This window comes from Rhizobium sp. PP-CC-3G-465 (genome assembly GCF_004343445.1).
In the GTDB taxonomy this organism is placed as follows: Bacteria; Pseudomonadota; Alphaproteobacteria; order Rhizobiales; family Rhizobiaceae; genus Ferranicluibacter; species Ferranicluibacter rubi.
On the sequence record NZ_SLYH01000004.1, the window covers coordinates 57672 to 114455 of the forward strand.

General features: G+C 62.7%; 53 protein-coding genes (2 of these 53 running past the window's edge). 32 read left to right on the plus strand and 21 right to left on the minus strand.

What is annotated here, in order from left to right:
- Together C8J33_RS16310 and C8J33_RS16315 are read left to right on the plus strand one after the other, a co-directional pair.
- Positions 1 to 822, plus strand: the 3' portion of a protein-coding gene (locus C8J33_RS16310) for a serine hydrolase domain-containing protein (RefSeq protein ID WP_110801421.1). The gene continues 213 nt to the left of window position 1, outside the view; 822 of the gene's 1035 nt are visible here — the last part of the coding sequence; its start codon lies beyond the left edge, outside the window; its stop codon occupies positions 820 to 822.
- Between the two features lie 180 nt (positions 823 to 1002).
- Positions 1003 to 1395, plus strand: coding sequence for a VOC family protein (locus C8J33_RS16315; RefSeq protein ID WP_110801420.1), 393 nt, complete (start codon positions 1003 to 1005; stop codon positions 1393 to 1395).
- Positions 1396 to 1763: 368 nt separating this feature from the next.
- Here C8J33_RS16315 and C8J33_RS16325 read toward each other — a convergent pair whose 3' ends face one another.
- The 4 genes from C8J33_RS16325 to C8J33_RS16345 all read right to left on the minus strand — a co-directional run bounded on the left by C8J33_RS16325 (position 1764) and on the right by C8J33_RS16345 (position 6647).
- Positions 1764 to 4205, minus strand: coding sequence for a TonB-dependent siderophore receptor (locus C8J33_RS16325; protein ID WP_110801419.1), 2442 nt, complete (start codon positions 4203 to 4205; stop codon positions 1764 to 1766).
- A 97-nt stretch (positions 4206 to 4302) separates the two neighbouring features.
- Positions 4303 to 5259 (minus strand): FecR family protein, encoded by a 957-nt coding sequence (locus C8J33_RS16330; protein ID WP_132664946.1) that lies wholly within the window; start codon positions 5257 to 5259, stop codon positions 4303 to 4305.
- 90 nt (positions 5260 to 5349) lie between these two features.
- The gene (locus C8J33_RS16335; RefSeq protein ID WP_422038429.1) at positions 5350 to 5925 is read right to left on the minus strand and encodes a sigma-70 family RNA polymerase sigma factor; all 576 of its coding nucleotides are present in this window, start codon (positions 5923 to 5925) and stop codon (positions 5350 to 5352) included.
- Positions 5926 to 6209: 284 nt separating this feature from the next.
- On the minus strand, positions 6210 to 6647 hold the full coding sequence (locus tag C8J33_RS16345; RefSeq protein ID WP_110801417.1) for a Fur family transcriptional regulator: 438 nt from the start codon (positions 6645 to 6647) through the stop codon (positions 6210 to 6212).
- A gap of 142 nt (positions 6648 to 6789) precedes the next feature.
- Between C8J33_RS16345 and C8J33_RS16350 the strand changes: the two genes are divergently transcribed.
- The 5 genes from C8J33_RS16350 (at position 6790) to C8J33_RS16370 (ending at position 11201) form a co-directional block, all read left to right on the plus strand.
- On the plus strand, positions 6790 to 7698 hold the full coding sequence (locus tag C8J33_RS16350; RefSeq protein ID WP_110801416.1) for a metal ABC transporter substrate-binding protein: 909 nt from the start codon (positions 6790 to 6792) through the stop codon (positions 7696 to 7698).
- A complete protein-coding gene (locus C8J33_RS16355) occupies positions 7698 to 8606 on the plus strand; it encodes a manganese/iron ABC transporter ATP-binding protein (protein ID WP_281024622.1) in 909 nt (302 codons plus the stop codon). Before C8J33_RS16350 ends, C8J33_RS16355 begins: the two co-directional genes overlap by 1 nt.
- On the plus strand, positions 8603 to 9490 hold the full coding sequence (locus C8J33_RS16360; RefSeq protein WP_181425227.1) for a metal ABC transporter permease: 888 nt from the start codon (positions 8603 to 8605) through the stop codon (positions 9488 to 9490). The genes C8J33_RS16355 and C8J33_RS16360 overlap by 4 nt, the downstream gene beginning before the upstream one ends.
- Entirely contained in the window at positions 9487 to 10332 is an 846-nt protein-coding gene (locus C8J33_RS16365) for a metal ABC transporter permease (protein ID WP_110801414.1), read from the plus strand. The genes C8J33_RS16360 and C8J33_RS16365 overlap by 4 nt, the downstream gene beginning before the upstream one ends.
- Before the next feature lie 116 nt (positions 10333 to 10448).
- Positions 10449 to 11201: a GGDEF domain-containing protein gene (locus C8J33_RS16370; protein WP_245507207.1), complete on the plus strand. Its 753-nt coding sequence runs from the start codon at positions 10449 to 10451 to the stop codon at positions 11199 to 11201.
- Here the strand turns inward: C8J33_RS16370 and C8J33_RS27075 are convergent.
- A complete protein-coding gene (locus C8J33_RS27075; protein WP_165910696.1) occupies positions 11191 to 11364 on the minus strand; it encodes a hypothetical protein in 174 nt (57 codons plus the stop codon). The genes C8J33_RS16370 and C8J33_RS27075 overlap by 11 nt on opposite strands.
- A gap of 334 nt (positions 11365 to 11698) precedes the next feature.
- Between C8J33_RS27075 and C8J33_RS16375 the strand changes: the two genes are divergently transcribed.
- The 5 genes from C8J33_RS16375 (at position 11699) to C8J33_RS16395 (ending at position 17234) form a co-directional block, all read left to right on the plus strand.
- Entirely contained in the window at positions 11699 to 12922 is a 1224-nt protein-coding gene (locus tag C8J33_RS16375; RefSeq protein WP_110801412.1) for a PepSY-associated TM helix domain-containing protein, read from the plus strand.
- 210 nt (positions 12923 to 13132) lie between these two features.
- Positions 13133 to 14131 carry a TRAP transporter substrate-binding protein gene (locus C8J33_RS16380; RefSeq protein ID WP_110801411.1) on the plus strand — a complete coding sequence of 333 codons (999 nt, stop codon included), beginning with the start codon at positions 13133 to 13135 and terminating at the stop codon, positions 14129 to 14131.
- An 85-nt stretch (positions 14132 to 14216) separates the two neighbouring features.
- The gene (locus C8J33_RS16385) at positions 14217 to 14681 is read left to right on the plus strand and encodes a TRAP transporter small permease (RefSeq protein ID WP_110728699.1); all 465 of its coding nucleotides are present in this window, start codon (positions 14217 to 14219) and stop codon (positions 14679 to 14681) included.
- Positions 14678 to 15964, plus strand: coding sequence for a TRAP transporter large permease (locus C8J33_RS16390; RefSeq protein ID WP_110801410.1), 1287 nt, complete (start codon positions 14678 to 14680; stop codon positions 15962 to 15964). Before C8J33_RS16385 ends, C8J33_RS16390 begins: the two co-directional genes overlap by 4 nt.
- A 34-nt stretch (positions 15965 to 15998) precedes the next feature.
- Positions 15999 to 17234, plus strand: a complete 1236-nt coding sequence (locus tag C8J33_RS16395) for an aspartate aminotransferase family protein (protein WP_165929834.1) — start codon at positions 15999 to 16001, stop codon at positions 17232 to 17234.
- Positions 17235 to 17298: 64 nt separating this feature from the next.
- Here C8J33_RS16395 and C8J33_RS16400 read toward each other — a convergent pair whose 3' ends face one another.
- The 3 genes from C8J33_RS16400 to C8J33_RS16410 form a co-directional block, all read right to left on the minus strand.
- Positions 17299 to 18156, minus strand: coding sequence for a LysR substrate-binding domain-containing protein (locus tag C8J33_RS16400; protein ID WP_110801409.1), 858 nt, complete (start codon positions 18154 to 18156; stop codon positions 17299 to 17301).
- A gap of 279 nt (positions 18157 to 18435) precedes the next feature.
- Complete coding sequence (locus C8J33_RS16405; RefSeq protein ID WP_110801408.1) at positions 18436 to 19242, minus strand: SDR family NAD(P)-dependent oxidoreductase; 807 nt, start codon at positions 19240 to 19242, stop codon at positions 18436 to 18438.
- 19 nt (positions 19243 to 19261) lie between these two features.
- Positions 19262 to 20116, minus strand: coding sequence for an NAD-dependent epimerase/dehydratase family protein (locus tag C8J33_RS16410; protein ID WP_110801407.1), 855 nt, complete (start codon positions 20114 to 20116; stop codon positions 19262 to 19264).
- Positions 20117 to 20444: 328 nt separating this feature from the next.
- Between C8J33_RS16410 and C8J33_RS16415 the strand changes: the two genes are divergently transcribed.
- The 3 genes from C8J33_RS16415 (at position 20445) to C8J33_RS16425 (ending at position 22956) form a co-directional block, all read left to right on the plus strand.
- Positions 20445 to 21086 (plus strand): cysteine hydrolase family protein, encoded by a 642-nt coding sequence (locus C8J33_RS16415; RefSeq protein ID WP_110801406.1) that lies wholly within the window; start codon positions 20445 to 20447, stop codon positions 21084 to 21086.
- A gap of 70 nt (positions 21087 to 21156) precedes the next feature.
- On the plus strand, positions 21157 to 21702 hold the full coding sequence (locus C8J33_RS16420) for a MarR family winged helix-turn-helix transcriptional regulator (protein WP_245420116.1): 546 nt from the start codon (positions 21157 to 21159) through the stop codon (positions 21700 to 21702).
- Positions 21703 to 21774: 72 nt separating this feature from the next.
- A complete protein-coding gene (locus C8J33_RS16425; protein ID WP_110801404.1) occupies positions 21775 to 22956 on the plus strand; it encodes an amidohydrolase family protein in 1182 nt (393 codons plus the stop codon).
- A gap of 70 nt (positions 22957 to 23026) precedes the next feature.
- Here the strand turns inward: C8J33_RS16425 and C8J33_RS16430 are convergent, their stop codons facing one another.
- Both C8J33_RS16430 and C8J33_RS16435 read right to left on the minus strand, forming a co-directional pair.
- A complete protein-coding gene (locus C8J33_RS16430) occupies positions 23027 to 23623 on the minus strand; it encodes an amino acid synthesis family protein (RefSeq protein ID WP_110801403.1) in 597 nt (198 codons plus the stop codon).
- Positions 23620 to 24204, minus strand: a complete 585-nt coding sequence (locus C8J33_RS16435) for an amino acid synthesis family protein (protein WP_110801402.1) — start codon at positions 24202 to 24204, stop codon at positions 23620 to 23622. Before C8J33_RS16435 ends, C8J33_RS16430 begins: the two co-directional genes overlap by 4 nt.
- A gap of 274 nt (positions 24205 to 24478) precedes the next feature.
- Between C8J33_RS16435 and C8J33_RS16440 the strand changes: the two genes are divergently transcribed.
- The 8 genes from C8J33_RS16440 to C8J33_RS16475 all read left to right on the plus strand — a co-directional run bounded on the left by C8J33_RS16440 (position 24479) and on the right by C8J33_RS16475 (position 33256).
- Positions 24479 to 25480, plus strand: a complete 1002-nt coding sequence (locus C8J33_RS16440; RefSeq protein ID WP_110801401.1) for a BMP family lipoprotein — start codon at positions 24479 to 24481, stop codon at positions 25478 to 25480.
- 181 nt (positions 25481 to 25661) lie between these two features.
- Entirely contained in the window at positions 25662 to 27191 is a 1530-nt protein-coding gene (locus C8J33_RS16445; protein WP_132664948.1) for an ABC transporter ATP-binding protein, read from the plus strand.
- Positions 27188 to 28258: an ABC transporter permease gene (locus tag C8J33_RS16450; RefSeq protein ID WP_110801399.1), complete on the plus strand. Its 1071-nt coding sequence runs from the start codon at positions 27188 to 27190 to the stop codon at positions 28256 to 28258. The genes C8J33_RS16445 and C8J33_RS16450 overlap by 4 nt, the downstream gene beginning before the upstream one ends.
- The gene (locus C8J33_RS16455; protein ID WP_110801398.1) at positions 28246 to 29244 is read left to right on the plus strand and encodes an ABC transporter permease; all 999 of its coding nucleotides are present in this window, start codon (positions 28246 to 28248) and stop codon (positions 29242 to 29244) included. The genes C8J33_RS16450 and C8J33_RS16455 overlap by 13 nt, the downstream gene beginning before the upstream one ends.
- Before the next feature lie 25 nt (positions 29245 to 29269).
- The gene (locus C8J33_RS16460) at positions 29270 to 30304 is read left to right on the plus strand and encodes a nucleoside hydrolase (protein ID WP_110801397.1); all 1035 of its coding nucleotides are present in this window, start codon (positions 29270 to 29272) and stop codon (positions 30302 to 30304) included.
- A 13-nt stretch (positions 30305 to 30317) separates the two neighbouring features.
- The gene (locus C8J33_RS16465; RefSeq protein ID WP_110807756.1) at positions 30318 to 31259 is read left to right on the plus strand and encodes a nucleoside hydrolase; all 942 of its coding nucleotides are present in this window, start codon (positions 30318 to 30320) and stop codon (positions 31257 to 31259) included.
- Between the two features lie 55 nt (positions 31260 to 31314).
- Positions 31315 to 32535 carry an L-2-hydroxyglutarate oxidase gene (gene lhgO, locus C8J33_RS16470; RefSeq protein WP_110801395.1) on the plus strand — a complete coding sequence of 407 codons (1221 nt, stop codon included), beginning with the start codon at positions 31315 to 31317 and terminating at the stop codon, positions 32533 to 32535.
- Positions 32536 to 32905: 370 nt separating this feature from the next.
- Positions 32906 to 33256 carry a hypothetical protein gene (locus tag C8J33_RS16475; RefSeq protein ID WP_245420115.1) on the plus strand — a complete coding sequence of 117 codons (351 nt, stop codon included), beginning with the start codon at positions 32906 to 32908 and terminating at the stop codon, positions 33254 to 33256.
- On the opposite strand, the gene C8J33_RS16480 is transcribed toward C8J33_RS16475, so the two are convergent.
- On the minus strand, positions 33240 to 33596 hold the full coding sequence (locus C8J33_RS16480) for a hypothetical protein (RefSeq protein ID WP_132664949.1): 357 nt from the start codon (positions 33594 to 33596) through the stop codon (positions 33240 to 33242). The two genes, C8J33_RS16475 and C8J33_RS16480, sit on opposite strands and share 17 nt — an antisense overlap.
- Here C8J33_RS16480 and C8J33_RS16485 point away from each other — a divergent pair.
- Positions 33570 to 34451, plus strand: coding sequence for a beta-1,6-N-acetylglucosaminyltransferase (locus tag C8J33_RS16485; RefSeq protein ID WP_132664950.1), 882 nt, complete (start codon positions 33570 to 33572; stop codon positions 34449 to 34451). The two genes, C8J33_RS16480 and C8J33_RS16485, sit on opposite strands and share 27 nt — an antisense overlap.
- Positions 34452 to 34591: 140 nt before the next feature.
- Here the strand turns inward: C8J33_RS16485 and C8J33_RS27940 are convergent, their stop codons facing one another.
- A complete protein-coding gene (locus tag C8J33_RS27940; RefSeq protein ID WP_110801394.1) occupies positions 34592 to 34828 on the minus strand; it encodes a DUF982 domain-containing protein in 237 nt (78 codons plus the stop codon).
- A 260-nt stretch (positions 34829 to 35088) separates the two neighbouring features.
- On the opposite strand from C8J33_RS27940, the gene C8J33_RS16495 reads away from it, so the two are divergent.
- The 3 genes from C8J33_RS16495 (at position 35089) to C8J33_RS16505 (ending at position 39494) form a co-directional block, all read left to right on the plus strand.
- Positions 35089 to 35843 (plus strand): IS5 family transposase gene (locus tag C8J33_RS16495; protein WP_422038441.1). Its coding sequence is split into 2 segments (ribosomal slippage): positions 35089 to 35430 and positions 35433 to 35843, totalling 753 coding nucleotides; the frame shifts between segments, so codons are not numbered across the junction.
- Between the two features lie 307 nt (positions 35844 to 36150).
- A complete protein-coding gene (locus C8J33_RS16500) occupies positions 36151 to 38364 on the plus strand; it encodes a TonB-dependent receptor (RefSeq protein ID WP_422038530.1) in 2214 nt (737 codons plus the stop codon).
- Positions 38365 to 38804: 440 nt separating this feature from the next.
- On the plus strand, positions 38805 to 39494 hold the full coding sequence (locus C8J33_RS16505; protein ID WP_110801392.1) for a CHASE3 domain-containing protein: 690 nt from the start codon (positions 38805 to 38807) through the stop codon (positions 39492 to 39494).
- Between the two features lie 39 nt (positions 39495 to 39533).
- Here the strand turns inward: C8J33_RS16505 and C8J33_RS16510 are convergent, their stop codons facing one another.
- Entirely contained in the window at positions 39534 to 40907 is a 1374-nt protein-coding gene (locus tag C8J33_RS16510; RefSeq protein WP_245420114.1) for an MFS transporter, read from the minus strand.
- 264 nt (positions 40908 to 41171) lie between these two features.
- On the opposite strand from C8J33_RS16510, the gene C8J33_RS16515 reads away from it, so the two are divergent.
- A complete protein-coding gene (locus C8J33_RS16515; RefSeq protein WP_132664953.1) occupies positions 41172 to 43733 on the plus strand; it encodes a GcvT family protein in 2562 nt (853 codons plus the stop codon).
- Between the two features lie 27 nt (positions 43734 to 43760).
- Here C8J33_RS16515 and C8J33_RS16520 read toward each other — a convergent pair whose 3' ends face one another.
- Genes C8J33_RS16520 through C8J33_RS16530 form a run of 3 tightly spaced genes read right to left on the minus strand, consistent with a single transcriptional unit; the run spans position 43761 to position 46596 of the window.
- The gene (locus tag C8J33_RS16520; protein ID WP_110801389.1) at positions 43761 to 44783 is read right to left on the minus strand and encodes an iron ABC transporter permease; all 1023 of its coding nucleotides are present in this window, start codon (positions 44781 to 44783) and stop codon (positions 43761 to 43763) included.
- Positions 44780 to 45727 (minus strand): ABC transporter substrate-binding protein, encoded by a 948-nt coding sequence (locus C8J33_RS16525; RefSeq protein WP_110801388.1) that lies wholly within the window; start codon positions 45725 to 45727, stop codon positions 44780 to 44782. Before C8J33_RS16525 ends, C8J33_RS16520 begins: the two co-directional genes overlap by 4 nt.
- A gap of 17 nt (positions 45728 to 45744) precedes the next feature.
- Positions 45745 to 46596, minus strand: a complete 852-nt coding sequence (locus C8J33_RS16530; RefSeq protein ID WP_110801387.1) for an ABC transporter ATP-binding protein — start codon at positions 46594 to 46596, stop codon at positions 45745 to 45747.
- Between the two features lie 239 nt (positions 46597 to 46835).
- On the opposite strand from C8J33_RS16530, the gene C8J33_RS16535 reads away from it, so the two are divergent.
- Both C8J33_RS16535 and C8J33_RS16540 read left to right on the plus strand, forming a co-directional pair.
- Positions 46836 to 47213, plus strand: coding sequence for a hypothetical protein (locus C8J33_RS16535; RefSeq protein ID WP_110801386.1), 378 nt, complete (start codon positions 46836 to 46838; stop codon positions 47211 to 47213).
- 149 nt (positions 47214 to 47362) lie between these two features.
- Positions 47363 to 48730: a PepSY-associated TM helix domain-containing protein gene (locus C8J33_RS16540; RefSeq protein WP_132664954.1), complete on the plus strand. Its 1368-nt coding sequence runs from the start codon at positions 47363 to 47365 to the stop codon at positions 48728 to 48730.
- Positions 48731 to 48794: 64 nt separating this feature from the next.
- Here C8J33_RS16540 and C8J33_RS16545 read toward each other — a convergent pair whose 3' ends face one another.
- The 5 genes from C8J33_RS16545 to C8J33_RS16565 all read right to left on the minus strand — a co-directional run bounded on the left by C8J33_RS16545 (position 48795) and on the right by C8J33_RS16565 (position 54664).
- The gene (locus C8J33_RS16545; protein ID WP_110801384.1) at positions 48795 to 50681 is read right to left on the minus strand and encodes a bifunctional sugar phosphate isomerase/epimerase/4-hydroxyphenylpyruvate dioxygenase family protein; all 1887 of its coding nucleotides are present in this window, start codon (positions 50679 to 50681) and stop codon (positions 48795 to 48797) included.
- Between the two features lie 45 nt (positions 50682 to 50726).
- Entirely contained in the window at positions 50727 to 51626 is a 900-nt protein-coding gene (locus tag C8J33_RS16550) for a shikimate dehydrogenase (protein WP_110801383.1), read from the minus strand.
- 66 nt (positions 51627 to 51692) lie between these two features.
- Positions 51693 to 52703: a TRAP transporter substrate-binding protein gene (locus C8J33_RS16555; protein WP_110801382.1), complete on the minus strand. Its 1011-nt coding sequence runs from the start codon at positions 52701 to 52703 to the stop codon at positions 51693 to 51695.
- Positions 52704 to 52802: 99 nt separating this feature from the next.
- On the minus strand, positions 52803 to 54086 hold the full coding sequence (locus C8J33_RS16560) for a TRAP transporter large permease subunit (protein WP_110801381.1): 1284 nt from the start codon (positions 54084 to 54086) through the stop codon (positions 52803 to 52805).
- An 11-nt stretch (positions 54087 to 54097) separates the two neighbouring features.
- A complete protein-coding gene (locus tag C8J33_RS16565) occupies positions 54098 to 54664 on the minus strand; it encodes a TRAP transporter small permease (RefSeq protein ID WP_110801380.1) in 567 nt (188 codons plus the stop codon).
- 406 nt (positions 54665 to 55070) lie between these two features.
- Here C8J33_RS16565 and C8J33_RS16570 point away from each other — a divergent pair, with 406 nt between their 5' ends.
- Together C8J33_RS16570 and C8J33_RS16575 are read left to right on the plus strand one after the other, a co-directional pair.
- The gene (locus tag C8J33_RS16570) at positions 55071 to 55742 is read left to right on the plus strand and encodes a TetR/AcrR family transcriptional regulator (RefSeq protein ID WP_422038532.1); all 672 of its coding nucleotides are present in this window, start codon (positions 55071 to 55073) and stop codon (positions 55740 to 55742) included.
- Between the two features lie 88 nt (positions 55743 to 55830).
- Positions 55831 to 56784: the 5' portion of an AAA family ATPase gene (locus tag C8J33_RS16575; RefSeq protein ID WP_110807754.1), read on the plus strand. 192 nt of this gene lie beyond the right edge of the window; only the first 954 of its 1146 coding nucleotides appear in the window; its start codon is at positions 55831 to 55833; its stop codon lies off the right edge, out of view.

Below are 56784 nucleotides of genomic sequence, written 5' to 3' on the forward strand. Positions count from 1 at the left end.
CTCCGGTCAGTGACGAAAAGCGTGGTCGGCCTTCTCTACGGCATCGCGCTCGATCGCGGCCTCGTACCGGCGCCGGCTGCGCCGCTTCTTGCTCAATTTCAGCAATATGCAGACCTCGCCACCGATCCAACGCGGCAAAAGCTGACGGTTGAACACGCGCTGACCATGACGCTCGGAATGGAATGGGACGAGAGCCGCCCTTATACGGACCCGGAGAACAGCGAGATCGGGATGGAAAACGCTGCCGATCGTTACCGTTACGTTCTCGAGCGACCCTTCGTCGCCGAACCGGGAGCGCAGTGGATCTACTCCGGCGGCAGCGTGGCGCTGGTGGGCGCGTTGATCGAACAGGGAACGGGCAAAAGCCTGCCGGATTTCGCGCGCGAGGCCCTGTTCGAACCGCTCGGCATTTCCGTGTTCGAATGGTCGGCAGGACAGGACGGTGTCGCGTCCGCGGCCTCCGGCCTGCGTCTGACCGCTCGCGACCTCTTGAAGATCGGACGCCTCGTGCTTGGCAAGGGTCTGTTCGAGGGGCATCGCGTCGTCTCCGAAGGCTGGATCGATGGCTCCCTGCGCCCGATCGTGCCGACGGGTGACGGGTTGCATTATGGCAGGCTCTGGTTCTGCGGCGAGGCACTGGCCCTCGGCGAGGACCGTCGTTGGTTCGCAGGTTTCGGCAATGGCGGACAGAGACTGTGGCTGATGCCGGAGGCCGATCTCGCGGCCGTCGTCTTCTGCGGGCGCTACAATATCTGGGATGCCTGGATGACACCGACCCGTATCTGGCGCGAGATCGTCCTCGCAAACCTGGAAATGTCGTGATCCGACATCCTTGCGCCCTTACTCTAGCGCCCCCTAAGAATCGAGGAAGGACGGCAGTAACGTTTTCCGAGGACCAGCTAAAGCAGCAACTGACGTCGCTGAATATTTTTGTTGAATTGCACAGGCGCGACAATTCGGAAGAGTGATGGCAGGGGTTGCGCGCTCCAGGAGAGAAATTGGATGCGGTTTATCAATCCGATCCCGTTCGTCATCGACATCCAGCGCTCGAAGGAATTCTACCGATCTATCCTCGGTCTGAAAATCGTTCAGGATTTCGGAAACTTCGTGCTTTTCGAGACGGGCTTTGCGATCCATGAGGGACGTTCATTGGAGCAGACGATCTGGAGGCAGGCGGCTCCCTTGCAAGCATCCTACGGGCATAGAAATATGCTGTTGTATTTCGAACATGAGGATGTCGATGCGGCCTTCGAAACCATCGCACCGCACGTCGTGCTGATCCATCCCGTCGAGAGGCAGGCATGGGGACAACGTGTGTTCCGCTTTTATGATCCGGACGGGCACGCCATAGAGGTCGGTGAGCCACAAACGCCCATGCTTTTGGAGACGCCGTGACGGTCATGATTTGCAAAGACCGTAAGCGGTATCGATTTCATGTCGTTTCGAAGGCTACCCGGTGTTACCGGCATGGGGCGTAAGCGCATCATCGTCTAGCCGCCCGAAAGCGCAAGCTGCGCGGCGAGCGCGCCGAAGGCCAACGCAAAGCTGTGCCGCATCCACATCTGGACGGTCGGGTTCCGGAGGATGTGACAGCACAGTGCATCAGATCGCCATTCCCCTCAGCGAAGCATCACCTGCCACGATCGCGTGGCTGAACGAACGCTAAGAGACGCGAGAAAGAACGAGTTCTGTAACTCGCGCTCTTGTCGCACTCCCCCTGAACGCTTTCCTTCGGCACCCTTTCCTTAAGAACCCGTGAGACGTTACCATTTGTATCCCAGACGCGCGCTGATCTCGCGGCCCGGCGCATCCGTCGTGAAGTAATTGTCGACATAGGCATAGTGACGCTTGTCGAAGAGGTTCGTCACGTTGAGGCTGAGGCTCAGACCCTCGTAGTCCTTTCCGAGCGCGGCGAAGTCGTATTTTACATGCGCATCGAAAAGCGTCGCGGCCGGTGTTTCGCGATAGGGCTTTTCATACTGGCTGGAGACATAGTTGCCGATATGGCGCACGCCCCCGCCGAGCGTCAGGCCGCCGAGCGCATCGTCCGCCTGGAACGTATAGTCCACCCAGAGCGACGCAGTGACATCTGGCGTGTTGAAGGCCTTGTCGCCGACGAGGCTGGAGTCCGCGTCTTCGGTGATCTCGCCGTCGAGATAGGCCGTGCTCGCCGTCAGATCCCAACCGGAATCGAGGCTCGCCTTGATCTCGGCCTCGATGCCGCGCACGCCGATTTCGCCGGTCTGCACGGAGAAAGGCGTGTTCGGCACCGCCGAGACGTTGTTCTGCTGTTTCAGGTCGAAGGCCGAGAGCGTTACCATCGTGTCGGTGCCGGGAATCTCGTAGCGTACGCCGATCTCGTATTGCTGGCCGGTCGTCGGCTTCCATGTACCGCCATCCGCGCGCATGCCTTCCTTCAGCGCGAAGGATTCGGAGTAGCTTGCATAGGGTGCAATGCCGTTATCGAACTGGTAGGTCGCACCGACGCGATAGCTGGTCGCTTCATCTGTCGCATCATAGGCATAGAAGGGATTCTTGACGTCGCTTCTCGCCCAGTCGTGGCGAACGCCCACCATGAGGGTCAGCGCATCCAGGCGAACGACGTCCTGCAGGTAGATCCCCGTCTGCTCGGAAAGATTGTTGTTGCGAATGGCGATCGGAACAGGGTTGATATGACCATAGACCGGATTGAAGACATCGATCGGGTCGATCGCCATTTCGCCGTTCTGGTTTGCACTCTTCAGTCGGTTGTAGTCGAAACCGACAAGCAAAGAATGCGAGGCGGCCCCGGTGTCGAATTCAAAAGCCAGGCGATTGTCGATCGCTAAGGACTGGGCCTGATTGCGATAGACATAGGCGACACGGTCTGCGGTCCTGAGATCGTCGCGCAGCCCGGATATGTACGCGCCCGCATAGTCGTTGTCGTGCTCTCCGTAGCGAACGGTCTGGCTGAACGTGATCGCGTCGTTGATGCGGTGGTCGAACACGGAGCCGATGTTCCAATATTCGCTATCGTAGTGATCGAAAGCCTTGTCGCCGCCGGTGCGATGGCGGGGGATCGAGCCGAACGGGTTCGACAACAGCGTGCCCCGGAGTGGCAACGACTGGTAGACGCCGCCATCGTCCTTGGAATATTGGCCCAAGAGGGTCAGCGACGTGTCCTCGTCCGGCTTCCAGGTGAAACTGGGGGCGAGGAACCGGTGGTCGTCGGGCTGGAAATCGACCTGCGTGTCGGCGTTGCGGTTGACGCCCACCAGGCGGTAAAGCAGCGTGCCGTCGGCGTCGAGCGGCCCCGAAACGTCGAATTGCTCCTGGAGCCTGTCGTAGCTGCCGCCCTCCAGGGTGACTTCGCCACGCGCCTCGTCGGTCGGCCGCTTGCTGACGGCGTTCACCAGACCGCCGGGCGAATTCGCACCGTAAAGCACGGAGGCCGGCCCTTTCAAAATCTCCAGGCGCTCGAAGTTATAGGGTTCGGGCTTGGTGACGGCGGTCAAGGCACCGCCCGACGTGGCGAGGACGCCATCCAGATAGAGCGCCGGCTCGAAGCCGCGCACCGTTATCGGGTCGCGCCGCGTATCGCCCGCGCCTTCCAGGCCGCCGAGCACCCCCGGCGTGTAGCGCAGCGCTTCCGTCATGGTCTGCGCGCTTTGGTCCGCGAGTTGGTCGGCGGTAACGATGTTGACGGCTTGCGGCGTCTCCATGAGGGAGGCGTCGGTCTTAGAGGCGGTCGCCGTGCGCTTGGCGACATACCCCTCAACTGGCCCGAAGGCCGTCTCGCCATTGCCATGGACGGTAATGGGTTCGAGGACCGTCGCGCCGTCGGCGGCCGGCCCCCCAGCATCCGTCGCCGCCGATGTCACAAGGATGGAGGAGGCGTCGGTGAAGGTGTAGTCGACGCCGGTGCCAGACAGCAGACGGGCGATCGCCTCCTCGCGGGTCGCAGATCCGGAAAGCCCCGGTGAGGTCTTGTCGCGGGCAACCGAGGCTTCATAGGCGATCTGGGTACCCGACTGGCGGCCGAAGGCGGCAAGTGCGGCGGAGAGTGGGCCCGCCGGGATCGCGTAGATCTGGGGTTGGGCTTTGGTTTGGGCGAGGGCGGGCGACGCCACCCATGTTCCGGCGGCCATCGCCGGCGTCACCAGAATGGTCGCGACTATCCCCCTGCGGCCGATACCGGCCAGCCACGTCATGGATCCCCGTCTCATGCAAAAACTCCGTCTTCAAGCATCATTGGCATGGCTTTTCCGCCATGCGCCCCGATAGGCTCTACGAACGGGGTTGCGGTTTTTTCCCTTTTCTTGATTAGACGCGTGAGATGACCATCATGAAGGAACCGGCGCGGCGCACCTTCGCACCGAAAGGCCGGACAACGGCTTCGAGGGCCCGCTGGGGATCGCTGAGGTCGAAGATGCCGCTGACGAGGCGCGCGCCGAGGAACGGATCCGCGATCACGACCTTTCCCGGCAACCAGCGGGAGAGCCGGGCGACGAGCGCCGCGACGCTTTCCCGCTCCGCGACCATCATGCCCTTGCGCCAGGCGGCGATCTGCGACAGGTCGCGCGTGCCGCGGCTGGCGATACCACGCATTTGCGGATCGAAGACGATCCAGTCGCCGGCTGCAAGTTCCGCGCCGGCCTGTCCGCCCTGCGTGCTCGCCGCGACCCGTCCGTGCTCGACGGAGACGGACACCATGCCGGCATCGTTGGAAACGTCATAGGCCGTGCCGAGCGCTGTCGCGGTGACGGTGTCCGACAGGACGGAGAAGGGCCGGGCGGCGTCGCTTGCGACCTCAAGATAGGCCATGCCGGCGAGCAGCCTGACGGTGCGCGACGCGGCCGCATAATCGACATCGATCGCGCTTGCCGGCCCGAGCGTCACCACGCTACCGTCTTCCAGATCGATCCGGCGGATTTCTCCTTTTGCGGTGACATGGTCGGCCCGAAGCTCGATGACGAAATCGGGAACCATGAGCGACCCGGCTGTGAGTGCGCCGGTGCCAGCCAAGGCGGCGATCAACAGGGTGCGGCGGCTGACACCGCCTTGCGCGAGGTCCATCGGCTCATAGCGCTCGGTCAGAACCCGGCCGGCCATGCCGTGGATTTCGGCAACGCGTTTCCAGGCTTGCTGATGGGCTGGACTGCTGGCGATCCAGGCATTCACCGTATCGATCGAGATCCGGTTGTCCGGATCCCCCTGCAGGCGTATGGCGAGATCGGCCGCCTCGCGGAAGAGGCGCCTGTCCTCTGGCAACTCGTTCATGATCGTCCTTCGCGCCGATCTCACCGTTCCGCTGCGATCCTCATAGATCCTCTACGAACGAAGCCTCCGGATTTTCCATGAGGATGTCTATTACAGGCCGTTGAGGCGCGCATCGATATGTTCGTAGGCATCGCGCAGAAGCGTCCACGTCCGTGTGGTGGAAAGTCCGATCGTGGCGGCTGTTTCCGCGATGGTCAATTCCCCCAGTCGGTGCAGTTCGAAGGCGCGGCGCGTCCTCTCCGGCAGTTCGGCAAGGGCCATCTTTGTACGCTCCAGACGCTGGCGGTCGTAGACGATCGTTTCGGCGTTCGGCGCGCTATCGGCGATCTGGGCGAATTCATTGTCGCTGAGATCGACCCGGATCAGGACGCGCTCACGGCGCTGATGATCGATACGCAGGTTACGAGCAATGCGGAAGAGATAGGCGACCGGGTTATGCATCCCCAGCGTCTCTTTCGGCGGGCAGGCCAGCACACGCACGAACGTATCCTGCGTCAGATCTGCAGCCGTCTCGGCCGTCAGGCCTCGCCTGCGCAACGTGCGCGCGATATCCTTCGCGTGGTTGCGGAAGAGGCCCGAGAGATCCCAACTCATGACGGTGTTCTCAACCCTTTCGGGCAACAGGCTGTCGGACGTTGCACCGATGATGCGATGGCGCACTGCCATTCCCTTAACCCAAGCTAAAACATGTCTCTAACTATCATGTTATCGAAGGTTGGCAAGCGACGATCGTAGGTGCCGTGATGGGCGGCAGGGGGGTGCGACTTTGCAATTAGAGGCTCCGCGATGAACGAAATCGCCGGTCACGATGTCCGTTTTGGACGAATTGCAGCCATGCTCTCCCCGTATGGGATATGGGCACGTCCCATGATTTTGATACCAGGGTTCTTGGCTTCATGATCCTGAAGCGCAATCATGTGGAATTGCACCTGACCTTGCCCTACGTCTCGCTAGTCCTGTCGGCGGCGGCCGCGCAGGATCGTGTGGTGGCTGACGATGTCGTAGCCCATGCGGCGTGCGATCTCCTGGTGGAGTTGCACGATCTCGTCGTTCGGGATCTCGATCACCTCGCCGGTGTCGACATCGACCAGATGATCGTGCTCGCGCCGCGGTGTCAGCTCGAAACGGGCGGAAGCGTCCTCGATCGCCAGTTTCCGGATGATGCCGGCCGCCTCGAGGGAGGACAGGGTGCGGTAGACGGTCGCCAGCGACACGGTGTCGTCGATCCTGCGCGCGCGCGACAGGATTTCGTCAGCACTCGGATGATCGGCTTCCGCGGCGAGAACGCCGATGATCGCCAGGCGCTGTGGCGTCACGCGCAGATCCGCCGCGCGCAGGAAGCTCGCATAGTCCGTCGAGGGTTGATCGCCGTCCGTCACATTTGTCATGAAGCCCTTTTACGACAAGCCTATCGCGCCATCAATATGAGAATGCGTCGCATTTGCTCTTGATAAATGCGAATGCATCGCATTATCATCTACGGGAAGGCGGTGGCATTTCTCCCGTCCGCAGCTTGCTGGAGATGATCTCATGCGCCGATCCCGTATCCTCGCCCTTGCGACCGCCCTTTTCGCCGCCGCCACGCTTCCGGCCTGGGCCGGAGAACCCGGAGACAGGTTTAAGGTCGTGACGACCTTCACCGTCATCGCCGACATGGCCCGGAACGTCGCCGGCGATGCCGCCGAGATCGTTTCCGTCACCAAGCCCGGCGCGGAAATTCATGGTTACGAGCCGACGCCGCGCGACATTCTCGCCGCTCAGGACGCCGACCTCATCCTTTGGAACGGGATGAATCTGGAGCGCTGGTTCGAGCAGTTCCTCGGCCATCTCGGCGAGGTTCCCTCCGCCACGGTCAGCGAGGGCGTGCAGCCCATCCCGATCTCGGAAGGGGCCTACGAGGGCATGACCAATCCCCATGCCTGGATGGGTCTCGACAACGCGCTGATCTATGTCGACAACATCCGCGACGCGCTGGTGCGCAACGATCCGGCGAACGCAGAGGCCTACCGGGCTAATGCGGACGGCTACAAGCAGAGGATCCGCGCCACGATCGAGCCGCTGCGCGCCCGCATCGCCGCCATTCCACAAGAGCGGCGCTGGCTTGTCACCTGCGAGGGCGCGTTCAGCTATCTGGCGCGCGACTTCGGTATGCAGGAACTCTACCTCTGGCCGATCAATGCCGACCAGACCGGCACGCCCCAGCAGGTGCGCAAGGTCGTGGACGGCGTGCGGGAGCACAAGATCCCCGTCGTATTCTGCGAGAGCACGGTCAGTGCCGCCCCCGCCAAACAGGTCGCGCGCGAGACCGGGGCGGCCTTCGGCGGCGTCCTCTATGTCGATAGTCTGAGCGAGGCTGACGGGCCTGTGCCGACCTATCTCGACCTGCTGCGAGTGACCTCGCAGACCGTCGCGGACGGACTCGGCGCGGTGAGCGAATGATGGCCGCTACGGACAAAATGGCCCGGACCGCAACGGCCGAGGCGCCGAACACGACCGAAGGCATCGTCGCCCGGAACGTGACGGTGACCTATCGCAATGGCCACACCGCGCTCCGCGACGCCAGCTTCGAGGCGCCGCGCGGCACGGTGACGGCGCTCGTCGGCGTCAACGGGGCGGGCAAGTCGACGCTGTTCAAGGCGATCATGGGCTTCGTGCCCGCCTCGCGCGGCGAGATCCGGCTTCTCGGCCGCACGGTGCGCCAGGCCCTGCGTGAGAACCTCGTTTCCTACGTGCCGCAGGCGGAGGAGGTGGACTGGACCTTCCCGGTCCTCGTCGAGGACGTGGTGATGATGGGGCGCTACGGGCATATGGGCTTCCTGCGCCGTCCGTCGCGGCGCGACAGGGAGGCGGTCGATACGGCGCTCGGGCGCGTCGGCATGGCGGACCTGCGGCTTCGCCAGATCGGCGAGCTCTCCGGCGGCCAGCGAAAGCGCGCCTTCCTGGCGCGGGCTTTGGCACAGGACGGGCAGGTGATCCTTCTCGACGAACCCTTCACCGGCGTCGACGTGAAGACGGAAGACCAGATCGTGGCGCTTCTGCGCGAGATGCGCGACGAGGGGCGCGTGATGCTGGTCTCCACCCATAATCTCGGCTCGGTCCCGGAATTCTGCGACCGCACCGTCCTTGTCAAGGGAACGGTCCTCGCCTCGGGCCCGACGGAAACGGTCTTCACGCGGGAAAACCTGGAGCATGCCTTCGGCGGCGTCCTGCGCCACGTCAAGCTCGGCGCCCGCGTCCTCCATGCGGACGAGGACCCGCGCGAGGTCTCGATCATCACCGATGACGAGCGGCCCTTCGTCCAATACGGCGCCCCCTCGCGCCGGAGCGGCGAGGAGGAGCAAACATGATCGCGCTTCTCCTAGAACCCTTCGGATACGGCTATATGACGAACGCCATGTGGGTCAGTGCCCTCGTCGGTGGCGTCTGCGCCTTCCTGTCCGCCTATCTCATGCTGAAGGGCTGGTCGCTGATCGGCGACGCGCTGAGCCATTCCGTCGTTCCCGGCGTCGCCGGCGCCTACATGCTGGGCCTGCCCTTCGCGCTCGGCGCCTTCATCTCGGGCGGCCTCGCTGCCGCGGCCATGCTGTTCCTCTCGGAGCGCTCGGGGCTGAAGGTGGACGTCGTGATCGGCATCATCTTCACCTCCTTCTTCGGCCTCGGCCTGTTCATGATCTCGATGAACCCCGTGGGCGTCAGCGTCCAGACCATCACCTTCGGCAACATCCTCGCCATCACGCCCGAGGACACGCTGCAACTCGCCATTATCGGCTTCGTCTGCCTCGCGGTGCTGCTCGCCAAGTGGAAGGACCTGATGGTCACCTTCTTCGACGAGAACCACGCCCGCTCGATCGGTCTGCGGCCCGGCCTCCTCAAGGCGGTGTTCTTCATGCTTCTGTCCGCCGCGGTGGTCGCGGCCATGCAGACGGTCGGCGCCTTTCTCGTCATCGCCATGGTGGTGACGCCAGGCGCGACGGCCTATCTCCTCTGCGACCGCTTTCCCCGCCTCATCGCGCTCTCCGTGGCGATCGGCACCGCCACGAGCTTCGTCGGCGCCTATGCCAGCTACTTTCTCGACGGGGCGACGGGCGGCATCATCGTGGTGCTCCAGACGCTGATCTTCCTCCTCGCCTTCACCTTTGCGCCGAAGCACGGCATCCTCGCCGCACGGCGGCGCGCCCGACGCGTGGAGCCCCACCCCGGCGAGCCTGCCGGAGGGGAGGGCGCATCATGAGCCTCGAAACCCTTCTCCTGCCGTTCCAGCTGTCCTTCATGCAGAACGCCTTCCTGATCTGCTTGATCGTGTCGGTGCCGACGGCGCTCCTGTCCTGCTTCCTCGTCCTCAAGGGCTGGGCGCTGATGGGCGACGCGGTGAGCCATGCCGTGCTGCCGGGCGTGGTCCTGGCCTGGATCCTCGGCCTGCCTCTCCTGGTCGGAGCCTTCGCCGCCGGCATGGTCTGCTCGGTGGCGACGGGCTATCTCTCGGACAACAGCCGGGTGAAGCGCGACACGGTGATAGGCGTCGTGTTTTCCGGCATGTTCGGGCTCGGCATCGTCCTCTACACCGCGATCACGACGAACGAGCATCTCGACCACGTGCTCTTCGGCAACCTCCTCGGCGTCGGCCTGCCCGATCTCGCGACATCCGGCACCATCGCGCTCGTCGTTTCGCTCGTCCTGATCCTGAAATGGAAGGATTTCCTGCTGCATGCCTTCGATCCCGCGCAGGCGCGGGTCTCGGGCCTGCGCACGGGATGGCTGCACTACGGGCTCCTGACGCTCCTGTCGCTGACCATCGTTGCCACGCTCACCTCGGTCGGGCTGATCCTGGCGGTAGCCCTGCTCGTCACGCCCGGCGCCATCGCTTTCCTCGTCACGCGCTCCTTTGGGCGGATGCTGGCCGCCTCCGTCGCCGTCTGCGCCGTCTCGATGGTGGCGGGAACCTATGCCAGCTTCTTCCTCGACAGCGCCCCGGCCCCGACCATCGTCCTCGTCCTCAGCACCCTGTTCGTCCTCGCGTTTCTCGGTCGCATCGCCGCCGTCCGGTCGGGCGCCCGCGCCGACACCCCGGCCTGATGACACTGGCCCTCCGGCCGTCGCCGGAAGGGCCTATCGACCAAGCCAGATGGGACGATTTTTAAGGATACATTTTAACACTCTTAAATTCATTGCGCTCATACTGATTCGTGTTGATGACGGTGGTTTTGATGCGTCGTGTAATTCAGAAGTCCCTTTTGATGGGCCTGCTTTCGATTGTTGCTTCCTTGGCTCTTTCGTTCGCCATCGTTCCATTGCTCGGAGGTCAGGTGGCGGGCGCAGGTCTGTTCATGACGATCTTCTGCCCCTTGGCGATATCGATCCCAGCCTCGGCATTCCATTTTAGCCAGTCGGAAAAAATTCGACGGGCCGAAGCCACGACGACCGAAGCTTTGCAAAAGCTTGCGGATGCCTATGACGCCCTTCGATTCCAGTCTCGCAGAGATGGCCTTACAGGCATTCTCAACCGGACCGCATTCCTGGAAGACCTGGAGGCAGCCCGTCAACAGGGCGTAGCCGGTGCGTTGCTGTTTCTGGACCTGGATTATTTCAAGTCGATCAATGATCGGTATGGTCACGCAACCGGTGATGAAGCCCTCCGGTGTATTGGCCGGATCCTGACCCGCTATCAGTCACAATCCGATTTCGCGGGACGTCTCGGCGGAGAAGAATTCGGGCTTTTTCAAAGCGATATGACGTTCGAGGACATGCTTGATCGGAGCGAAGAGATCCGGGAGGAGATCACCAGTGTTGTCTTCTTTTCACCCTCGGGCTCCGAAGTGCGGATATCCGCGAGCATAGGCGCGTGTCTTTGCAAGCCGGGTTTTGATCCAGCGGGCTGCCTGAAGGCTGCAGACGAAAACCTCTTTCAGGCTAAGGCCCTCGGCCGGAACCGGGTCATCGCGTGACCGAACGCATGAACAGCTTCTGATCTTTATATACGCCAAGGCTACGGATTTCGCTGCCGGTGTCGCTGGCGCTGTAGATGGTGAACACGCCGTGCGGCGCGTCTCCGCCGCTGTCATCCTCAGGCTTTGAGGCACGAGCCTTTTCATAGATCGGCAGTCTCAACAACGGCTTGCAAGAGCCGCGGATTTCTGCATAAACATGAGTATTGCGTTCACCTTTATAAGGTCACCCGTCGATCTCTCTACGGCAGCTATATCGAAGGTCTGGACATCGCAGTTCGGAGATCCTCTGACCGTGCGGCTTGGAGATGACCAACCTCGCTAACAAGGCTTACTGACAAAATAGCTACTATCTCGGAGCGCCAAGGACAGTGGCATTTTCAATCCAGAAGCAATTCTGATCGTCGCAATCGCGAACGGTCCCTTCTGCAGACTGTGGTGGAAACGTTGGGGTTACAGATTGGTGTTTTCGGAGCCTGAAACCGGGCGGACTTTTCATGCTTAGCCTTTCACGCCAGTTCTGGGTTCTCATTCACCGCTGGGCAGGCCTCACCATTGCCCTCTTCCTCATCGTGGCTGGGGCGACGGGCGTTCTGTTGCCATTTGAAAAAGACCTTCGAACGATGGTCGAGCGCCTCATGTTCGACGTGCAGGCGCCTCTTCCCGGGGCAAGACCGCTGGATGCTATTGTGCTCGCTGATCTTGTCGAACGGCAAACGGGTGGCAAGGTTCTGTTTCTTCCGCTTTCCGTGCCAGCGGACCGTATTATGAGTTTCAGCGTCGGTCCCGTCGATACGAACCATCCGCTTCCTTTCGATATGGTTTGGAGCGATCCCTACACCGGCACTGTGAAATTGAAATTTCGCAGCGGCGTGCTGGCCGACGGGCCTCAGAATATCGTGCCTTTCATCTACCGGCTCCACTACAGCTTGGCCGCAGGCGACTGGGGTATTGCGGCTTTCGGCGTGGCCGCACTGGTCTGGACGGTCGATTGTTTCGTCGGTTTCTATCTGACGCTGCCCATGCGGAAAAAGACGGAACCCAAGCGACGCGCGGGAAAATCCTGGTGGGCGCGGTGGAAGCCTGCATGGAAGATCCGCAAAGGCGTTCGAGGCCACAAGCTGAATTTCGACCTGCATCGCGCCGGAGGGCTTTGGCTCTGGCCGTTCCTGTTCGTCTTTGCCTGGACAAGTGTCGGTTTCAACCTGCCCAGCGTCCATCGTCCCGTCATGAGCGTCCTCGGCGCCTCCGACGACATGCCGCCGACGGGAACCCGGGAGCACCTGCTAGAGCCGCCCATCGGGTTGCCGGCAGCACGGGAGATGGCGCGCAGTCTGATGCAGACGGAAGCCGAGAAGCGACATTTCACGATCGAGGACGAGGGCTACATCTTCTACGATCAGGACCATGGTCTCTATCGCTACAGCGCCCATACCTCCCTCGATCCGGCTGACGACGTTGCGCAGACCGGCCTCTGGCTGAGTGCCGTCGATGGAAAACTTTCACGGTTTGAATCGCCGACCGACGGAACGATGGCCGATAAAACCATGAACTGGATGTACATGCTCCACATGGCGCATGTGTTTGGTCTGCCCTACAAAATCCTTGTCTCGCTGACGGGCGGGATGGTGACCATCCTCAGTCTGACCGGCGTATTGATCTGGATGAAGAAGCGATCCGCAAAACGGCAACGTGGACGAGGGACAGCATCGCCGGCCTGAACCTCTCAACGGCGATCGCCATCTCGTGGAACACCACCCAACGCGGCCGGCCCGTCGCCGACCAGCGAAGATCTCAACGCTGCAAGCGGGCCAGCATAGCGTTTTGATATACTCACATAACGTATGATAATAAGAAGATGTGCTTTCTCGATTGAACCCTCGACGAAGGCCCCACATACTCTGTGTCATAACAATGACAAAGAGGGTAACATGTTTAAATCTAACATCATTCTGGCGCACGCCTATCGCCTCTCCACGTCCGCCATGGCCGGGCTCCTCGTCCTCTGCATGGGCTCGGCCAGCGCTGAAACGCTCCGGCTCGCCCATGCATCGAGCTCGAAGAGCCTGATCCAGGAAGCTGTCGTCATGTTCGCCGATACGCTGGCCAAGGAAACGAAGGACGGACTGACGGTGCAGATTTTTCCTGATGGTCAGTTGGGCGACGAAGGGCCGATTGCGGATGGCGTCGGCTCCGGTTCGATCGACATCGGCCTCGGCGGCGTTGCCGATGCGATCGATCCCAAACTGAACGTCGTCACCTTGCCGTTCCTGTTCTCGGATGCCAAGGCGGCACATGCCTTTCTCGACGGGCCGGTGGGCAAGAAGGTCTTCGACACCGGTGCCGACAACGGCTTCAAGATGCTCGGTGCGCTCGACTCCGGCTTCCGCCAGTTCGCGACCGTCAGCACCTCCATCGCCACGCCCGCGGACATGAAGGGTCTGAAGCTGCGCACCCCGCCGAACCCGGTCATTCTCACGACCATCGAACAGCTGGGCGCCTTGCCGCAGTCGCTGCCGTTCGGCGAAGTCTACACATCGTTGCAGTCGCATGTCGTTGACGGCGTCGAGCCGGAAATCCGCGATTTCGCGGACCAGAAATGGTATGAAAGCGCGAAGTTCCTGTCGGTCTCGAACTACATCTGGACGCCGAACTACTGGTTCATGAACAAGGAACGTTTCGACGGCCTGAGCCCGGAGAACCAGGCTGCCGTCCTCAAGGCTGTCGATGTAACGACTGCCTGGTATCGCGGCAGGCTCGATGACGTCTACGCAAAGGTCATCGAGGACCTCAAGTCCAAGGGCGTGACGGTGACGACGGTGGATGCGGGACCGTTCCGGGCCATGGTCGATCCCGTTTATGCGAAATTCGGAGCCGAATGGGGTGCGGACTTCGTGTCGTCCGTTCGCACGGCCGCCGCCGGCCGATAATCAAAGCCTGCAGAACGCCCGAGCGATCATTCGGGGGTTCTGTGTCGCCTGATTGTGAACTCCTCCCTCCTATCCTGGAAACCCCATGAAACACCTCGCGTCTTCAGCGGTTCTGGTGATGACGGTCATTGGCGTCCTGGTCGTCGTCGGCTTGATCCTGTCCACGGGTCTTGGCGCCGTCGGACGATACCTCGGCCTGTCCGGCATCACATGGTCGTTCGAAATGGTCGGCATCCTGTTCCTGTGGACCACGGCCATCGGTGCCGTTCTCTCTGAGGTCGCCGGTGAGAACGTCTCCATCGACGGCAACACCTCGACAAGCGGCCGCAATCGCTGGTTCCGCATCTATCACAACCTCGTTCTTCTGAGCGTGGCTGCCGCCTTTCTCTGGAGCGGCCGGGCGATGCTGGCCCGCACGGGTTTCGTGCCCACGCCGGTGATGCGCGCACCCAGCTGGACCGTTCAGAGCATCATCGTCTTCATGGGAGCGACGCTGGCCGTCATCGCCCTGGCACGTATCGTTTCAGCCTTCCGGGAGCGCGCTCGATGACTCTTCTCGTTCTTTTCGGCGTCTTCGCCGTAACGCTCTACACCGGTGTACCCGTCGCCTGGTCGATCGCGTTCTCCACGCTCGTCGTCATCTTCTGCGGTCTGGTTCCGTTGCCGCCGTCCTGGTTCGCCCAACAGGTCTACATGGGCGCCGATTCCATATCCCTCGCATCCATTCCCCTGTTCCTCGTCGCCGGCGGCATCATGAACGAGGGTGGCCTGACACGCCGGATCATCGACCTTGCCAATGATATGTTCGGCTGGGTTAGGGGAGGTCTCGGCGTGGTCAACGTCGCGACCTGCATGATCTATGGTGGCATCACGGGATCCGCGACGGCCGATACGGGCGCGGTGGGTGCCATCATGATCCCGGCCATGGCCGAACGCGGCTATCCCCGCGACTTTTCGGCAGCCGTCACCGCTGCGGCCGGTACGCTCGGCATCATTCTGCCGCCCAGCGTGGTGATGATCATGTACGGCGTCATCACCGATACCTCGATTGGCGGCCTGTTTGCCGCGGGCATCATTCCTGGCTTGATGCTGGCAATCACATTCGGGCTCACCGCCTGGTGGATCGGCGTCCGGGAGAACTTCCCGAAGTCGGACACCCGCCCGACGCTTTCGAGCTTCAGCCGGCATCTTGTTCGCGCCCTTCCGGCATTGATGATGCCGATCGCTGTGCTCAGCTCCATGCTGAGCGGACTGGCAACGACGACGGAGGCCGCTTTCGTCGCCGTCGTCTGGGCGCTGCTGGTGGGCGGCCTGCTCTACCGGGAGATCACCTGGGCGGGTCTCTGGAAGATCGGGGTCGAGACGGTGCGTATGACCGGTGCGATCATGATCATCATGGCCGTCTCCGTGCCGTTTTCCTGGATCCTCACCGTCGAGCAGATCCCGCAATGGACGGCAGGACTGCTTCACGCCTGGGGTGCCGGTCCAACCATCACGATCCTTCTGATCCTGGCACTTTTGACCTTCGTCGGAACCTGGGCGGATCTCGGGCCGTCGCTGATCATCCTGGCACCGATCGTTCATCCGATCGGCGTCGAAGCCGGGCTGCAGCCGTATCAGCTCGGGCTGATCTTCACGATGGCACTCGGCATCGGCCTGTTCACGCCGCCGGTGGGCACCAACATCTTCGTCGTCTGCAATGTCGCCAAAGTGGGGGTGAACGCGGTCACGCGCAGGCTCATTCCGTTCTTCATCACCAGCAATATCTGCCTTCTGCTCGTCGCCTTCATTCCCGAGACGACGGAATGGCTGCCGCGCTACTTCGGATTCTAGAGCCCGCAGCGGCACAACACATGGACACCCTACAATGACCAAACATCTGGTTGGAGGTATCTCCAGCGCCGGCCGCGCCTTGCCTTGTCTCAACGGCGAACCCTTCCTCGCATGCCGCTCCGAGGGCGCCTATGTCTGGGACGGTGCGCAGCGCCGTTACATCGATACGGCGCTCGGTTTCGGCGCCACCGTGATCGGCCATGCCCACCCGGCGGTCGTCGAGGCGGTGACGGCCGCCGTGCGCAACGGACCGATGCCGGCTTTCGCCCATGACGGAGAAGAGGAAGCCGCCGCCTTGCTGACCTCGGCCACGAGACATCTCTCAAGCGCCATCTTCACGAACACCGGCAGCGAGGCGGTACATCTCGCCTGCCGGCTCGCGCGCGCAGCCACGGGGCGCACCCAGATCGCCAAGATGGCGGCCGGCTATGACGGGTGGTATGACGATGTTACGCTGGGACAGGCCGGCTCCGTCGATGCGGACATGGTGGCAAATGCCAGACCGACACGCGAGCGCACCACCCTGCTGCGCTTCAACGACTTCGACGACGTCGATCGTCTGTTTGCGGAAAGTAACGACATCGCCGCCGTCATCGTGGAGCCCATGCTGGCCAATGCGGGGTGCATCCCGGCAGCGCCCGGCTATCTCGCTCATCTGGAAGCGACGGCGCGACGCCATGGGGCGCTGGTCATCCTCGATGAAGTGCTGATGGGCTTCCGCACGGGCTTCGGCCTTGCGGGACATGGCCTCGGCATTGAAGGTGACATTGCCACTGTCGGCAAGGCCATCGGCAGCGGCATCGCCGTTGCCGCCGTCGTCGGCCGCCCTGAGCTGATGGCGCTGGCCGAAGCGGGAGCGGTTATTCGTGCAGGCACCTATAGCGGCAATCCCGTTGCCACGGCGGCCGTGACAGCCACGTTCCGGCTTCTCAAGGATCTCGACTACGCCGCGCTTCAGGCGCGGGGCCATCGGTTGCGGCAGGAGATCGGCACTGCGTTTTCTGATCAGGGCCTGACGGTGGCGACATCCGGGGAAGGCTCCGTCTTCACGATCTGGTTTTCCGATAGCGCACCCTCGACCTATGCGGAGGCAAAGGCCAAGGCAAGCGCCGCCCTGACGCTCAGGCTCCATGAGACCTTACGCCGTCGCGGACTGTTGATCATGCCGTTTGCTTTCGGCCGGCTTTACCTGTCCGATGCCCATTCCGATGCCGTCATTGGGGATATGGTCGGCATCTTCAGGGATGCGGCGCGTGACATGGCGGCGTGAAACCGGTCGCATAAGTTTTCGTCCACGCGCCGATGATGGCGGCAGGCGCGTTCGGCTGATCCGGTCAAAGCTGCTGGAAGTGCGAGCGAACGAAACTTGCGACCGTGCGCACCGCAGCGCGGGCGCCGTGTGGCACGAGCAGCGCGATCTCCAGCGGTTTCAGGAGCGGCAGGTCGTCATCCTGCGCGTTCAGACGGCGATGTCTCGATGCGACCACGGAGGCCGGCAAAGCGGTCACGGCTGCGCCCGCATCGAGCGCGGCCTGTATCGACGGCAGATGCGACGACGTCCATGCCGCACGCCACGGAATGCCGGCTTCCGTGAGCGCGTGCACGATATGCGGTCGTGCACGACAATCCTTCTCGGGAAACAGAGCGAGGGGCAAGGGGCGCTGGTGTTGCGTTTCTCCCTCCGCAGGCCCGCACCAAATGAGTTGCTCCCGGCGCAGCAACTCGCCGACAACGGAATCCGGAGCGCGCGTGATGATGGCGAGGTTGATCGTGCCATGCTCGACCATCGATTCCAGCGAGCGAGAAAAATCGCACTGGATCTCGACCTGGATGCGCGGATTGGCCCGAGAAAACTCCTCGATCAAGGGCTTTCCGAACAGCTCGATATAATCGTCCGGCATTCCGAGCCGCACATATCCGCGCATCGAACCGGGATCGAGCGCCGCCAAAGCCTCGTCCTCGATGGCGATGATGCGACGGGCATAGCCGATCAGGATTTCCCCGGTTTCCGTCAGGTGTACACCGCGTCTGGTCCGGTCGAACAGCTTCCTGCCGATCTGACTTTCAAAGCGGGCAATCAGCAGGCTCACCGCGGCCTGAGATTTGCCGATCCGCAAGCCGGCCGCGGTAAAGCCCCCGGCGTCGGCCACGGCCACGAAGGTCGCAAGCGCATCTGTATCGAAGTGCTGCATGGAAGCCCGGATCTCGCTTCAGGAGGGCGCGCTACCCAACCAACCGAAATTTCAGGGCCGAGTAAACGCAACCCTATCGATCCTCGCCGCCGTTATCCTTGTCAATATCGTAATCGCGGAAACCCTAAGCTCTTTGCACGTTTGCTTGGACAGCAGGGGCTCATCGCAGGCCTCAAGAGTCAGCTTACCATGCGCTCCGGATGATGACGTTCGCGGAACTGCACCGCATGCCCGGTTGCGCCAAGGCCGCCGATATGTTTGCCCCCGTTACGCGTCGGCTCACACCCGGCGGGGGAAGGCCTCGGCATCCGGGGCGTTGGCCCAGCTCTGCAGGGTTTGCCCTCCGTCGATCAACCAATCGACCCCGGTGACGTGACGCGCATCGTCGGAGGCGAGGAAGGCAATCGTGGCGGCCACGTCTTCCGGCTGGCCGATGCGACGCAAGGGAATGCGATCGGAAAACCGACGGATGCCGGCCTCATAGGCGGCATCGTCGCCGGCGGGGACGCCGAGCCGCGTCTCGATCACGCCGGGGCAAATCGCGTTGACACGGATCCCATAGGGTGCGGCATCCAGCGCGGCGACGCGGGTGAGGCCGACGATCGCATGCTTGGTCGACGCGTAGCCGGCGCCTCCGGCCAGCACGTCCCAGCCGGCCATGGATGAGCCCATGTTCACCACCGCGCCCTGAATCTTGGCCTCGATCATGACGGCGAGCGTTGCGCGCAGCACGTAGAAAATGCCGTTGAGATTGATGCCGACGATGCGGTGCCAGTCCTCGATCGCAAGCGCGTGGATGGGCGCGACCTTGCCCGAGATGCCTGCATTGTTGAACAGCACGTCGATGCGGCCGAAATGTGCGGCCACATCGCCCACCATCGCTGCTGCCGATGCAGGGTCACCCACATCGACGGCAAATGCCTTTGCTCTCTCACCGAACGCTGCGGCCAGCGCCTGGGCCTTGTCGAGGTCGATGTCGGCAACGGCCACGCGTGCGCCCTCGGCCATGAAACGGCGCACGGCGGCACTCCCGATGGCACCGGCAGCTCCGGTGACCAGCACGACCTTGTCTGCAAACCGCATCATTGCCACTCCTCTTGCGCGTTCAGTTCTCGAATACCGGATAATCCCGCCATGAATGGCGCGGCGCAAAACCAAGCTGCAACTGCGCGGCGGATGTGTCGATCAGCGCGGCAGAGCCATCGATCGGCTTGCGGATCGGCGTGCCCGGATAGGCTCTTTCGATGAGATCCGCGCTGGGGCAATCCATATAGCTGTCGGCGGCGCTGATGAACAAACGCGCGTGCCCGGTCACCGGCCGCTCCACGGCCGCCACGAAGGCCGCGGCGGCATCCCGCGCATCGAGATAGGCCCATAGATCGCGGGCGGCATCGGCGTGTAAACGGCGCGGACCGATGGCCGCGTGGAACGTCTCCGGCGTCTGGATCCACGGCATGCGCAGGCTGACGGCCGAGAAGGCGCCGCGTCGAACCATTGACTCGACCAGCTCCTCGCCGAGCCATTTTGTTGTCGCATAGACGTCCTGCGCACCGATCGGATGTGCTTCGTTGATCGGCAGGTAAACCGGCACGACCGGCGTCTCGAAAAAGGGAAATCCCAGCACGCTGAAGGATGAGGCATAGACGAACCGCCGAACATCACAAAGGCGTGCAGCCTCGACAGCGGCATACATCGCCGCCATGTTGATGCGGAACACGTCGGCCGCCGCCCGGCCTGTCGGGCGGGGAATGGCGGCGATATGGACAAGGGCATCCATGCCCTTGGCCAGTTGCGCCACCACCGCAAGCTCGCCAGCCTCGCCCGTGACATGAGACCAGCATGCACCTTCCGGTGGCGCGCTGACGTCGAGGCCGGTGACGGCATGGCCGCCTTCCATGAGGTTCGACGCGACATGACGACCGAGCAAGCCGCTCGAACCGGTCACCAGAATGCGGCTCATCGGGCAATCCCTCGGTTATCAAAACCGAAGGCAGGCCCAGGCTCACGAGGCTGCGAACAGGATTTCATGGAAACGCCGGCTCCTGGCTAGGGTCAATATCGTTGATGGTCAAACGATTAGGTCTCATCATACTGAGGATGTCAAGGTCGGTTTGTAGCACCGTTCCCTGTAAAAATTCTAGAGATAGCGGAACTCCGGATCGCCCGCCATCCGATGAAATAGCCGAGCAGGCTCTGATAAACCGCTTGACTTCATCGGCCTTCGATTGCTTGTTTGATCATCAATGAGTTTTACCATTGCCGATCCCCCCGCAACCCTGGAGACGCCCATGTCGCTCGACGTCTTTTCTGCACATCTCGAACAGCAGGATATCCGCTTGGATGGCAAGCGTAGTGCGCTGATCGTCATCGACATGATAAACGAGTTCTGCAAGCCGGGCGGCAAGATGGTGCTGCCCGGTTATGAGTCTCTGGTCGGGCCGCAACTGTCGCTGGTAGAGGCTGCCCGCGCGGCCGGAGCGCCGGTCATCTGGGTTCACGATGCGCACCGCCCGGGAATGCGGCATGAACGCGAATGGGCAAAGCGCACGCCGCATGGACTCGAAAACACCTGGGCGACCGAGATCATCGAGGATCTGGGGGCCCGACCTGATGACATCCACGTCACCAAGCGTCGATATTCCGCCTTCTTCCAGACGGATCTCGACCTGACGCTGAAGGATATGCAGCTCGACCAGCTGGTCATCTGCGGGGTCGTTACCAATATCTGCGTCCGGTCGACCGTGCATGACGCTTTCTTCAACGGATACGAGGTGGTCGTGCCGGCGGATGCCTGTGCTGCGACCGGACCGCGTGAACAGGAAAGCTCGCTCTACGACATCGCCACGCATTTCGGCATCGTTTCGGATACGCAGTCCGTCGTTGCTGCCTTCAGCAAGGGCGCCACGCTCACCAATATGATTGCGGCCTGACCACGCAGGAGGCGATGGCGACAGGACAGCGCGATTGCCCCCAAGACCTGCCTATCGAATGGAAGACCTTTTGAAGACGATCGATCCCATCTCTCCTGATCTCTCATCGCCGGACCAGAGCGACCAGCCCGCGGCCATCGAGCTTCCCGAACTGGGCCATGATGAAATCCAGGCCTATTACGCCCGTACGGGATACTCGCTGGAGCATCACGCGGCGCACTTGCTGCGGCGTGCGCACCAGCGGGCGACGGCCTGCTTTCAGGCGGTCATGCCCGGAGACGACCTGACGCCGACGCAGCTCGCTGCTCTGGCAACGCTTCTGAAACACGGCGCACTCTCCCAGAACCATCTTGGCCGCATGACGCAGATGGATCCATCCACGATCAGCCTGGTCGTCAAGGCGCTGATGAAGCGCGGACTGATCGCGCGCAAACGCTCGGATACCGACCAGCGCATGACGATGATTACGCTGACCAATGCCGGCGTACACTACACCTTGCCCCTGCTCGACCGCTCCATGCAGGTGGCGCGCCGGCTGCTGTCACCGCTCTCGCCCGGCGAGCAGGCAACGCTGCTCGATCTCCTGAACAGGGTTGGCGAGCCGGAAGCGGACTGACGACAGCCGATCTGCGCGCCGTGGACGCCGTAATGCCAAATTCTTATTGCCAAGCCCTGAGGAAATCCGACGATGCAGCCATCCTTCGACCGCCTTCTCATCCGGAACCTCGGGCTGGTGCTCACCGGCGATATCGCAGCGCCGATCGCAGATGCCGACGCCATTCTCGTCGAAGGCGGGCGGATTTCGGAGATCGGCCGCGCCTCCTCCATGGCGCTCCCGGACGATATCACGGTGATCGATGCCAAGGGCTCCGCCATCATGCCCGGCATGATCGACAATCATTCGCATCCTGTCATGGGTGACTGGACGCCGCGGCAGAACCAGCTTGGCTGGATCGACTCCACTCTGCATGGCGGTGTGACGACGCTGGTCTCGGCCGGCGAGGTGCATGTGCCCGGCCGTCCGAGGGACGTGGTCGGCGTCAAGGCGCTCGCCATCACGGCCCAGCGCGCCTTCAGCGCGTTTTCCCCGACGGGCATGAAGGTGCTCGCCGGCGCCCTGATTCTCGAGCACGGGCTGACTGAAGCGGACTTCGTCGAACTCGCGGCTGCCGGCGTCACGCTGGTCGGCGAGGTCGGCCTTGGGTCCGTCAAGGATGGCGCCACTGGCCGGCAGATGGTCGCCTGGGCACGGCAGAACGGCATGACCTCCATGACCCATGTGGGCGGCCATTCCATTCCCGGCTCGTCGCGCATCGGGGCGGAGACGGTGCTGGAAGTCGATGCCGATGTCGCCGCGCATCTAAATGGTGGCCCGACGTCTCTGCCGGAAGCCGAGCTGCGTCTCATCTGCGAGACGAGCACCCGCGGGCTCGAGATCGTCCACAACGGCAATATGCGCGCCGGTCTCTTCGTGCTCGATACCGTGCGGGATGTCGGGGCGCTTGACCGCCTGGTGCTCGGCACCGACGGCCCGGCCGGCTCCGGCGTCCAGCCGCTCGGCATGTTGCGGCTCGTGACCATGCTGGCGTCTCTCGGCAATCTCGCGCCGGAAATCGCGATCTGCCTCGCCACGGGCAATGTCGCGCGCCTGCGCGGCTTGACGGACCGTGGACGGATTGCGGTGGGTCTTGCAGCCGATCTCGTCTTCATCGATCAGGCCATGGGCGGTGCGGGCGACGGTGTTCTCGACAGCATGACGCTCGGCAACATGCCGGGTATCGGCATGATCCTGGTCGATGGCGTCCCCCGCATCACCCGCAGCCGCAACACGCCGCCATCCATTCTCGTGCCGGAGCTTCTGGTCGGCTGAAAGTATTGCGACATGCAAAGGCCGCGCTCCTGACGGGGCGCGGCCTTTGCATGTCGGTCATACCGAAGGTTCAGACCATGCCGTCCTTGCCGATGATCTTGTCCACCGTCAGGCCGCCGACGCGCGGGTGCGGCCGGCCGCTGTCGGTGACGGCGATCGCCACGGCGATCTCGTCGGCGCGGGGAGCATCGGGCAAGCGGACCTCCATGCCATCGAAATGGCTGCGCACCCGTGCGGCATCCTTGTGGCCGAGCGGGATATCGAAGGTTGCACCGGGCGCACCACGTTTCTTGGAGGAGGGGATGAGGGCAGCGCCGCCGCCCAGAACGGCGCGGAACGGTGCACCAAGCTCCGGGTGGATCAGGGCCGCTGCATGTTCCAGCTCACCATCCTCCCCGACGAGCACAGCCTTGCCGAAGCTTTCGATCTGCGACCCCTCGATCCCCAAAGCCGCCACAGCCCGCTCCGGCAGAATCTGCCCCAGCACCCGGCCGACGGCTTCGAGGGCTGAGAGATCCTCGACATAGCGACCGGCGAAGGGATTGCGGATGACGGCGACGGAGGCCGCGCGCCTTGTGGGTTTTTCGAGCTTTCGCCCGCCCTCGACCAACGTCTCTTCAACCACGGTGATGATGCGGCGCAGTCCGATGGTGTCGTTCGCGCTCATCGCAGGCCATCCTCGCCCTTGATTTCACTCGCCTTCAGGCCGCCCACGCGCGCATGGACGCGCGGACCGGTGGTCATCGCGAGGGCGAGCACCATCTCGTTTGCGCGCGGTGCGTCGCCGATGCCCACTTCGACCGCATCGAAATGGCTGCGGACGTAGGATGCGTTGATATGGGTGATCGGGACATCGAGGCGTGTGCCAGGCCCGCCGACCTTCTTGGTCGAGGGAACGATGGCCCGGGCATCGCCCAGCAGTTCGCGCATGGAATAGCCGCCCGGATTATGCCAAAGGGCTGCATGTTCCAGCTCTCCGGCCGATCCGACGATCGCGCCCTTGCCGTAGCCTTCGACGACTGCGGGATCGCCGCCGAGCGCATCGATGAGGCGGCGCGCCATCTCCAGGCCCAGCGGCTTCAGGTCATCCATGAAAAACGAGATGTCCTCGACATAGGCGCCGGCAAACGGGTTCTCGATGACCGCGAGAACGGAGGCGCGCCGGAGAGGCGTGCCCACGACTGGGCCTCCCTCATGGAAGATCTCATCCACGGAAACGACGAATTTGCGTACGACCACGTCTGCCATGTACCTCTCCATATTTGTTAGAGTAGTAACAATCCATCACGCCCATGCGTTGTCAAGGGAGGTCGGGTAGAAACCCGATCGCATGCGCCTTGTGATGTTGCGGAGCGATGCAATTCAACGATTCTGACTTGCAATGCAGCAAGATGAAAAAAGCGTCAGAAAGCGATTGACAAGATTTGGAAGTCGACACAGTATTCGTATGACCATCAACTAATGCGGCATCAAGACCGGGTGATGGATCTGCCGAGAAGGCTACCAGAGGGAAAGAACCAAAATGAAGATTTTTGCCCGCTTCTTAGCGGCCGGCGTCGTGCTGGCTGCATCCGCCCTTCCGTCGGTCGCTGCCGAGAAGGTGCATATCGCTGCGATCTCCGGCTATTTCGCGCAAGGGTTCGGCATTTCCATCGTCAACGGCCTGAACAAGGCCAAGGACGATTTCGGCATCGACCTCAAGCTTGTCGATACCGGCAACCGGGCGCTCGATTATGAGGAGCAGTTCGCCAACCTCGCAAAGAGCGGCCAGTACGACCTGATCTTCGTCATGGGCTGGGAACTGGTGGATGCCCTGCAGAAGGTCGGCGCGCAATATCCCAACCAGCGCTTCGTCTTCATCGACGGCGTGCTCGACGCGAAGACGATGGTCTACGCGAATTTTGCCGAAGAGCAGGGCTCGTTCATCGCTGGAGCACTCGCAGGGCTGGTCGAGGACATGGGGCCTGAATTCGACAAGATCGGCGACGGCAAGGCGATCGGCTTCGTCGGCGGCCGCGACATTCCCGTCATCCGCAACTTTCTGGGCGGTTACGAGCAGGGCGCGAAATATGCAGCGCCAGACGTGAAGGTGAACTCGGTCTTCGCCGGTACCTTCGACGATCCGGCAAAGGGCAGCGAACTGGCCATGGCACTCTACGGGCAGGGTGCAGACATCGTCTACAACGTCGCGGGACCGACGGGCGAGGGCGTGATGCAGGCGAGTGCCGCCGCCGACAAATATTCGCTCGGCGTCGATATCGATATGTGCTCCAGTGCACCCGGCAACGTGCTGGCCAGCATGCTGAAGCGCGGCGACGTCGCCGTCTACGCCATCATCAAGGACGAGGTGGAGGGCCGCAAGGTTACGCCGGGAACGCGCACCTTCGATCTCGCCTCCGGCGGCGTCGAGGTGAAGGTCTGCGACGATGTCGCGGCGAAGCTCCCCGCCGCGATCAAGGACAAGCTGGAGACCATCCGCATGGATGTCATCGCCGGCAAGATCCAGATCGCCCGCGCGAAGTAAGACGGTCCGGCGTGGGTGCGGACGAACTCCTCCGTCCACGCTGCCGTTCACGACGGTAAGGGCGACGCAATCTCGCGTCGTCTGCTCGGCGAAGGCGTGTTGACGGCTGTCAACGCTAGCCGTCCGGCTGTCGTTCTTCGATGAAATCCTCGTATCTTCTTCTCCTGCCTCGGTATGCCTCATGGACCTTGCCGTCGATCTTTCCGGAATCACCAAGCGCTTCGGCGCCTTCACCGCCAATGACGGCATCGATCTCGCCGTCCGTCGCGGCGAAATCCATGCGATCATCGGCGAAAACGGCGCCGGTAAGACGACACTGATGAACATCCTGTTCGGCCTGCTGCAGCCGGATGCGGGCAGCATCTCGATCGGCGGCAAGACCATGCTGATCGACAGTCCGGCAGTGGCGATCAACGAGGGGCTCGGCATGGTGCACCAGCACTTCAAGCTGGTGCCGTCGCTGACCGTGGCCGACAATATCTTTCTCGGCATGGAAATCCGCAGGAACGGGCTCATCGACCGTGCAGCCCAGGTGGAGCGCACCCGCGTCCTCTCGGAGAAGTTCGGCCTGCGGGTCGATCCGCAGGAGCGGGTTGCGGGACTTTCGGTCGGCATCGAGCAGCGCATCGAAATCCTGAAGGTGCTGGCGCGCAACGCCCGTACCATCATCCTCGACGAACCCACGGCCGTCCTCACGCCCCAGGAGAGCCGCGACCTGTTCCAGACGCTGCGCAGCTTCGTGGACGACGGCATGACGGTGATCTTCATCTCGCACCATCTCGAGGAGGTGATGGCGGTGTCGGATACGGTTACGGTGCTGCGCGACGGTCGCGTCGTCGCCACCAAACCGAAGAATGCGCTCACCAAGCGGGAGCTTGTGCGTCTCATGGTCGGCCGCGACGTCAGTTTCGACCGGCGTCCCAGGACCCGGAACGAAGGCGCTGTGGCGCTTGAGGTCACCGACCTCTGGGCGCGGGACGACCGGCGGTTGACGGCATTGAAGTCGGTGGATCTCACCGTTCGCGCCGGGGAGATCGTCGGCATTGCCGGGGTCGCCGGCAACGGACAGACGGAACTCGCGGAGGTTCTCTCTGGGCTTCGGCCTGCCAGCCACGGCCGCGCGCAGCTCCACGGCCACGATATCCTCGACCGGACGCCGGCCGAGATCCGCAACCGCGGGCTTGCCCATGTCCCGGGCGACCGCATGGTGCGCGGTGTCGATCGGAATGCGTCGCTGTCGGCCAACATGCTGATGGGGCGCCAGAACAAAGAGCCATTCGCCCGCCTCGGCGTGATTGACTGGACGGCGGTGCATGGCGCGATGCGCGCGCTGATCCAGCGTTTCGACATCCGCGCCCGCGGGCCGAAGGATCCGGCGCGCAGCCTGTCCGGCGGCAACATCCAGAAGGTCGTGCTGGCCCGGGAGTTCACCGCCGGCGGCGATATGCTTCTCATCGACCAGCCGACCGGCGGCGTCGATATCGGCGCACAGGAGGCGATCCACGACGAGATCATGCGCCAGCGGGCCGATGGCCGCGCGATCCTTCTGATCTCCACCCAGCTCGACGAGCTGAAGGCGCTGGCCGACCGGATTCTCGTGATGTTCGACGGCCGGATCATGGGCGCGGTCGATGGTGCCGAAATGGACGAAGACGCAATCGGACTGATGATGGCCGGGATCGACCCGGCAGACCTGACGGAGGCCTCATGACGAACCGCCTGCTCTTCCCTAGGCTCTTCTCAAAAGGGCTGGCGCGAACGCTGGCGGGCCAGGCGCTCGCCTTCGCCATCGCGCTCGCGCTGGGTGCCATCATCATTCTCATGATCGACGAAAGCCCGGTCGCCGTCTTCATGACGCTGATGCGCGGTGCCTTTGGCGATGCGGAGAAGATCGCCAGCACCCTGCTGCAGACGACGCCGATTCTCATCTGCGGCATCGCGGCCTGCATCGCCCTTCGCGGCGGCATGTTTAATGTCGGCATCGAAGGACAGCTCTTTCTCGGCGGGTTCGCCGCCGCCTGGGTGGGGTTCGCCTTCGCACTGCCGCCCGTGCTGCACGTGCTTGCCGCGATGACGCTGGCGGTGGTCGCTGGTGCGCTCTGGATCGCGATTCCCGCCTTCTTCCGCGTGCGCTTCGGCACCAACGAGGTGGTGTCCACGATTTTGGCCAATTACATCGCGACACTGCTCACCTCCTATCTCACCATCTTCCTGTTCAAGCGCCCAGGCGGATGGTCGGAAACGCCGCCGATCCTGACGAGCGCCTACCTGCCGGAACTCTTCTCCTTCTCGCGGCTCAACATCGGCCTTCTCATCGGCCTGGCGCTCGCCGTCGGCGTCGCCGCCTTCTTCCGCTGGACCTCCGCCGGCTATGCCGTGACCATGGTCGGCTCCGCGCCCAAGTTCGCGGAATATGGCGGTGTCAGCGTGCGCCGCGTCGGCTTCGGCGTCCTCCTTGTTTCCGGGGCCGTGGGCGGCCTTGCCGGTGGTGTCGAGACGCTCGGTGTGCATCACCGGTTCATGGAAGGCTTTGCGCCCGGCTTCGGCTTCGACGGGCTCATCGCGGCCCTGCTCGCCAACGGCTCGCCCATCGGTACCATCTTCACGGCGCTGTTCTTCGGCGCGCTGCGTGCTGGTTCCCTGCTGCTCGAGGTGGATACGACAGCCTCGCGCGAAATCATCACGGTCATCCAGGCGCTGATCATCCTGGCGGTTTCCGCCGATCTCATGATGCGCCGACGCGGCGACCGCACGGGAGAGCGCCGATGGAAATTCTGAGCAACCTGTTCAACGTCGCTTTGCTGGTCGCGATGATCCGCACCACGACGCCGATCCTGCTGGTGGCGCTGGGCGGCTCGTTCACCACCAAGGCTGGGATCTTCAACATCGGGCTGGAAGGCCAGATGCTGATCGCCGCTTTCTTCGCCGTCGTCGGCTCGATCTGGACGGGCTCGTCGGTGGGCGGCATGGTTATCGGCGTTGCCGCGGCCCTCGTCTTCGCCCTCATCTATGCCGTCCTCGTCGTAAGCTTCCGGGCAAACGAGGTTGTTGTGGGGTTGGCGCTCAACATCCTTGCCGGCGGTATGACCGTGTCTCTCCTGAAGGCGATCTTCGGGACGCGCGGCTCCGTGGTTGGGCGCGGCATCGTCGGCCTGCCCAAGGTGCAGATCCCCGGCGCGCGCGATCTGCTCGGACCCTCGACCGCGCAGCTGATCTCCGGTTACACGCCACTTGTCTACGTCGCCTTCTTCGCCGTGCCGCTCCTCATCCTCTTCTACAACCGCACCCGGCTCGGCCTTTACATCCGCGTGGTCGGTGAGAAGCCGGAGGCAGCCGAGGCGCTCGGCATCTCGATCGTGCGGATTCGCTACGCGGCATCGCTGCTCTGCGGCCTTTTTGCCGGACTGGCCGGCGCCCACATGTCGCTCGGCTACATCACGATGTTCACCGAGAACATGTCCTCCGGGCGCGGATTCATGGCGGTCGCGATCCTGATCTTCTCGGGCGGCGACCCGCTGAAAGTGCTGGCCGGCTGCCTGCTGTTCGGCTTCGCCGATGCCTTCTCGCTCCGGCTCCAGACCTTCGGCTTCCCGTCCTATCTGGTTCTGGCCGTGCCATATGCCGTGGCGCTCGTCGCCCTGTTCGCGCTCTCCTGGCGCGCACGGCCAAAGCGCATCCGCGAGACGGTCGAGACCATTCGCCGCGCTTTGTCCGTCTATCCCTCGGGGGAAGCTGGCCGCGACGCGCCGCTTCCCCGTTCCTGAAAACCCGAGACCTCGAAGGCTTCCCATGCAGCGCATCATCCTCGACGTGGATTCCGCCGGCGACGACATTCTCGCCGTGCTGTTCGCCGCCGCCCATCCGGACATCAAGCTGGAGGGCGTGACGACCGTCACCGGCGCCGCCGGCCCGATCAAACAGGTCACCGACGTCGTGCTGAACACGCTGTCGCTGGCCGGTCGTGACGATATTCCGGTGCATGCCGGCGCCTGGCGGCCGATCGTCGGCCATGCCAAGGCGGCCATGGAAGCGCCCGTCCATTTCGAAAAACGGCTGACGGCCCGCTTCGGCGATCGGCTGAAGACCTTCAATCCTCCGGCGCCCGAGCCCCGCCGCAAGGCAAACCCCGGCCATGCGGTGGATTTCATCATCGACATGGCAAAGGCCAACCCGGGCGAGATTACGCTGGTGACGACGGGGCCGACGACCAATGCAGCGCTCGCGATCCTGCAGGAACCGGCGTTGCCGTCGCTTCTGAAGAACATGCTGGTGCTCGGCGGCAACTTCACCACGCCCGGCAACATGACGCCGCTGTCGGAGTACAATATCTGGGCGGATCCGGAGGCGTCGCGCATCGTGCTCAACGCCGATGTCGACAAGATCCTCGTGCCGCTCGATATCTGCGAGGACAACCGCGTGGCCGACAGCATGCTGACGCGCGACGACATCGCGGACATGGCCTCGATCGGGGCGGACAATGCCGTTGTGGATATGATCGGAGAGGTGTTTCCGATCTACATCGATATCTGGCGCGAGTTCTTCGGGCTGGTCGGATTTCCCATGGATGATGTCATTACTGTCGCGCTGGCCTTCGCGCCGGATCTCGTGACGACGACGGCGCCGCTCTTTGCCGATGTCGTCATCGATAAGGGCGTGGCGCGGGGGCAGGTGGTGGCCTATCGCGGCCACCAGATCCTGCCCGGCGGTGACGGCCCGAAGACGACCCGCATTGCCACCGGCCTCGATGGCCGCCGTTTCCTTTCGATCTTCAAGACCACCATGGCGCGCTACGCCCGCGCCGGCGATCTTGGCACTGCAGCCTGAAGGACCGTTTCCGATGCCGACACCCATCCTCTACGACTGCGACCCCGGCCACGACGACGCCATCGCCCTCGTCATGGCGCACCGCTCGCCCGATATCGAACTTCTGGGCGTGACCACCACCTGCGGCAATGCCGAACTCGACAAGACCACCTCGAACGCCATTCGCATCCTCGACTTCATCGGTGCGGGTGACGTGCCGGTTGCGGCCGGCTGCATTCGCCCGCTCGCCCGTCCGCTGGTGCTGGGAACGGCAGATGGCCCGAGCGGTCTCGAGGGTTCTCCCTACCTGCCCATGCCGCAACGCGAACCCCTGGCGCAACATGCCGTCGATTTCCTCGCCGAACGGCTTGCGGCGGCGCCAGAGCCGATCATCGTGGTGGCGACCGGGCCGCTGAGCAATATCGGCCTCCTTGTTCTCAAGCATCCGGAGGTGCTGCCGAAGATCAAGGAGCTGATCTGGATGGGCGGCGTGTTCTATCGCAAGAGCGAGATCATCACGCCCACCGAATTCAACGCCTTCTGCGATCCCGAAGCTGTCCGGCTTGTGCTCGACAGCGGCGTGCCCGTCACCATGGTCGGGCTGGATGTGACCATGCAGGTTCTGGTCGAAGCGGAGCAATATGCGGAGCTTGCGACCATCGACACCGAACTCGGCAGGCTCGTCATGGACTGGCTGCGCTTCTACGAGAAGCTGCATCGCAACTCCATGGGCGTCGGCGGCGCGATGCACGATCCCCTGGCGCTGGCGCTGGTGATCGACCCGACGCTGGTGCGCACCAGGCCCGCCCATATCGGCGTCGATCTCGACGGCACCTTTGCCTTCGGCGCGACGGTCGCCGATTTCTGGAAGGAACGCGGTGAGCCCGACAATGCGCGGATCGCCTATGAGGTGGACAGCGACCGCTTCTTCAAGCTGATGTTCGATCTGTTGCGCGATGCACCGCTGGATCCGTGATCTCCGTCGGTGCATCCTCCCGAGGATGCGATAGTGAGGAGCGGGGACAGCATCGGTGTCTTATGATCTTGCCATCATCGGCGGCGGCATCGTCGGGATTTCCACGGCGCTGGAAATATCGACCCGCTGGCCCGGGCTTTCCGTCGTCGTGCTGGAAAAGGAGGTCGAGGTTGCGACCCACCAGACCGGGCGCAACAGCGGCGTCATCCACGCGGGGGTCTATTATCAACCGGGAAGCCTGAAGGCGCGTTTCTGCAAGGAAGGCGTCGAGGCGACGATCGATTTCTGCCGCGAGCATGGCATTCCGTTCGAGCAGTGCGGAAAGATGCTCGTGGCGACCGCCCCTGACGAGATGCCGCGTCTTGCCGCGCTGGAGGACCGATGCCGACAGAACGGCCTGCCGGTGGAACGGCTGGACGCCGCGGAGCTTGTCCGGCGCGAACCGCATATCCGCGGCGTCGGGGCGCTGTTCGTGCCGACCAGCGGCATTGTCGATTACGGTCTGATCGCCCGTACGATGGCCGGAATCCTCATCGACAGAGGCGTCGAAATCCGCACCGGCGCTAGCGTGGAGACCTTGCGCGAGGAGGCAGATGGCGTTCGTATCCAGTTTCCGCAGGAAGAGATTCGCGCCCGGCACGTCATCGCCTGCGCCGGCATCATGGCCGACAGGCTGGCCCGGCTTTGTGGCCTCGAACTCGACTTCCGCATTGTGCCTTTCCGTGGTGAGTATTACCGGTTGGGTGCCGACAAGGACCGCATTGTCAACCATCTGATCTACCCGATCCCGGACCCCGCGCTGCCGTTTCTGGGCGTCCACCTCACGAAGATGATCGGCGGCTATGTGACGGTGGGGCCGAATGCGGTTTTCGCCTTCGCGCGGGAGGGCTACCGGTTTTCCGATGTCAACGTCCGCGACCTCAAAGAGATGATCGCCTATCCCGGTTTTCGTCGCCTGGTGCGCAACAATCTTCGATCCGGCCTGTCGGAAATGGGCAATTCGCTCAGCAAGCGCCGCTACCTCGCGCTTTGCAGGAGATACTGCCCGGAATTGCAGCTCGATGACCTCAAGCCCTACCGGCCCGGCATCCGCGCGCAGGCGGTTCTCGCCGACGGCAGCCTCGTCCATGATTTCCTGATCCGCGAAACCCGCAAAACCATCCATGTCTGCAACGCTCCGTCTCCCGCCGCAACATCGGCGATGCCGATCGCCCGCGATCTCGCGGATCGCGCTGCCGTGCTGTTCGGATGGCGGGCAGGGGGTAAAAGGGTCTAGGCGAACCTCTTCTTTCACGGGGAGCGACATGGCACATTCCACAGCAATGCTGTTCGAGCCGACTGTCCAAGGTGGTGGCGTCGGAACGAATTCTTCCTGTCGATTGAACGCTCGAACGACCACCTTCAGAATTGATCCTGGATCACTCAAGATGTCTTGAACGGGACGTTATGCATTCGCTTGTATCGGGGTTGGTGCCCGCCATGATTTCAAGCACGAGAGCTCTCTTTGAAGCTCCGCTCGATGCGAAGCTTTTATCCCGAATATTATCACCGTCCGAATTCATGCCGAGAAATGCTTGCTTGGTGCTAACGGTATTATTCCGGCATGCAATCTTGCGGCCACCGGTCATCCTTGAATTGGATCCACCTTGAATATTCCCATCTGGACGAAGCCCGCGCTCAACGGCGCGGTCGTCGGTGCTGTCGCCATGGCCGTCATCGGCTTTACGTGGGGTGGCTGGGTCACCGGCGGTACGTCGCGCAAGAACTCTGCGACAGAGACGTCGTTCGGTGTCGCGACAGCCCTGACCCCGTATTGCGTCGAAAAATCCAAGGCTGATCCGCTCTCCGCCGCCGTCATGACCGAACTGAAGGCTGCCGGAAGTTATGCGAGAGATGGTATCGTCGAAAAGGCCGGCTGGGCGACGCCGCTGGGCACTGACCAACCGAACAGGGATCTGGCCAGATCCTGCCAGATCGAGATCAGCAAGACACTGTGATGTACCCGCCGGCCGCCGATAACCCACGGCGGCCGTCATCGACATCTGTTCGATAGCATCGGTGCACCCATTCGCCGAGGTGACGAGGCTTGGCCGTTTCGGTCCGGATCTCTGCAAAACCAACCCATGCCAACATCGATGCGCCAGCGCCCGGACCATCCGCGGCGGTGCAGCCCATCTCCCGTGACCCTTGGTCACTCGTCCAGAAAGGATCTATCATGACGACTATTCGCAATGGCGCGTCTTCCATGACATGCGACAGGCCACAGGCTTCGCGATCGGCGTTTTCCAGCTGCACGCCCGGTGTTCTGCGATGATCGGATATCTGATCCTCGTTCATCGCTTTCCTGACCAGTTCAAACGTCTTTTCAAGGCCATATACGATCCTCGCAACAGTTATGTGGTGCATGTCGATAAAAACTCCGGCGCAGCGCTGGAGACCGAGATCCGCGGCTTTCTGCAGCAGTATCCGAACGCAGAGGTCATGGAGGGACATGCAGCCTTGTGTGGAGGGTACAGTCTTGTCGAAGCCGAACTTCGCGGGATGCAGCACCTCCTGGCGATGGATCGAAACTGGAGCCACTTCATCAATCTGAGCGGCCAGGACTTCCCCCTGAAAACCCAGTCGCACATCATGGCTCACCTGCGCGCGCATCCAGACCGCGAATACATCAAGGTTCTCGATCAGAAGAAAGTGCGTCCCGACACGATGCGTCGCATCGGGGAGTTCGTCATCGAGAGGGGTGGCCAGATCGAACAAACGCTGAAGATGCGGCCCTTCATCGACGGTGCGACGCCGTATATCGGAAACCAGTGGATGATCGTCAGCCGAGCCTTCTGCGACTTCGTCTGCAATGACGGTCGGGCCGATCCCTATAAGGACTTCTACCGCAACACCTTCATTGCCGACGAGGGCTTTTTCCAGACGGTCATGATGAACACCCCTGTGCACGGCGAGATCGTCAACGACGACCTGCGGATGATCGATTGGGTGGCGGACGGCGACATCAAGTTGCGTCCGAGGACCTATGTTCGCAAGGATGCTGCGGCTTTGAAGGCAAGCCATGATTTCTTCGCGCGGAAATTCGAACAGGATGTCGATGGCGATATCCTGTCGATCCTTGAGGCACATCTGCTCACGCAGACGCTCCGCCCCGCCGGCGAGCCCGAGTTCGTATCCGCGAGCGCCGCCTAGATCGTAGTCAAACCGCTAAGGATATGGGCCGCCCGGTTTGACCAACCTGGTTATCCGGGTTCCGTTTCGGACTGCGTATGGCATCCTCAAGAGGGATGCCGTACTTCTTTGTGAACAGGGCGTCACGATCGGTGCTGCGATCAGATCAGGAGTCTGGCATCCTGCGCGGCATCGATGAAAGCGTCTCGGACAGTGTCGTTTGAAGACGCTGTCGCGACGGCCTCGCTGCACAGGGCTTTCGCCACGAAATAGGACTCTCCGTGTTCTGCCGGCCACCGATTGTTCAAGGCCTCGAAGGCGTCTACCGGCCCTCGAATGACATCGGCGATGCCGCTTCCAATCCGAACAGCGACCGGACGGTTCCAATGAATGGACATTTTATGTTTCCAATTGTCTTCTTATGGAAGGCATAGGTGGGGCTGCTTCAGCGAGGTGCAAGTTTATATCTTGGAATTCTGGTCGTTTTCGAAATAAACTGTTTTTCGAATTATCGTATAAACCGCCAAGATACGAATTATACTTATAATTCTCGATTTTTCTTCTGGAGAATTGGGCGCAGACTAGGGCCCGGACCCAATAATTGGGTTTCCTTGCACATTTCGACGTGATTCAATCGCCTGAGCAAGGAGGCGATTTCATGTCTGATTTCTTTTGGTTTTCCGATGCGCAGTGGGAGCGAATAGAGCCGCTTTTACCGACAGATGTGCGAGGCAAGCCACGCGTTGATGACCGCCGGGTCTTGAGCGGGATTGTCCATGCGCTGCGCTGTGGTGGCCGCTGGGCGGATTGCGCAGATGTCTATGGACCGAAGAAGACACTCTACAACCGCTTTGTCCGGTGGTCCGAACGCGGCATCTGGGAGGACATCTTCAGTGCGCTGGCAGGGGCCGATGATGCACCGGACCGGCTGTTCATCGACAGCAGTTGCATCAAGGTCCACCGCTGTGCAGGTGGAGGAAAAGGGGGGCCTTGGCTCATGGTATCGGCCGCACCAAAGGTGGACGGAATACCAAGCTCCATGCAGTCTGCGACACCAAAGGCCGCCCTCACGTCCTGCTCCTGACGCCTGGAAACGTCCACGATTGCAAGGTTGCAAGGCTCTGTATCGAAGCTCTGCCACCCGCCGCCGAACTCGTCGCCGACAAAGGTTATGACAGCCAGGCTCTGCGCGAGTGGCTCAACGAGCGTGGTACCCAGGCCGTCATCCCGCCGCGCAAGAACCGCAAAATCCAGTACGAATACGACAAGGCCACCTACAAGCAGCGCAACGTCATCGAGCGTATGTTCTGTCGCCTTAAGGACTGGCGTCGCATCGCAACTCGCTTCGACCGCAACATCAGAAACTTCATGGGCGCAATCGCACTCGCAGCTACCGTCATCTGGTGGTTGTGAGTCCGGACCCTAGCCGCGCTGGCACGCGCAGCACGAACAGAAAACATGCATCTGCCGCTCTTCCCTGCATGCGCCAGAGCACTCTCCATGACGTAGACTCAGCAATCTTGCCAACTCGAGAAAAATTTCTCGATCTGGATCGTCTCTCTGTCGTGGCAGCCGAATGGATCGGCGCCGAGTTCGAAGAACGATGCAGAGCGTCGTGCGTCAAACGCGTTACAGGGGGCATGGAATGTCAAGAGGTTGGATTGGCTGTGGGTCGCGTTGGTGGGTCAACGCGGCTCTCACAAGTGTATCGCTACTCGCTATCTCCGCCGGGTCGGCGCAAGGGCAGGAAGCGCGAGATGAGCAGGCGAAACGCCAGTCTGAGGTCGCACGTTCTTCCGGTGCATCACAGGCCACGACGCTTGAAACGATTGTCGTCGTCGGTCGCTCGGGGGAGCAGGCGCCAGCGACAGGAATTATCGGTCAGCCTCCGGCACCTTATGCCGGCGGGCAGGTCTCTTCCGGTGCTCGTGTCGGTGTTCTGGGCAATCAGCCTGTTCTGAAAACGCCCTTCAGCGTTACGTCTCTGACGTCGAAGTTGATCCGCGATCAGCAGGCGCGGACCGTTGCCGATCTCACGCTGAACGATCCATCCGTGCGCCAGGACGCCCCTGCGTTCAGCGAACGCGATGCTTTCATGATCCGCGGTTTCTCGGTCACCAATCTCGATACGCTCTATGACGGGCTTCCCTACATTGCCAATCCCCGGCGCAGTTTCCTCGAAGGTATCGAGCGTGTGGAGATCCTCAAGGGGCCGACGGCGTTTGCAAATGGTGGCCTCGGCCGGGTCGGCGGCACGATCAATCTCGTGCCCAAACGTGCCACCGACGAACCGCTGACACGCCTTACGACCGGCTATCGCTCCGACTCGCAACTATGGTCGCATGCCGATGTCGGTCGTCGCTTCGGGCCGGGCGGAGAGTTCGGCGTTCGCGTGAACGGCTCCTACCGTAATGGCGATTCTCGGCTTGATAACAACGACAACGAGGTCGGCGTCGCATCGATCGGCCTGGATTATCGCGGCGACCGCGTCCGCGCCTCGCTCGATCTCAACCATTCCACGCAGAACATCGATGCGCCGACATCCCTGTTCAACGGTGCCGTGCCCGGCATAGAGATACCGCGCGCACCGAACGGCAAGATCAATACGGCCAACCCGTTCGAATATCATGACAGCACATACAACATGATTTCTGGTCGCGTAGAGTTCGATGTGCTTGATAACACGACGCTTTATGCTGCCGGTGGTGCAAGCCGTTACCGCGAAGACTTCTTGACGTCCTCCTACACGATCCTCAACGCAAATGGAGATGCGACATCCAGCCTCGCCATTCAGCCGCAGCAGATTCAGGGATTTTCGGGCGAAATCGGCCTGCGCTCGGAATTCGATACTGGCCCCGTCGGTCATCAGGTCAACGTCGCGGTCGCACGAAATCTCAATGAAAACGATCGCGGCAGCTTCCTGCCGCGTGCATTGGGATTGCCGCCAGCATATCCCACGAACATCTACAACCCGGTCTATCTGCCCGACGGCTCGGTGGATACGAGCGATTTCCCCCGCTCGGACGATCTCGTCCCCTTCGCAGATCTTCTTTCGACAAGCATCGCGCTATCCGACACATTGTCCTTCCTCGACGAACGCTTTCTTTTGACCGTGGGCGGGCGCTATCAGGATATTCGCTCGAGAGGGTTCAATACACGTCCCGGAAATCCGCTTTTTCCGGTTGGAGACAGAAATTACCTTTATGAGGAAGCGAAGTTCAGCCCGGCTGTCGCCGCTGTCGTCAACGTCACTAACAATTTTGCGGTCTATGCCAACTATGTCGAGGCGCTGTCCGAGGGTGCGATTGCACCGGCGACGGTCACCAATGCAAACGAGATCTTCCCGCCCTTCGTCCACGATCAGAAGGAAATTGGGGTAAAGTACGATTTCGGTTCATTCCTGCTGACAGCAGCCTTGTTCGAGATCCGGCAGGAAAGTGCCTTTACCGACGCGACGACGAATACCTTCTCGGTCAATGGCCTGCAGGTCAATCGCGGTCTCGAACTTTCGGTGTTCGGCGAGCCGCTTCAGGGCATCCGCGTCCTTGGTGGCGTGACGTTCATGGATGCCAAGCTTGATAGCACGGCTGCCGGCACGTTCGACGGCAAAAGGGTTCCCGGCGTCCCCACAACGACCGTCAGTCTCTATGGCGAATACGATACCCCGTGGGTCGAGAATCTGACGCTGACAGGTCGCGTGCTCTACAGTGGCAGCACGTATTACGATCGGGCGAATACGCAAAAGGTCGAGGACTGGACGCGTCTCGATCTGGGTGCACGCTATGTCTTCGAGCGGGAGAATGGCAAGCCGATCGAAGTCCGGGCGAATGTCGAGAACGTTCTCGACGAGAAGTACTGGGCGTCGTCGGCACGCGGCTTCCTCTCGGCCGGTGCACCCCGCGCCTTCATGTTATCCGCATCGTTTGATTTCTGACAATATCAGGTTCTTACCGGTTCGAGCGAAGGTAATCCTCGAGAACACCCCTATATCTGGTCGCTCCTTGGCGTGCGGCCAGATACTTTCATCGTGGATAGGATAACCGGCTTCCCACGGTTTCATCAAAGGCGATCGCCAAGCAGTATGGCTGCAAGGGTTGTACAACACCGGAAAATCCAAAATGGTCCTCCGCATCGCACGTGCCCGAAAATGACACGTCATTCTCAAGGCAAAAGCGTTGGTCGTGAGGACGGAATTTGTAAATGCAACTTGACACCCCAGACAGTCGCCCCAATTTGCGCTGCGGGATGTTCGTGCGTTAGCAACAGGCGCGAGATGCCTTCTCGTTGGGACGTCACCTCCGTGGTCTACGAACGGTTTGCAGTTTACTGGGACGCATCTGGCATTATGCCCGGAAGGCGATTGGGAGATCGAGAATGGTGGACCTCTCCTGGCGCGGCCTGCGGAGCACCTATCTGACGACACCGGTTCTGTTGCGGTCGATCCCGGTCGGTATTGTCATTGCTGCGGGCGTGGTCGCAACGAGCTGGACGCATATGTTGCTCAGCGATCACCAGGATCTGGTCGTCCACACCTATAAAGCGATCGACACGACCAAGGATGTGCTGATCGGGCTGGACGATGCAGAAACAGGCCAGCGTGGCTACCTGCTCAGCGGCGATCGTCGCTATCTCGACCCCTACGACAAAGCATTGACGCGACTTTCGGACCTTCGGGGTACGCTGAAGGCGCATATTTCCGACAATGCCGAGCAGATCACGCGGGTGGCAACGCTCAACGGGATGATCGACGACAAGCTCGGCGAGCTCAGGCAGGCAATCGAGGTCCACGATACCAACGGTTTCGAAGCTGCGCGGAAGCAGGAGATCTCGATGATGGAGCGCGCCACGATGGACGGGATCCGGCGCGTGATCGGGTCCATTACCGAAAGCGAGAAGGCACTGCTGTCGGCACGGCAATCGGAGGTCGATCGGGACGAGACGCGAATCCGCATCGTCGCGATCTTCGTCGGTCTCGCCTCGTTCCTCACGCGGGCCGCGATCGAGCTTTACCTTGCGAGGCGTGGCATGGGCGGTGGTGGTGTGCCCCAGCGGCGTAAATATTGAGCGCCCTGCCGGCCGACAAGAGCGCTCAGGGCGTGCCGTTCAGTCGCTGGCGCAGGCCGCTGCCACCTTTTTCATCGACACGAGCCAGATAACCAGCCCGCAGACGGCGAAGCCTGCAAGGGTGAGGTAGGCGGCCGAAAAGCCGAAATGCGAGACGATGACGCCGGCGATCGCGGGGCTGAGCGACGCGCCGATGCCCTGCACCGTCATCACCGCGCCGAGACCGGCATTGATATGGCCAGTGCCCTTGAGCATCCGTGCGACGAGACCAGGCACCGCGACACCGAGAAGGCCGGCACCGACGCCATCCAGCATCTGCACCGGGATAAGGGCATAGGGGCTCGGCCACAGGCCAGCGATCAGCCCGCGAACCGGCAGTGCGACAAGGGCTGCGACGAGAAGCAGGAAGTAGCCGCGCCGTCCGGCGAAACCGGCCGCGAGAAGCGCGATCGGGATCATCGTCAGCTGGGCGATAATGACGGTCGCAGCTGTATAGGAGACGGGATCCGAGAGCAGGCTTTGGAGCGACGAATGCTGACCGACCGGTTGCGCCGCGGGCTGTCCAGGCTTGCTCTGTCCGGGTGGCAGTGTGGTCGTAGTGCCGGCGTCCTGACCGGTGGCTGTGGCTCCCGCCGTGCCGTCATCCGTGGGCACGCCGGAGCTTGCTGCCTGTGTTGCCACCTGCTGTCCGAGCAGGGGAAGCATGGCGCCGTTGCCGAAGTGGAACAGCATGAGCGTGGCTGCGAGGATCAGCAGCGGTGTGGACTTCCACAACACGCTGAAGCCCGAAGGCGCCTCTGCGTCTTTGCCATCCTTCTTCTCGATGCCGCGCGCGGCATCGTGGTCGATATCCTCAGGCTTGATCATCATGACGGCGATGATCGACCCGACGGCCATGGCCGTCATGAGGATGAAGACGGCGGTGAGGCCGAACTCGTAACCGAAGAAACCGGCACCGGCGGCGGCAAAGACGTTGCCGCCGTGGTTCCAGGCCTCGTTTCTCCCGAGCTGCGGGGCTAGTCCCTTCTGCCCCACGAGGCCGAGCGTCAGGCCGGCGACGGCCGGGCCGATGGCGGCACCGGCGATGCCGGTTGCTATCTGCGATGCCGCCACAAACGTCACGGTGGGGACAAACAGGATGGCAAGCGATGCCACGATGACGAGCGCCGCGCAGAAGCCGACCATGAAGCGCTTGGCCTTGGAGGCATCCGCAAGAGCGCCTAGCGGCGTGGTCGCCAACATGCCCGCAATGCCGCCGATCGTCATGACGACGCCGATGGTTGCCGTGCTCCAGCCCTGACCGATCAGGAAGATGCCGAGGAAGGGTCCGAGCCCGTCACGGACGTCGGCAAGGAAGAAGTTAACGGCGCTGAGGGCTTTGACCGACCGCGACCGGGGTTCTACAGGCGCCACGTGTGCGCTTGCCGCCATTGTATTCATCAAGGAGGTCCTATGTTGGACGTGAAGTCGGTTCGGAAAATTCGCTTCGGAACGCGCGGCGTGAACAAAGGTTTCTCATAAAGCGCCCGTTTATCAATTATATGCTTTCATTGGAGCCTTCATGTCGGATTTGCTCCCGGCACGACCGTGATCGCGGCCAGTCCTTGTCGCTTTCAGATCAGGCGTTATGCGGCGCAGGCTCTACAATCACCCGATATCGAAGATACGAGGCAGGCAATGGCAGAGTTTCCAAGCAGAGCAAAGGTCGTCATCATCGGGCTGGGCGGCATCGTCGGCGCCTCCATTGCGCATCACCTGATAGAGCGCGGCTGGGACGATATCGTCGGGATCGACAAGTCCGGCATCCCCACAGATATCGGCTCGACGGCGCATGCCTCGGACTTCTGCTACACGACCAGCCATGATTACCTGTCGGTCTGGACGACACAATATTCGATCGATTTCTATGAGAAGATGGGCCACTACGCCCGCATCGGCGGTCTGGAAGTGGCCCGCACCGGCGATGATGGCTGGATGGAGGAGATCAAGCGCAAGCTGTCTTCCGCCAAGGCCTTCGGCACGCGCGCGCATTATGTCAGCCCCACCGAGATCAAGCAGATGTTCCCGCTGATCGAGGAAGATCAGGTGCAGGGCGGCCTGTTCGATCCGGATGCCGGTCTCGTTATTCCGCGCTCGCAGACCGTTGCCGGCAAGCTGATCGATGCCGCCGAAAAATCCGGCAAGCTGAAGATCTTCGGCAATACGCCGGCGACCTCGCTGATCGTCGAGAAGGGCCGCATCAAGGGCGTCGTCACGCATCGCGGTACGATTCTGGCCGACCACGTCATCGTCTGCGCGGGCATCTGGGGACGCCTGATTGCGGAAATGGTCGGCGAGGATCTGCCTGTCATGCCGGTCGATCATCCGCTGACCTTCTTCGGCCCCTATAACGAATTCGCCGGCACCGGCAAGGAAATCGGCTATCCGCTGCTGCGCGACCAGGGCAACTCGGCCTATATGCGCGACACCGGCGATCCGAACACGACCGAAGGCGGGCAGATCGAGTGGGGCTACTACGAGGCGGAAAACCCGCGCCTCTGCCACCCGCGCGAGATCCTGGAAAAGCACGAGGCGCGCCTGTCGCCCTCGCAGCGTGATCTCGACATGGAGCAGATCCTCGAGCCCCTGGAACGGGCGATGGAGCTGACGCCGATCCTCGGGGAACTCGGCTACAATGAGGGCCACTCGTTCAACGGTCTGCTGCAGGTCTCGGCCGCCGGCGGCCCGTCCTGTGGCGAAAGCCAGAAGGTGCGCGGTCTCTGGTACTGCGTTGCCATATGGGTCAAGGACGGCCCGGGCTACGGCAAGCTGATCGCCGACTGGATGACGGACGGACGGACCGAGATCGACCACAACTCCATCGACTATGCGCGCTTCTACCCGCACCAGCTGACGGAAGCGTTCATCGAAGGCCGCAGCTACGAGGCGGCGCAGAAGATCTACTTCCCGGCGATCCATCCACGCGAACCCTACGCCTCTGGCCGCGGCGCTAAGCGCTCGCCCTTCCATGAGCGCGAAAAGGAACTCGGCGGCTATTTCATGGAACTCGGTGGCTGGGAGCGCGCCCACGGCTACAAGGCCAACGAGCACCTGCTGGAAACTTATGGCGACCGCGTGCCGGTGCGTGAGAACGAGTGGGACAATCGCCATTTCTGGCGCGTCTCGAATGCCGAGCATCTGGCGATGAGCGAGGATTGCGGCATCGTCAACCTCTCGCACTTCCACATGGTGGATATCGAGGGCCCCGACCATGTCGATCTGCTCGAATGGCTCTGTGCCGCCAAGATCGGCGGCGACGGCAATATCGGCAAGGGCATCTATACGCACTTCCTCGATGACGAAGGCATGGTGCGGGCGGACTTTACCGTCATCCGTCTCGCCGATCGCTGCCGCTTGATCAACGGCGCGGATGCGGGCCCCCGCGACTTCCACTACATGAAGCGCGTGGCGGAAGACCGCGGGCTCGACGTCGTTATCACCGACGTCTCGGAAAAATTCACCACCATCGGCATCTGGGGGCCGAACGCGCGCGCGACGCTGAAGAAGGTCGTGGCGGACCCGTCAGCCCTCGACCTGGAAAACTTCGCCTTCGCGGCCATCAAGCCGATCGAGATCGCAGGCGTTACCGTCACGGCCTTCCGCATTTCCTATGTCGGCGAGCAGGGTTGGGAACTGCATATGACATACGAGGACGGCCTTGCCGTCTGGGATGCGCTGCGTGCGACAGGTGTCATGGCATTCGGCGTCGAGACCTATGCCAACTCGCGCCGGATGGAAAAGAGCCTGCGCCTGCAGAACGGCGACCTCTTGACCCAATACAATCTGATCGAGGCGGATCTTGCCCGCCCCAAGGTCAAGGAAGCCGATTTCCGGGGCAAGGCGAAGCACCTCGAATACAAGGCGCGCGCGCATCAGCCGGCCATGCTCTGCACCCTGGTCATGATCGACAACACCGATGCGAGCGGCGTGAAGCGCTACCCCGTGGGCTCGCTGCCGGTCATCGATCCGGAAACGGGCGCGGTGCTGATCGACGACCTCGGCCGGCGGTCCTACACGACCTCGATTGCCTATGGCCCGACCATCGGCAAGAATATCGCGCTGGCCTATATCCCGCAGTCACATTGCGAGGTTGGCCGGACGCTGACGGTTGAATACTTCAACGAGAGCTTCCCGGTCGAGATCGCCGCCGTCGGCTACAAGCCGCTCTACGATCCGGAAAACCTCAAGCCCAGAAGCTGAGGTGTAGGCGCGGCGGTCTGATAAGCTTCAGGCCGCGCGACCTTTCTGCAGGATCACGATGACGACGAAGGCGGCGCCGATCGAGCTCGTGACGATGCCGACCGGGAGTTCCTGCGGCGGCAAGAGCGTGCGGGCGATGAGATCGCTGCCGAGAAGCAGGGCCGCGCCCAGAAGCGCGCAGAGGATCGTCAGCCGCTTGTGCAGCGGGCCGACCAGCGTGCGGGCGACATGCGGGATCATGAGCCCGATGAAGCCGATGACGCCCGTGATCGAGACGAGGAGGGCGGTGGCGAAACTGGCCGCCAGAAACGTTTCGCGCCGCAGCCGCCGTACGGAAATACCAAGGCTTTCGGCCGTCTGCTCTCCACCGAGTAGGGCGTCGAGGTGCCGGTGGCGCGCCATCGCATAGCCGGTTGCGACGGCGGCACCCGTGATCCCGATGCCGATGTTCTGCCAGCTGGCAAGCCCGAGGCCGCCCATGGTCCAGAACAGCACGGAATGGGCCGCACGCTGGTCGCCGGAGAAAACCAGATAATTGGTGAGCGCCGTGAACAGGAACGAGACGGCGAGACCGGCCAGGATCAGCCGCTCGGGGCCGAAACCCTGCGCGCGGCGGATGAGCATCAGCACGATGCCGGTCGCGCACATTCCTCCGACGAAGGCCGCAATCGGCAGCGTGAGGACGCCCAGCCGGTCTCCGAGCCGGGTGATGACGATGACCGCACCGGCCGCCGCACCCGCCGACAGGCCGAACAGGAAGGGATCGGCCAGATCGTTGCGCGTCACCGTCTGCAGGAGAAGCCCGATGACGCCGAGGCCTGCCCCTACTGCTATCGCGAGGATGGCGCGGGGAAGCCGGAGATCGACGATGATCCGGTCCACCACGCCGGCCGGGTCCGTCTGGACGATCCCGGCCGCCCGCGCGAGTGCTGTGAGAACCTGCGGCATCGGGATGACGGTGGAGCCATAGGCGATAGAGATGCAGGCAAGCGCCGCCACAGCCAGGCAGGCTGCCACGACGCCCAAGGGGAATGCGGCTCGCACCGTCAGAAGGCTTCTGGGTGCAGCGCGCGGGCGATCTTGCCGATGGCCGCGATGTTATCCGGGCCGGGCGTCAGCTCCTCGTATCGCAGGGCCACGAAGCGCTCGTTCTTCACGGCGTCCGTTTCCTTCATGGCGGGATGGCTCTTCAGGAAGTCGAGGAGTTTTCGATAGCCGGTGTCGGTCTGGTAATCGAGGAGCACGAGGAACTGCGGATTGCGCATGGCGACGGTTTCCCAGTCCGTCGTGCCCCAGCTCGTTTCCATGTCGGCCATGATGTTCACGCCGCCGGCTGCCGAGATCATGGCGGTGGGAATGGCGAACTTGCCGGCGGTGAACGGCTTGTCATCGCCGCTGTCATAAAGGAACACGCGGGTCCCGTCGTTTGCCGCGACCTTCGCCTCGATACCCGCAAGCTCCGTCTTCCAGCCCTCGATCAGGGCATCGGCTTCCGTCTTCCGGTCGAAGATGACGCCGAGCTTTTCCATGTCGCCATAGAGCAGGTCCATGGAGGCGGCGGGGCGCGCCTTGTCGAGGTGGACGCAGCTTTCCGTCAGCACGAGCGTCTTGATGCCGTGGGGTGCCAGCGTCTCCGGCGTCACGTCGCCGCCGGGCTTCATGCCGTAGTACCAGCCCGCGAAAAAGAAATCGGGCTCGACGGCGACGAGATTTTCCAGCGTCGGGTATTTCGGCGCGAGTTCGGGGATAGCACCCTGTTCCTCGCGGAAGGCATCGTCCAGCTTGTACCAGCCACTGATGCCGGTGACGCCCACCATCTGCGGCTGGAGGCCAAGTGCGAAGGCCATCTTGGCCATGTTGATGTCATGCACGACCGCCCGCTTCGGCGCCGCATCGAATGTCAGCGCCTGCCCGCAGCTGTCGACGGTGACGGGAAAGGCATGGGCGGCAGAGGCTGCGAATGAGACAAGGGCGGCCAGGAGAAGGCGTTTCATGGAAGAGGCTCCGGGGTTCAGAGAGGGGCTGCGATGTCGAAGACCGTGAGTTCGCGGTCTTCATGCGGATGCGGCAGGCGCAGGAGATCGATGCCGAAGACATCGCGGACGACGCCTTTCGACAGGGCGGCGGCAACCGGCCCGCTGGCCACGGGCCGTCCGTCTTTCAGCACCACGACATGGGTCGCAAAATCGGGAACGAGATGCAGGTCGTGAAGGACGGCAACGACCGTGACGTCCAGTTCCGCAACCAGAGACAAGAGCGTGCGGCGTGCCAGAGGATCGAGATGGTTCGTCGGCTCGTCGAGAAACAGGATGCGGGGCGCCTGCGCCAGCGCCCGGGCGATCTGCGCCCTCTGCCGCTCGCCGCCAGAGAGCGACCCCATCGCACGCGCGGCGAGGGCGGCAAGGCCGGTTCGCTCCAGCGCGTCGTCCACCAGCATACGTTCCTGCGCGCGCGTCGCCCGCTGCATGTGGGGAATGCGGCCGAGTTCGACATAGTCGCGCACGCTAATGCGGTGGTCGGGCTGGTCGGACTGTCCGACCACGGCCGTCAGCCGGGCCCGCTCCTGCGGGGTCATGGATGCAAGCGGCCGCCCGACCAGCGAAACTGCGCCCGTGGTCGGCTGCAGCATGCCGGATAGAAGCTGGAGCAGCGTCGTCTTGCCCGCGCCGTTGGGGCCGACGATCGCCAGCCGGTCGCCCTGACCGAGCGTCAGGGAAACATCCTGCAGGATCTGCGAATCCCGGATCGACCATCCGAGACCACTCGCTGACAGGGTCACATCGTGCACGCGGCGTCCTTCTTCTTCGTCAGGCAGCGTATCGTCGTGAGCGAGGAGACGTGCCGGGAGCGATATGCGGATCATCTAGCCGTCTTTTCCCTGAAGGTAAAACCATGTTGCATCACCCCGAAACCCCATCGGCGATCTATATAAATGTAATAACATTACGAGACGCCATCTTGTCAACGGGGTCGGGAGCGAATTGGCCCGATCGCGGTTCGGATATGGTGTGGGGATCATCGATGATCCCGTCCGTCCTTGCAAACGACCTGTGCACAAGATGTCGCGATGACAGACGGCGGGAACTATGGCATTCGACAGTCATGACGTTCTGGCGCCGCATCATCGCAGACAGACAATCGGGGGCCCTCCTGGGCATCCTGCTGGCGCTGTCGTTCGCGATCCAGACGCTGGTGACGGGATGGTCGAGTGCCGCGATGGCGGCGCCGGATCCCCTGTCGGTCCTCTGCGCTGCCGAACATGGAGCGCATCGGCCCGCCGATGGCCATCAGCATCAGGAATGCCCGTGCAGCAAGCTCTGCCATGCCGGCGTGCAGGCGCAGACGGCGCTGGCACCCTCCGACGATACGGGTTTGCCCATCCGCTTCTCCGTCGCTGTGGAGAAACGCGCCGACGATGCCGTCATCCTGTCTGCCTCGACGGATGTCAGGCGGTATGACGCGCAGGGTCCACCGGTCTGAAAAGCACCGAGCGGGCGCTTGTGCCCGCCATCGATGGCAAAGACATTCTGTGCGCTCCCGCCGCCACGGCATGTCGATAAGCCTCAAGCTTTTTCGGCCGTTCCCGAACGTCTCCGACGGCGGCATGCGGTCCAATCCCAGGATTGACGATGACAGACCTTACCGCATTCCGGCAGGCAAGCGTTTCCGCGCTTTCTGTCGATACCTACCGCGCCATCTGGCGATGGCACTTCTATGCCGGCCTCATCGCCGTGCCCTTCATGATCCTGCTCGCCGTCACCGGCTCGCTCTACCTCTTTCGCGACGAGATCGACCGCACGGCCTTTGCGTCGCGGACGGTGGTTGCCGAGGAGACCACGCCACAACAGGCTCCCAGCACCTTGATTGCCAAGGCGCAGACGCTCTATCCCGAGGCGCGGGTGAAGGCCTACCGGCCGCCCGTCAGCCCGACCGGTTCGGCTCGGGTGACATTCGCGACGGATGCGGGCGCTGCCTATGTGTTCCTCAACCCTTATACGGGTGCCGTTCTTGACACGATGCTGAAGACGCAGGAGTTCAACGAGGTGGTGCGCAAGCTGCACAGCCTCGAATATTTCGGCGCCTATGCCAACCGCGTGATTGAGGCGATGGCGGGGTTCGCGATCATCCTCGTGGTCTCCGGCCTCTATCTCTGGTGGCCGCGCCGGCAGACCGGTGGTGTCCTGACCGTGCGGGGAACGCCATCGCGCCGGGTGTTCTGGCGCGATACGCATGCCGTGACCGGGGCGGTCGCCGGCGGGTTCATTGCCTTTCTCGCGCTGTCGGGCCTGCCCTGGTCGTCCTTCTGGGGCGGCAAGCTGACGGAGCTGACGGTGGCGACCAGCACCGGCTATCCCGCCGCACTGTGGGACAACGTGCCGACATCGAGCGAGCATGCCCAGCATGCCATGCAGACGGTCGGCTGGACGATGGAAGCCTCGCCGATGCCGATGTCGCATCATCCGATGGACGCGCCGCTTGGCATCGACAGGATCGTCGAGATCGCGCGGGAGCGCGGCATGGCGCCGGGATACGAGGTGACGCTTCCCGCCGACGCTGCCGGCGTCTTCACCACCGCTGTCTATCCCGACGATCTCTCACAGGTGCGGACGATCCATATCGATCAATATAGCGGCCAGCCGCTGGTCGATATCGGCTATGCCAATTACGGCCCGGTCGCCAAGCTCACCGAGTTCGCGATCAACATCCATATGGGGCAGGAATTCGGCCTCTTGAACCAGTTGCTGATGCTCGCGACCTGTTTCGCCATCATCCTCTCCTCGGTCGCCGCCGTCGTCATGTGGCTGAAGCGCCGGCCGTCCGGCCGCCTTGGCGTTCCCCCCTATCCCACGAGCCGAAGGGTCTATGGCGTGTTGTGGGGCATGGCGATCGTCTTCGGCGTGCTGTTTCCGCTGTCCGGCCTGCTGATCGTCGCGATGATCGCCATCGACGTCCTGCTGATCCGCCGCGTGCCGGTGTTGAAGCGGGTGTTTGCATGACGAAGAAGGGGCCCGCTCTCACGAGCGGGCCCCTTTGCAATGTCCTAACGGTCGCCCGAACCCGTCACAAAGCTGGTCGCGGCGACTGGCGGGCCTGCGTGGTCAGGCGGATCGCGGCATTGGCCGCTCCGAGCCCGCGATAGCCGCTGCGCTCGACGATCTCGAAGAAGAAGCCGCCTTCCAGCGTGCCGAGATAGATCTGGAAATATTCACCGTCCTCATCCCGATCATAGAGGATGTCGCCGGCCCGCATCGCCGCGAGCGTTTCCGGCGAAATGTCGAACTTGGCGTCGAGATCGTCGTAATAATTGCCCGAGATCGGCAGCAGCGAAACGCCGCCGGCGCGCAGGGCCGCGACCGTTGCGAAGATGTCGGCCGTTGCGAAGGCCACATGCTGGACGCCCGGGCCAACGAACTGCGACACGAAACGCGAGGAGAGCGTGCGCATGGATTGGGAACCGTTGAGCACGATGCGCAGGCTGGCGTCGTCGTTCTGCAGGACTTGGCTGAGCACGAGACCGCCGGGATCGGGCACCTCGACCGGCGGCAGCGGTTTCAGGTCGAAGATCGAGCGGTAGAACAGCGTCCAGGAGAGGATATCCTCGTAGCGCACGGTCTGGGCGATATGATCGACCGCCTTCAGGCCGGCACCGGAATGTCTGTTCCAGCCGGGTTCCAGCGCAAAGTCCGTTTCCCATTGCCGATCGAGCGCCGCATCCTCGGGCACGAGATGCAGGAGGCTGCCGCCCATGCCGAACAAGGCAGGCAGCTCCAGTTCGCCGGGCCCGACAGGTTGCTTGTAAGGGGTTGCCAATAGCCCGGCCGCGCGCGCCATGCCCTGCTGCACGTCCGCCATGCGCAGCCCCAGCGCCGAGATGTTTGTGCCGTGGACGACATAGGCGGAGTGCGCCATCCCCTCGGTTTCCGTGTTGATGACGACGCGGAGATCGTTCTGCGTGTAGAGATCCACATCCTTCGAGCGATGACGGCCGGCGTGCCGGAAGCCGATGGACTGGAGCAGCGTGGACAGCGGCACGGCCGACTGCATGTCGGTGGCGAACTCGACGAAGGATATGCCCGCGGTGCGCGCTGGCGGCGGCAGCGGATTGGGTTCCGATGGACCCTTGACCGCGCGCCCTTCGGCCTTCAGCCGGTCCATCATGTAGATCAGCGAGCGCCGCCCATCGACCGCCGTCTGCTGCGCCGAGCCCGCGCGGAACTGGTCGTTGAAGATTTCCAGCGAGTAATAGCCGTCGTACCCCGTCGCCTCGATGGCGGCCATGAAGTCGGCGACGGGAAGGTCGCCCTGGCCCGGCATGTTCCGGTAGTGGCGGCTCCAGGACAGGAGGTCGAGATCGAGCTTCGGCGCGTCCGCCATCTGGACGATGAAGATCTTGTCCTTGGGGATCGAGCGGATCGAGGCACTGTCGATGCCGCGGGCCAGCGAGTGGAAGCTGTCGAGGATCAGGCCCACTTGGCTGTGGTCGGCGCGCCGCACGATTTCCCAAGCATCACGATGGTCGTTGATATAGCGGCCCCAAGCAAGCGCCTCATAGCCGATGCGAACCCCGTGCTCGCGGGCGATGTCGCCGAGTGCGCGTAGATCGTCCGCCGCGCGGTCGATGCCGCCGAGCGCGAGCGGCGAGACGTTGGAGCAGATGAGGATAAGATCGGTGCCGAGCTCGTTCATCGTCTCGAACTTGCGTTTCGCCCGTTCGAAGGCCCGGCTGCGCTGCGGTTCGGGCAGACCCTCGAAGTCGCGGAAGGGCTGGAACAGGCAGATCTCAAGCCCGGCATCGCGAACCATCCGGCCGACGTCCTTCGGCCCGTGATTGGAGGCGAGGAAGTCGTTCTCGAAGATCTCGACGGCGCCGAAGCCAGCGGCGGCGATGGCTGCCAGCTTTTCGGACAGGTCGCCGGAGATGGACACGGTGGCAATCGAGGTTTTCATCGGCGTGTTCCCTGTTCAACGATCGGCATCATGGTTGGGGTATCCTCAGCTGCCGCTGGTGCCCATGGCGGCGAAATGGGCGAGCATGCGCGCGGCGTCGGGCTCGATGCCCGTGAAGAGGCGGAAGGCCCCGACCGCCTGAAAGACCGCCATGCCGCCGCCATCGACCGTGGCGCAGCCTTTGGCGCGGGCAACCCGCAAAAGCTCGGTTTCGAGTGGAAAGTAGACGATCTCGGCGACGAAATGACGGGGGTCGAGGAAATCGGCCGGTAGCGGCAGTCCCGGATGCGCCGCCATGCCCGTCGGCGTCGCATGCACGAGGCCGCTTGCGCGCGCCATGGCCGCGGCCAGGTCGTCACCCATCTGGATGAGGGCCTTTGGAAACAGAGGGGAAAGCCGTTGTGTCAGCGCTTCGGCACGTGCGGCATCATTGTCGAAGATCGTCAGCTGCTTCGTGCCGAGTTGCAGCATGGCGTGAGCGACGGCCGCGCCGGCGCCGCCGGCGCCGAGCTGGACGGCGGAGGACAGGTCGGCCTGCGGCAACGCGCGGCGGAAGCCCCCTGCAAATCCTGAGCAGTCCGTATTATGGCCGATCCGGCGACCATCCTTGAGGACGACCGTATTGACGGCACCGAGCGCTTCGGCTTCCGGCGACAGGGCGTGGAGATGGGGAATGACGGCCTGCTTTGCCGGATGCGTGACGTTGACGCCGGCAAAACCTCGGTTCTCGACATCGCGCAGGATATCGCCGAGCGCCTCGACGCCGACCCCCGCACCGTGCCCGTCCTTCGCGCCGGTGCCCAGCCGATCGAGGTCGATCAGCTCATAGGAGAGCGCCAGCCCGTTCGCCTTGCCTTCCGCCTCGTGCAAAGCGGGGGAGCGTGAGAGCTGAATGCCGCTGCCGATGAGGCCGACCTGTATCGTGCGGGTGGATCGATCGAGCATGTGCCCTCCTTCGGCTAGTGGATGGGGAGCGGCAAGGCGGATCGTCCCGCCTTGCCGCTGGTCGTGTTACTGACCGCGGATCGTCTTCAGCTGCGAGAACACGGCATCGACGGTTTCCGCGCCGATCGTGTCGCGGAACTGTGCGACGACCGGCTCGACGGCCTTGCGGAAAGCGGCGAGCTGTTCGGCCGTGGGTTCGACGACCTCCATGCCGCTCTTCTTGATTTCGGCCAGGAAGCCGGCATTGGCGTCGCGCGAGGCCTTGCGCTGATAGTCGCGCGCCTGCGTGGCGGCATCCTGCAGCAGGGCCTGCTCTTGCGGGTCGAGCTTGTCCCAGAAAACCTTGGAGACGATCACGATCTGCGGATTGTACTGGTGGCCCGTCAGCGTCAGGTACTTCTGCACCTCGGTGAACTTGGCGTTGACGATGTTGGCGAGCGGATTTTCCTGACCATCGACGGTGCCCGTTTCCAGCGCGCTGTAAAGCTCGGGATAGGGTAGGGGAATGGCGTTGGCGCCGAGCGCATTGAAGGTGGCGAGCGGCACGGCCGACTGCACGGTGCGGATCTTCAGGCCCTTCACGTCCTCGACCGTGTTGACCGCATGGCGATTGTTGGTGAGATGGCGGAAGCCGAGCTCCCAGAAGCCGAGACCGACGAGGCGCTGGGCGGGCAGCCGCGCTGAAAGATCGGTCCCGACCGGACCGTCCATGACGGCGTCGGCCTCTTCAGGCGTCCCAAACAGGAACGGCAGGTCGACCACGCCGAACTCCTTGATGGTGCCGGAGAGAATGCCGGCATTCAGCACGCTCATCTCGACGATGCCGCCCTGTACGGAGGCGAGCGTCTGGACGTCGCCGCCGAGCGTGCCGCCCGGGAACAGCTTGACCTCGATCTTGCCGCCGCTCTTTTCCTTCACGATCTCCGCGAAGCGCTCCATGCCCATGACCTGCGGATGGCCCTTGGAGTTCTGTGCGGCGAACTTGATCGTCCGCTCGCTGATCTCGGCATGGGCACCGGCCGCGCCGAAAATGGATGCTGCGGCCAGTAGGGCTGCGATGGATTGGGTCAGTCTCATGGATTTATCCTCCGGGATAACGGCGCCTCCCGACGCCTGGGTTGCTTCTGGTTTCCCCGCCGGCCCCTCCCTTGGACACCGGCGCGGCAATGGGCGAGGTCAGCGACCGGCGAAGAAGGCAGCCGGGCCGGTGACGAGAACGGGGAAGAGGACGAGCAGGATGAGCACGATCAGCTGCGCGATCATGAACGGCCAGACGCCCCGGATAAGCTTTTCCATCGAGATCTTGCCGACGCCGCAGACGACGTTGAGCACGGTGCCGACCGGCGGCGTGATGAGGCCGATGGAATTGTTGATGATGAACAGCACGCCGAAATAGACGGGATCGATGCCGGCCTCCTTGATGACCGGCATGAGGACCGGCGTCAGGATGAGGATGGTCGGCGTCATGTCCATGGCGGTGCCGACGGCAACGATCAGCACCATGATGGCGATCAGCAGCAGCGTCTGGTTGCCCATCAGCGGCTGCAGCAGGGCGACCATGGCGCCCGGCAGGTCGGCAATCGTGATGAGCCAGGCGGAAACCGAGGCGGCGGCGACCAGGAACATGACGATCGCGGTGGTTTTCGCAGCCGAGGTGAAGACGTCGAGCAGCATGCCGGGCGTCAGTTCACGGTAGACGACCATGGCGACGAACAGCGAATAGACGGCGGCGACCACGCCGGCTTCGGTAGGCGTGAACACGCCGAACTTCAAGCCGAAGATGATGATGACCGGCAGCATCAGCGCCCAGAGGCTCGAGACGAGCGCGTGCCGGCGCTCCGCCCAGGAGGATTTCGCCGGCATGGCGAAGGTTTCCTTGCGGATGACCACCAGCCAGGCGACGCAGAGGGCAGCACCGATCATCAGGCCCGGCGCGATGCCGGCGAGGAAGAGCTTGGTGATGGAGACGCCGCCGACCACGCCGTAGAGAATGAAGCCGATGGAGGGCGGGATGATGGGGCCGATGATGGCGGAGGATGCGATGAGGCCGCCCGAGCGGGCCGGATCGTGGCCGGACTTGATCATCATCGGCATCAGCAGGGCAGCGAGCGCCGCCGCATCTGCCACGGCCGAGCCGGAAAGGCTGGAGAGAACGCAGGCTGCGAGAATGCAGACGAAACCGAGACCACCGCGCTTATGCCCGACCAGCGCGATCGCCAGATTGACGATGCGCTTGGAAAGCCCGCCCTGGTTCATGACCTCGCCGGCCAGCATGAAGAAGGGCACGGCGATGAGCGTGAAGCTGTCGGCACCTTGCAGGATCGTCTGGGCGACGATCTGCCCGTCGAAGAGGTCCATGTGAACCATGAGCGCGATCCCGGACAGGATCAGCGCAAAGGCGATCGGCATGCCCAATGCCATGGTGCCGAGAAGCGAGCCGAGGAATACTGCGATAACCATCGTCGTTCCCCTCAGCGACCGAAGCCGGACGCAGCGGGCAGCGGCGGTACGGGCGAGGCGGTCGGCGGCGGCAGATCTTCGGATTCCTGCACGAGCACGATGTTGGAGATATCGAGACTGCCGGTGAGGATCGCGAGCGTCTCGCCGCCCAGATGCAGGAGAGCCGTCACCGAGAAGATGACGGCGGGAATCATGAACCACGCCATGGAGATACCAGCCGCCGGCGTGATTGCGCCCCAGGTCAGAACAGACTGCGCCCAGGCGCCCTGAAGGAGCAACACGCAGGCCAGCAGCATCAGGAGGTAGCCGAGAAGGACGCAGGCCTTGGCCAATTTTGGCGGCAAGGCGCGGATCATCGTATCGATGCCGATATGGGCGTGTTCGCGCAGCGCGACGGCCGCGCCGAGGAAGATCAGCCAGACGAAGGCTAGCCGCGACATCTCTTCCGAGATCGTCAGGCCGCTGTTCAGCGCATAGCGCAGGATGACGTTGGTGAAAACGAGGATGACCATCGCTGCGAGGAGCAGGGCGATGGAGGCGCGCAGAAGCGCAAAATACAGATCGACGATCCGTCTCATGAAAGTCCTCCCGTGCGATCGGCACTCCCTGCCGGATCGTCTGCTCCCGTCCGTCGATGCGGGGATCCCTCCAGATCCTAAAGCATCGCCGTGATGTCCTGTAGCCCGTTACGCCCGGCCCACAGCATTTTATGATCCGGCACCGTCTTGCGTCGATGACGATCGAACTCTCTGCCTCTTTCCGACAGAAGCATCTTGAGGTAAAAATGTACGAACCGGTTCGTTTAGTCAACGCGAAAATCGTGTTGTCCGTGAGATCGGTGAATGACGTGCCGGTTGGAACATGCAGAATGGGCCGCGCCGATGTTTGCGATCGGTCGTGCCCGTCATGGGCATGTGGGAGGATGATGAGGAAATGGCCGACACAGACGGTGTTGACGAACGGGGGCATCTTGACGCCGATGGTCTGCCGGGCAGACGTCGCGTAACGCAGCAGGACCGCACGACGAAAACGCGGGACGACATCCTGCTGGTCGCGCGCGAGGAGTTTGCGGCGAACGGCCTTTCGGGCGCCCGCGTCGATGCCATCGCCGAGCGCACACGGACGTCCAAGCGGATGATCTACTATCATTTCGGCTCGAAAGAGGGCCTCTACCTCGCCGTGCTCGAACATGCCTATACCGGCATCCGCAAGGTGGAGGCGGAACTGCGGCTGGCCGACGTCGATCCGGCGGACGCGATGCGCCGCTTGATCGGCTTCACCTTCGACTATGACGAGGCCAATCCCGATTTCATCCGTCTGGTGACGATCGAGAACATCCATCGCGCCAGCCATATGCGCCAGTCCTCCAGCCTCGGCCGGCTCAACGTGTCGATCATCGACACGATCGCCGCGATCCTCCGGCGGGGACAGGAGACCGGCGCGTTCCGCCGGGAGGTCGATCCGATCGACCTGCATATGCTGATCTCGTCCTTCTGCTTCTTCCGGGTCTCCAATCGTCACACCTTCGGCCACATCTTCGGTCGTGATCTCGGCGAAGCCACGATGCGCAGCCGCCATCGCGTCCTGTTGCAGGACGCCGTGATCGCTCTGTTGCGTGACCCGCAAGCTGTCGAGAATGCGCGCGACGGTGGCTAATCAAGGCTTCGCATCCGCGACGGCATCACAGGGATTTGGTCATGCCGGGTGCTTTCATCGGGCATGATACCCGGTGTAGACAACGATCATGATGCTTCGCTCCATGTCCGCCCTGAACTACCGTTCGCTGCGCTCGATCCGTATGGATCTGGGCGGTGTCAACGTGTTCATCGGCGAGAACGGCGTCGGCAAGTCTAACCTCTATCGTGCCCTGCAACTCGTGCAGGCCGCCGTGAGGGGCTCGCTCGCCTACGAGATCGCGGCGGAAGGAGGCATGGCGTCCGCGCTATGGTCGGGTCCGAGACGCATCGAGAAGAATTTCCGCATCAAGCTCGATGTCGAAGTGCTGGACGAGGAGCGGGCGGTGACGTTCCGCTATCGCGTGGAGGCCGGGTTGCGACCGCCGAAGGCCGCCGCCGGCTTCGCCTTCGAGCCGCAAATCAAGGAAGAGGTGCTTTCGGTCGAAACGGGCGCGTGGCCGGTCACGATGATGAAACGGGTCGGGCCGGGCGTGATGGTGCGCGGCGAGCGTGGGCGGATGGAAGAGTATCCGCAGCCGGCGATGACGTCGGAGACGGCGATCGCCATGCTCGGCGATGCCGGACATTATCCGGAAGTCGGTACATTTCGCCGTCTGGTCGATGGCTGGCGGTTCTTCCATGGCTTTCGCACCGACCGGGATGCGGCGCTGCGCCAGCCCTGCCTTGCCGTCACGGCACCACTTCTGGACGAGGACGGCGGCAACATGGCGGCGGTCTTTGCAACGCTCGTCCATACCCGTGGCGATACCGTCGAACTCGACCGGGCGATCGCGGCGGCCCTCGGCGGCGCGCGGCTCCACGTGCCGGAACCCGGGGAGTTTGCGGAATTCGGCCTGATCTTTCCCGACTTTCCGCAGCGCGTCTTCCAGCCACGCGAACTCTCCGACGGGCAGATCCGCTTCCTTGCCCTCGCGGCCGCGCTGATGTCCTATCGCCAGCCGCCGCTGATCGCGCTCAACGAGCCCGAGGCGAGCCTGCATCCCGACATGCTGCCGCCGCTC

Excerpts from the sequence above, each read along its gene's own strand:
- C8J33_RS16330 (WP_132664946.1), bottom strand. The coding sequence starts at position 5,259 with ATGAACGAGTTGCCAGAGGACAGGCGCCTCTTCCGCGAGGCGGCCGAT.
- C8J33_RS16350 (WP_110801416.1), top strand. The coding sequence starts at position 6,790 with ATGCGCCGATCCCGTATCCTCGCCCTTGCGACCGCCCTTTTCGCCGCC.
- C8J33_RS16335 (WP_422038429.1), bottom strand. The coding sequence starts at position 5,925 with ATGGCAGTGCGCCATCGCATCATCGGTGCAACGTCCGACAGCCTGTTG.
- C8J33_RS16465 (WP_110807756.1), top strand. The coding sequence starts at position 30,318 with ATGCCGACACCCATCCTCTACGACTGCGACCCCGGCCACGACGACGCC.
- C8J33_RS16415 (WP_110801406.1), top strand. The coding sequence starts at position 20,445 with ATGTCGCTCGACGTCTTTTCTGCACATCTCGAACAGCAGGATATCCGC.
- C8J33_RS16480 (WP_132664949.1), bottom strand. The coding sequence starts at position 33,596 with ATGAACGAGGATCAGATATCCGATCATCGCAGAACACCGGGCGTGCAG.
- C8J33_RS16370 (WP_245507207.1), top strand. The coding sequence starts at position 10,449 with ATGACGGTGGTTTTGATGCGTCGTGTAATTCAGAAGTCCCTTTTGATG.
- C8J33_RS16405 (WP_110801408.1), bottom strand. The coding sequence starts at position 19,242 with ATGATGCGGTTTGCAGACAAGGTCGTGCTGGTCACCGGAGCTGCCGGT.
- C8J33_RS16460 (WP_110801397.1), top strand. The coding sequence starts at position 29,270 with ATGCAGCGCATCATCCTCGACGTGGATTCCGCCGGCGACGACATTCTC.
- C8J33_RS16315 (WP_110801420.1), top strand. The coding sequence starts at position 1,003 with ATGCGGTTTATCAATCCGATCCCGTTCGTCATCGACATCCAGCGCTCG.
- C8J33_RS16440 (WP_110801401.1), top strand. The coding sequence starts at position 24,479 with ATGAAGATTTTTGCCCGCTTCTTAGCGGCCGGCGTCGTGCTGGCTGCA.
- C8J33_RS16485 (WP_132664950.1), top strand. The coding sequence starts at position 33,570 with ATGATCGGATATCTGATCCTCGTTCATCGCTTTCCTGACCAGTTCAAA.
- C8J33_RS16550 (WP_110801383.1), bottom strand. The coding sequence starts at position 51,626 with ATGCTCGATCGATCCACCCGCACGATACAGGTCGGCCTCATCGGCAGC.
- C8J33_RS16425 (WP_110801404.1), top strand. The coding sequence starts at position 21,775 with ATGCAGCCATCCTTCGACCGCCTTCTCATCCGGAACCTCGGGCTGGTG.
- C8J33_RS16565 (WP_110801380.1), bottom strand. The coding sequence starts at position 54,664 with ATGAGACGGATCGTCGATCTGTATTTTGCGCTTCTGCGCGCCTCCATC.
- C8J33_RS16380 (WP_110801411.1), top strand. The coding sequence starts at position 13,133 with ATGTTTAAATCTAACATCATTCTGGCGCACGCCTATCGCCTCTCCACG.
- C8J33_RS16455 (WP_110801398.1), top strand. The coding sequence starts at position 28,246 with ATGGAAATTCTGAGCAACCTGTTCAACGTCGCTTTGCTGGTCGCGATG.
- C8J33_RS16325 (WP_110801419.1), bottom strand. The coding sequence starts at position 4,205 with ATGAGACGGGGATCCATGACGTGGCTGGCCGGTATCGGCCGCAGGGGG.
- C8J33_RS16505 (WP_110801392.1), top strand. The coding sequence starts at position 38,805 with ATGGTGGACCTCTCCTGGCGCGGCCTGCGGAGCACCTATCTGACGACA.
- C8J33_RS16515 (WP_132664953.1), top strand. The coding sequence starts at position 41,172 with ATGGCAGAGTTTCCAAGCAGAGCAAAGGTCGTCATCATCGGGCTGGGC.
- C8J33_RS16375 (WP_110801412.1), top strand. The coding sequence starts at position 11,699 with ATGCTTAGCCTTTCACGCCAGTTCTGGGTTCTCATTCACCGCTGGGCA.
- C8J33_RS16400 (WP_110801409.1), bottom strand. The coding sequence starts at position 18,156 with ATGCAGCACTTCGATACAGATGCGCTTGCGACCTTCGTGGCCGTGGCC.
- C8J33_RS16555 (WP_110801382.1), bottom strand. The coding sequence starts at position 52,703 with ATGAGACTGACCCAATCCATCGCAGCCCTACTGGCCGCAGCATCCATT.
- C8J33_RS16365 (WP_110801414.1), top strand. The coding sequence starts at position 9,487 with ATGAGCCTCGAAACCCTTCTCCTGCCGTTCCAGCTGTCCTTCATGCAG.
- C8J33_RS16355 (WP_281024622.1), top strand. The coding sequence starts at position 7,698 with ATGGCCGCTACGGACAAAATGGCCCGGACCGCAACGGCCGAGGCGCCG.
- C8J33_RS16445 (WP_132664948.1), top strand. The coding sequence starts at position 25,662 with ATGGACCTTGCCGTCGATCTTTCCGGAATCACCAAGCGCTTCGGCGCC.
- C8J33_RS16435 (WP_110801402.1), bottom strand. The coding sequence starts at position 24,204 with ATGGCAGACGTGGTCGTACGCAAATTCGTCGTTTCCGTGGATGAGATC.
- C8J33_RS16385 (WP_110728699.1), top strand. The coding sequence starts at position 14,217 with ATGAAACACCTCGCGTCTTCAGCGGTTCTGGTGATGACGGTCATTGGC.
- C8J33_RS16450 (WP_110801399.1), top strand. The coding sequence starts at position 27,188 with ATGACGAACCGCCTGCTCTTCCCTAGGCTCTTCTCAAAAGGGCTGGCG.
- C8J33_RS27940 (WP_110801394.1), bottom strand. The coding sequence starts at position 34,828 with ATGTCCATTCATTGGAACCGTCCGGTCGCTGTTCGGATTGGAAGCGGC.
- C8J33_RS16535 (WP_110801386.1), top strand. The coding sequence starts at position 46,836 with ATGACGTTCTGGCGCCGCATCATCGCAGACAGACAATCGGGGGCCCTC.
- C8J33_RS16395 (WP_165929834.1), top strand. The coding sequence starts at position 15,999 with ATGACCAAACATCTGGTTGGAGGTATCTCCAGCGCCGGCCGCGCCTTG.
- C8J33_RS16390 (WP_110801410.1), top strand. The coding sequence starts at position 14,678 with ATGACTCTTCTCGTTCTTTTCGGCGTCTTCGCCGTAACGCTCTACACC.
- C8J33_RS16360 (WP_181425227.1), top strand. The coding sequence starts at position 8,603 with ATGATCGCGCTTCTCCTAGAACCCTTCGGATACGGCTATATGACGAAC.
- C8J33_RS16525 (WP_110801388.1), bottom strand. The coding sequence starts at position 45,727 with ATGAAACGCCTTCTCCTGGCCGCCCTTGTCTCATTCGCAGCCTCTGCC.
- C8J33_RS16530 (WP_110801387.1), bottom strand. The coding sequence starts at position 46,596 with ATGATCCGCATATCGCTCCCGGCACGTCTCCTCGCTCACGACGATACG.
- C8J33_RS16560 (WP_110801381.1), bottom strand. The coding sequence starts at position 54,086 with ATGGTTATCGCAGTATTCCTCGGCTCGCTTCTCGGCACCATGGCATTG.
- C8J33_RS16540 (WP_132664954.1), top strand. The coding sequence starts at position 47,363 with ATGACAGACCTTACCGCATTCCGGCAGGCAAGCGTTTCCGCGCTTTCT.
- C8J33_RS16345 (WP_110801417.1), bottom strand. The coding sequence starts at position 6,647 with ATGACAAATGTGACGGACGGCGATCAACCCTCGACGGACTATGCGAGC.
- C8J33_RS16410 (WP_110801407.1), bottom strand. The coding sequence starts at position 20,116 with ATGAGCCGCATTCTGGTGACCGGTTCGAGCGGCTTGCTCGGTCGTCAT.
- C8J33_RS16545 (WP_110801384.1), bottom strand. The coding sequence starts at position 50,681 with ATGAAAACCTCGATTGCCACCGTGTCCATCTCCGGCGACCTGTCCGAA.
- C8J33_RS16430 (WP_110801403.1), bottom strand. The coding sequence starts at position 23,623 with ATGAGCGCGAACGACACCATCGGACTGCGCCGCATCATCACCGTGGTT.